The following is a 55058-nucleotide window of genomic DNA, read 5'->3' as shown; positions in this document are numbered from 1 at the left end:
CCTCCATCGGCCGAAGAATGCCGTCGGCCTCGGCCTTTCGCTTGGCCTGCTGAGCATGCTTCCCACGGCCGCCCATGCGCATCTTGGCCATCTGGGCGAGGTCGCCGGCCATTCCCATTGGGCCGGGGTCGCCGCACTGGCCGGCGCCGTGGTGCTTGCGGGTCTCGGCGTGCTGAAGGGCAAGCGCAAGGCAAAGGCCGAAGCCAAGGCGGCAGACGCGGACCGGGCGCCGGATGCCGGCGAAGCGGAGGCTGCATGATGGCTGAGAAACTCGGTCTCATGATCTGCGGTCACGGCTCGCGCAATCGCGGTGCCGTCGGTCAGTTTGCCAAGCTGGCGGAGGGGCTGAAGGCCCGCTTTCCCGACTGGCCGGTGGAATATGGCTATCTGGAATTCGCCAATCCGGTGATCCACGACGGGCTGAACAAGCTGCGCGAACAGGGCTGCACCCATGTGCTCGCGGTGCCGGGCATGCTGTTTGCCGCCGGCCACGCGAAGAACGACATTCCCAGCGTGCTGAACACCTATCAGGCCAAGCACCCGGAGATGAAGATCACCTATGGCCGGGAACTGGCGGTGGACACGCGCATGGTGCGCGCGGCGGCCGACCGGATCCGCGAGGCCATCGAGAGTGCGCCGACCCGGGTCGATCCGCACGACACGCTGCTGATGGTGGTGGGACGCGGCGCGTCCGATCCGGATGCCAATTCCAACGTCACCAAGATCATGCGTCTCCTGTGGGAAGGCATGGGCTTCGGCTGGGCGGAAACCTGCTATTCCGGCGTCACCTTCCCGCTCGTCACTCCCGGCCTGGAGCATGCGGCACGGCTTGGCTACAAGCGCATTATCGTCTTCCCCTATTTCCTCTTCACCGGCGTTCTGGTGCAGCGGATCTATTCGGCGACCGACGAGGTGGCCGAACGGCATCCGGAGATCGAGTTCCTGAAGGCCGGCTATCTCAACGACCACCCGCAGGTGATCGACACGATGGCCGACCGGGTGCAGGAGATCCTGCAGGGCGCCAACGTAATGAACTGCCAGATGTGCAAGTACCGGGAACAGGTGCTGGGCTTCGAGGCGGAAGTTGGTCTGGCGCAGGAAAGCCATCACCATCACGTGGAAGGTCTGGGCGCGGAAGCCGAATGCCGTCTCTGCGAGGAGTTCTGCACGGGCGCCTGCGAAGAACAGGTGCGCAAGGGCGGACATCACCACCATTCCCATGACCACGGTCATGATCATCATCACGGGCATGACCACGGGCATCATCACAATCATGATCACACCCACGGGCATGACCATTCCCACGGTCACAGCCACGGGCACGGGCATGAGCACGACCATGCGCATTCCCATGACCATGGCCATGGCCACTCTCATGATCATGGTCACCATCATCATCCCTACCCCCATGCGGATCACCCGCTTGGGCCCCGCTCGATGAACAATCCGAAGTCATGACCCCGATGCACCCGCATCCGGCGTCCCTGCCCTCATCGGCCCCCGATCGGGCCTACGACTACGAGCGGGATCCCACGGCGATCTACCGGCAGTCCTTTGCCACGATCCGGGACGAGGTTGCGCTGGCGGGCCTGCCGGACGATCTGGCGCCGGTGGCCGTGCGGCTGATCCATGCCTGCGGCATGACGGATCTCATGACCGATCTGGTCTGGTCGCCGCAGGCGGTCGCCCGGGGCCGGGAAGCCATTGCCGCCGGCGCTCCGGTCTTCTGCGACGTGGAAATGGTCAGGCACGGCATCATCCGCCGCTATCTGCCCAAGCCGGATCAGGTGATCTGCACCCTGAACGACGACCGGGTGCCCGGCCATGCGCTTGCGCTCGGCACCACCCGGTCGGCGGCGGCAGTCGATCTCTGGCTCGAGGGGATGGACGGTGCGGTGGTCGCCATCGGCAACGCCCCCACCGCCCTCTTCCACCTGCTGGAGCGGATCGCGGAAGGTGCACCGAAGCCCGCCGTGATCCTGGGGTTGCCCGTCGGCTTCGTCGGCGCTGCGGAAAGCAAGGCCGCACTCGCCGAAAACCCGTTCGACCTGGCGTTTCTCACCCTGAGCGGCCGCCGTGGCGGCTCGGCTCTGGCCGCAGCAGCCGTCAATGGTCTGGCCGCAGGCCTGATCGAGGAGACCCTTGCATGAGCGATGACACGCCCGACAGGAAGGGCTTGCGGTCCGGTCTGCGCAAGCCGGAAGGCCGGCGCGCCATCGGTTTCTTCTCCCACGGCGGCGCGGGGGCCGACATTCCCCGTGACGCGGATGGCACACCGCGCAAGGCGCGCGGCACCCGGCAGGCGTCGGGTGTGCAAGAACCGCAGGTGGAGAGCCTGGATGCGATCCCCGTGAAGCCCTTCAGCCTGTCGAGTGGCAAGGCTGCGGCGACGTCTCCCACCCGCAAGGCGGCACCGAAGCCGTCGAGCCTCGGACCGGGAGGCAAGAAGCGATGACGAGCACTCCTTCCGCGCCCTCGGCCCCCTGGCTGACCCTGATCGGCATCGGCGAGGACGGCTCGGTCTCGGCAGCGGGCCGCGAAGCCCTGGCCCGTGCCCATGTCGTCTATGGCGGCGCACGGCATCTGGCGCTTTGTGACGCCCCGACATCGGCGGAGCGCCGGGTGTGGCCGTCGCCCTTCGCTGGCGTCTATGACGCGCTTGCCGCGTTGAAGGGCACGCCGGTCGCGATCCTCGCCACAGGCGATCCGCAGTGGTACGGCATCGGATCGGCGCTGGCCGCCCATCTCGACCCCGCCGACATGCTCGTCCTGCCAAGCCCTTCCGCCTTTCAGCTGGCGGCCGCGCGGCTGCACTGGCCCCTGCAGGAGGTCACCTGCCTGTCCCTGCATGGCCGCCCGGTGGAGATGCTCAACGGCTTTCTCCAGCCCGGCCGCCGGATCCTGACGCTGACCAGCAATGGCGACACCCCGGCGCAGGTGGCCCACATCCTGACGCAGACCGGGTTCGGTGCCTCGCGACTGACCGTGCTCAATCACATGGGCGGGGCAGAGGAGCGCATCGGCTCGGGCCTTGCCGAAAGCTGGGATCAGCCCTCGGCGGAATTCAACACCGTGGCGCTGGAGCTGATCGCGCAAGGGGATGCGGCGGTCTTTGCCCGCGTGCCCGGACTGCCCGACACCGCCTTCCGCCATGACGGCAAGATGACCAAGCGCGAGGTGCGCGCCGTCACCCTGGCCGCCCTTGCCCCCCTGCCCGGCGACTTGCTGTGGGACGTGGGATCCGGCTGCGGATCCATCGCCATCGAGTGGATGCGCGCCGGCGACAGCACCCGCGCCATCGGCCTCGACCCTCACGCCGAACGGCGCCTGATGGCCCGCGAAAATGCGCTGGCCCTCGGCGTTCCCGGCCTCGACCTGCGGGACACGGCCGCCCCCGAAGGATTGCAAGACCTTCCCGACCCGGATGCCATCTTCATTGGCGGCGGCCTGACCGCGCCCGGGATCGTGGAAGCCTGTCTGGCACGCCTGAAACCCGGTGGCCGGCTGGTCGCCAATGCGGTGACCCTGGAAGGGGAAGCCGTTCTGCTCGGGGCGCATGAACGCCACGGCGGCGAGTTGATCCGGCTCTCGGTGCAGCGCGCCGACAAGGTGGGCGGGCTGACCGGCTGGCGGCCGATGATGCCCGTCACGCAATGGCAGTTTTCGCTGCCGCGAGGGGGGCACTTCTCGCCGCCGCGAGGGGCGCAGCACTCGCAGCCGCACGAGGTATCTGCATGACCGGGACCCTCTATGGCGTCGGGCTTGGCCCCGGCGATCCGGAGCTGATGACCGTGAAGGCGCATCGGCTGATCTCGACCGCGCGGGTCGTGGCCTATCCGGCGCCGGACACGGGCGAGAGCCTGGCGCGCTCCATCGCCGCCCACCTGCTCGCGCCGGATCTGCGCGAGATCCCCATGGTCATGCCCATGCGGGTTGAGCGGGCGCCTGCCCAGGCGATCTATGACGCGGCGAGCGAGACCATCGCCGAAGCCCTGTCTGCGGGCGAGGATGTGGTCGTGCTCTGCGAGGGCGACCCCTTCTTCTACGGCTCCTTCATGTATGTGTTCGAGCGGCTGTCCGAGCGGTTTCCCTGCGAGATTGTGCCCGGCGTGACGTCGCTGACGGCCTGCGCGGCAGCACTCAAGCGGCCGCTCACGGCACGCAACGACGTGCTGACCGTGCTGCCCGGCCCCCTGCCCGATGACGAGCTGCGCGCCCGCATCGAGGCCGCCCAGTCCATCGCGCTGATGAAGGTCGGCCGTCACCTGCCCCGGCTCAAGGCCCTGCTGTCGGACATGGGCATGCTGGACCGGGCGGGCTATGTGGAACGCGCCAGCCAGCCCCATGCCCGCGCCCTGCCGCTTGCCGACCTGGACGGCGACAGCGCCCCCTATTTTTCCATGATCCTGATCTACAAGGGAGACGAAGCGTGGATGCTTCCCCCATCATCGTCGTTCTGAACGAGGCCGGACTGGCCACCGCCCGCAAGCTGGAGGCCAGCGTCCCTGGCGCCGTGCTGCATGGGCTGGCGGGGCGCATCCGTGACGCCGATACGCTGTTCAACGAAACGATCACCCACCTGCAGCAGCTCTTCCGGGCCGGTCATCCGATCCTCGGCATCTGCGCCAGCGGTATCCTGATCCGGGCGCTGGGTCCGCTTCTGGCCGACAAGCGCAGGGAGCCGCCGGTGCTGGCCATCTCGGAAGATGGCGCCAGCGTGGTGCCGCTGATCGGCGGACATCACGGCGGCAACGATCTGGCCCGGGCGCTGGCGCGGGTGCTCGACGGCCATGCGGCGGTGACAACGGCCGGCGACACGGCGCTCGGCATCGCGCTGGACCAGCCGCCCGCCGGCTGGCGCCTGGCGAACCCGGAAGATGCCAAGCCGGTAATGGCGGAACTCCTTTCCGGAGCGTCCATCGCCGTGACGGGAGAGGCACCCTGGCTCACCCGTGCGCGCCTGCCCGTCAGCGGCAACGCCGACCTGCAGCTCACCATCACCGAGGCACCGGAGAGCGGATCACCGACAGAACTCGTCTTCCACCCGCAGACCCACGTGATCGGCGTGGGCTGTGCCCGGGGTTGCGCAGAAGACGAGCTGATCGCGCTGGTGCATGACGCCCTGCGCGAGGCGAATGTGGCCCCCGGTGCGGTGGCCTGCGTGGCCAGCCTCGACCTCAAGGCCGACGAACCGGCCATGGCCGCCCTTGCCGCCCATCTGGACGTTCCCTTCCGCGTCTTCACCGCCGCGCGGCTGGAGCAGGAGAGCCCGCGTCTGGCCACCCCATCGGAGGTCGTCTTTGCCGAGGTCGGCTGTCACGGGGTGAGCGAAGGCGCGGCGCTGGCCAGTGTCGGCGAGGCCGGCGCCCTGGTGCTGCCGAAGCGCAAGACCGCCAATGCGACGGTCGCCATTGCCCGAGCCCCTGCCCCAGTCGACGCCACCCGGATCGGGCGGGCGCGGGGCAAGCTCTCGGTCGTCAGCCTCGGCCCCGGCCAGGACGACTGGCGCACCCCGGAAGCCACCCGCCTGCTGGCGGAGGCCGACGACGTGGTGGGCTATTCGCTCTATCTGGATCTGGTGAAGGGCCATATTCGCGGCAAGACGCACCACAACTTCCCCCTCGGCGAGGAGCAGGAACGGGTGCGCTTTGCCCTGGAGAAGGCGGGCGAAGGCAACACGGTCGCGCTGGTCTGTTCCGGCGACGCGGGCATCTACGCCATGGGCGCGCTGGTCTATGAGCTGATCGACCGGGATGCGGACCACGGCGGCGTTTCCGACGCGGCAAAGCGCGTGGAGATTGTCAATGCGCCCGGGATTTCCGCGCTTCAGGCGGCGTCCGCCCGGATCGGCGCACCGCTCGGCCATGACTTCTGCGCCATTTCCCTCTCCGATCTGCTGACCCCCTGGGAGGCGATCGAGAAGCGGCTGAAGGCCGCCGCCGAAGGCGACTTCGTCATTGCCTTCTACAATCCGGTGTCGAAGCGCCGGCGCACCCAGCTGGCTGCGGCCCGCGAGATCCTGCTGCGCCACCGCCCGGCTGATACGCCTGTGGTGCTGGGGGTCAATCTCGGCCGGCCGGAGGAGGTGGTGCGCGTGACGACGTTGCAAGCCCTGACCGTGGACGAGGTGGACATGCTGACCACCGTTCTCGTCGGCTCGTCCAATTCCCGCCTAGGCACCCGTGGCGACGGGCGGCCCTATGTCTTCACGCCGCGCGGCTATGCCAAGCGCATCGATGCCCCTGCCGGAGAACCCGCATGACCGTCTATTTCATTGGCGCCGGCCCCGGCGATCCGGACCTGATCACCGTGCGCGGCCTCAAGCTGATCCAGTCCTGCCCGGTCTGCCTCTATGCGGGCTCGCTGGTGCCGGAGCAGATCGTGGCCGCCGCCCCGGCGGACGCGACCGTCATCGACACGGCCCCGCTGCATCTGGACCAGATCATCGCCGAGATCGAGACGGCCCATGCCAGGGGACAGGACGTTGCGCGCGTCCATTCGGGCGATCCGTCGATCTATGGGGCGACGGCGGAGCAGATGCGCCGGCTCGACCGGCTGGGCATTCCCTATGAAGTCGTGCCCGGCGTGCCCGCCTTCGCGGCGGCGGCTGCCGCGCTGAAGACGGAACTGACCATTCCGGAAGTGGCGCAGACGATCATCGTCACCCGCACGACCATGCAGAGTTCGGCCATGCCGAACAACGAGGATCTGGAAACCCTGGGCAAGAGCGGCGCGACGCTTGCCATTCACCTGTCGATCCGCAACCTGCGGGAGATCGAGCGCAAGCTCGCTCCGCTTTATGGCGACGATTGCCCGGTGATCGTGGCCTACCGGGTCGGCTGGCCGGATCAGGCCTTCATCCACGGAACGCTCACAGACATTGCCGAGAAGGTGCGCAAGGCGAAGATCACCCGCACGGCGCTGATCTTCGTCGGGCGGGCGCTGGCCGCCGGACAGGACTTCCGCGACAGCGCGCTCTACGACGCCGACCACATGCATGTGCTGCGGCCGGGCAAGAAGAAGCAGGCCGAGGCGTAACGCCCCGGCTCTCTTTCGTGGTCCGTGCCACCGCCCCTAGTGCGTGACGGCGATGATGCTGGCGATGATGCCCGTGCCAATGGCGACGAGGACGTAGTCGTTGCCATGGCGGACCCAGCGATGCCCCGCAGGCGGCTTCCTGAGGCCATGCTTGCGATAATCTACTTCCGCGCCGATGGAGGCCTTCGGCATCTTGCCGCCCTTGTGGCGCCACTTCTCGGATTTAGCGACCTTGTGGTCCTTGCGGGCCTTTTCGATCTTTACGATCGGCATCGGGCGCTCCGGCCCCTTGCCGGCGGCCTGGGCACTGGCGATGCCGCCGAGACCGATTGTCAGCGCAAGGGCTGCGGCGGAGAGTTTCCTGAACTGTGTCACGGTGATCTTCCCAGTCTTGGTTTCAGATGCAGAAATCAGAAACATTCAGAAAAGTTTCTTGTATTTCAGTATCTTACTAACATTCCCGGGTTAATCGGGTTCCCTGCGCAGCTCAAGTTTCCGCCATCATCGGTGTCTTGCGGCCAATGAGATGGGCGAAGGATCCGAGCACATTGGCCCGCCGCAGCCCCATGTCGGGAAGGGCGGTCCCCAGCGCATCGCGCGCCCGGAACAGCCGGTCCGCCTCACCCTCGTGCAGGATGGTGGCATAGTGGAATTCGTGGCCCATCAGCGCTCCATCGTCCTCGTCGCGTGGCTCGCCGGGCCAGACGCCCGGGATCACGGGTTCAAGCTGCCGATATCCCAGATGGCGACGCCGCGCGGCGAAACTGGTGACGAGCGGCAACAGGCCGAGCATGGGATGGGACACGCCCTGCGCATCGATCAGGGCCTCGCCCAGGGTCATGTAGCCCCCGCACTCGCCATAGATGAGGCTGCCCCGGTCCGCGGCCAGCCGGAGGCCATCGCGGAACCGCCCTTTCGCGGCAAGCGGTCCCGCATGAAGCTCGGGATAGCCGCCGGGCAGGAAGATCGCATCGGCCGCCGGGTCCGGCACCTCGTCGGCAAGCGGCGAGAAGAGGCTCAGTTCCGCGCCTGCTGCCTGCCAGCCGGCCAGGAGATGCGGATAGGCAAAGGCAAAGGCCACGTCACGGGCGACCGCGATGCGCTGCCCCGGCGGGGGCAGCAACACTGGCGCCCGGTCAAAGGCCGCGTGAGCCGGCAACGGGCGGGCAATCTCTGACTGGAGCATCGACAGATCGAGACAGGCCGCAATCCGCGCACCGGCTCCTTCCAGAAAACCGTCGAGATCCGGATGTTCCGCCGCCTGCACGAGGCCCAGATGCCTGTCGGGCAGGACCAGATCGTCGGACGCCGGAACGGCTCCGATCACCGGCAGCCGGAGGGGCTCGAGCGCCTGACGCAGCATGGCCTCGTGGCGCGGGCTGGCCACCCGGTTGAGGATGACGCCTGCGACCGTCACGTCGGCGCGGAAGCTGGCAAAGCCATGGACCAGGGCGGCGATGGACTGGGACTGGCGGGCGCAATCGACCACAAGAACCACCGGCAGACCGAGAATCCGGGCGAGATCGGCAGCCGAGCCTTGGCCGGACGCCGCGCCGTCGAACAGCCCCATGGCGCCTTCAACCACGAACAGATCGACCGAGGAGGCACGGATCGCAGTCAGGCCGCGGATCTGTTCCGGAGACATGGCATAGGCGTCGAGATTGACGCAAGGCCTGCCGGTGGCCGCCGCGTGAAAGGCGGGATCGATGTAATCCGGGCCGGACTTCGCGCTGGCAACAGTCACGCCCCGCTGGCGAAAGGCGCGCAGAAGCGCCAGCGTCAGCGTGGTCTTGCCCGCCCCGGAATGGGGAGCAGCAACCAGAAAGCCGCGCGTGCCAGAGGCGAAAACAGGTGTGGGTGCAGATCCGGCGGGGTTCGGCTGAAGCGTCATGCGCTGGAGCGGGTCTTTTCGGCAAGGCCGAGCGGATCGCTGACGAGCTCCCGTCCGCCCAACGCGCCGAGCCAGTCGAGCCCGGCCCGCAGACGCACGACCTCTCCGACACAGACAACCGCCGGAGGGGCCATGTTCGCGTCCGCCGCATCCTCGACACAACGGCCGAGGGTGGTTTCCAGCACGCGTTGATCGGGCAGAGAGGCATTGCAGACGATGCCGACCGGCTCGTCCGGGCTGCGTCCGCCCTCGATCAGATGCCCGGCGATCCCGGCCAGATGCTTCATGGCCATGTACATGACGATGACCTGGGAGCCCTTCGCCACGGAGGGCCAGTCGATGGCACCCGGCATCAGGCCGGTATGATCATGCCCGGTCAGGAAGGTGACGACCTGATTGCAGTCGCGGTGGGTTGCGGGGATGCCCGCATAGGCGAGGCCGCCAATACCGGCGGTGACCCCGGGCACGATGCGGAAGGGCACGCCGGCACTCACCAGACCCAGCGCTTCCTCACCGCCGCGCCCGAAGACGAAGGGGTCGCCGCCCTTCAGCCGCAGCACCCGCTTGCCCGCGCGGGCATAGTCGATGAGCTTGAGGGTGATGTCGCGCTGGTTCGGGCTCGGCTTGCCGCCGCGCTTGCCGGCATAATCCCGGATGGCGCCGGGCCGCGCCCACTCCAGAATGCTCTCGTCGACGAGGGCGTCATAGACCACCACATCGGCCTGCCGCAGGCCGTTCAGCGCATGCAGGGTCAGCAGCCCCGGATCCCCGGGCCCGGCACCGGTCAGCCAGACCCAGCCCGGCTCGAAGGCGGGCAGGGACGCCGGCAGCCCAGGCGACGCACGGACATCAGACGGGGTGGGGTGATCAGCAGCACTCATGACCCGATTTTTAGCCTCCCGCATCCGGCACGCCAAGCGCCAATTGCCGCAGTTGTTGACGGGACCGGAAGCTCTGCACGAAAACCCGCTCTCCGCGCCGAAATTCCGGATATAACAAGCGGATGGACCGCGACACTGCACACGATCCCAAGCCGGCCGAACTGCGGCGGGGCTGGACCACGGGCGCCTGCGCCACCGGGGCGGCCAAGGCTGCATTCACGGCGCTGCTGACCGGCGCGTTTCCCGATCCGGTGGAGATCAGCCTGCCGCGCGGCGGCACGACCCATTTCGCCCTCGCCTGCCATGAGATCGCCGATCATGAGACCACCGGTCCTGAGTTTGGGGGTTCCACGGCCATGGCCGGGATCATCAAGGACGCGGGCGACGATCCGGATGTCACCCATGGCGCCATGGTTCGGGCAAAGGTGAGGCGGCTTCCGGCGGGATCCGGCATCCGCTTCCGGGCCGGCCCCGGGGTCGGCACCGTGACACGTCCCGGCCTGCCCATCCCGCCGGGGGAACCGGCCATCAACCCGGTGCCGCGCGCCATGATGGAACTGGCGCTGATGGACGTCGCCGTCCGCCACGGTACCCATGCGGATGCGGAGATCACCGTCTCGATCGACGACGGAGAAGCGCTGGCGCTGAAGACCATGAACCCGCGGCTCGGCATCCTTGGCGGCCTGTCGGTTCTCGGCACCACCGGGATCGTGCGGCCGTTCTCCTGTGCCGCCTGGATCGCCTCCATTCACCGGGGGATCGATGTCGCCCGTGCCGGCGGCCTGACCCACGTGGTGGGCGCCACGGGCGCGACCTCGGAGGAGGCCGTGGCGACGCGCCACACGCTGGACCCGGCGGCCTATCTCGACATGGGCGATTTCGCAGGCGGGCTGCTGAAATATCTGCGCGAACATCCGGTGCCCCGCCTGACGCTCGCCGGGGGCTTTGCAAAGTTCACCAAGCTGGCGCAAGGGGCGCTGGATCTTCACTCGGCCCGCTCCCGCGTCGACTTTGCCTTCCTGCAGGATCTTCTGCGGCATGCGGACGCGAGCGCGGCGCTGATCGAGGCCTGCGGATCAGCCAACACGGCCAAGGAAGTGCTGGACCTGTCACTGGCCGAAGGGCTCGATCTGTCAACGCCCCTTGCCGCAGCCGCAAAAGATGCGGTGATGAACCTCCTGCGCGGAGCCCCCATCGATGTGGAAGTGCTGATCGTCGATCGGCAGGGCGTCATCACGGGCGAGGCGAGCTTCGATGGCTGAGCCGCGCGTGCTCGTTCTCGCCGGCTCCCCGGAAGCCCGGCGGCTGGCCGCGCTCCTCGAAGAGCGCCATCCGGACTGGCATGTGACCCTCTCCTATGCCGGGGCGATCTCCGCGCTCGCCCCGACCGGTTACCACATGCGCATCGGCGGGTTCGGGGGCGTGGACGGGCTCGTCGACTGGCTTAGGCGGGAGCAGACAAGCCTTGTGGTGGACGCCACCCATCCGTTCGCGCGGCAGATGACCCGCCATGCGGCCGAGGCCTGCCGGGTTACCGGTTTGCCGCTTCTCAGACTGCTCCGCCCAGCCTGGGGGCCAGAGGCGGGCGATGACTGGACCGAGGTTGCCTCGACCGGGGCGGCCGTCGATCTTCTTCTCGGGCTTGAAGCGCCACGGCCGTTTCTCGCCATCGGCCGGCAGGAAGTCGCGCAGCATGTCGGCGGCCTTGCGCATCTGGCGTGCGTGTTGCGCAGCATCGAGGCACCGGATTTTGCCCTGCCCGACGGCTGGACCTGGCTTCAGGGACGCCCGGACCTTTCCGAAGAGGCCGAGCGCAGGCTGCTGGCCGATCACGCGGTGACCCATGTGGTGACGAAGAACAGCGGCGGCACAGGGGCGGCTGCCAAGCTGGTCGCCGCCCGTCAGCTGGGCCTGCCGGTGCTGATGATCGCCCGACCGCCCGAACCGGACATGCCGCGCGCCGAGACCGCCGAGGAGGCGGTGAATGCGATGCTCCGCATCCTCGCGCCAGTCTGAAGACAGCAGATCGGCACACATGAAAAAACCCCGGACAGGCCGGGGTTTCGTCGATCATCTCTGAAAAGGTCGGGTCAGGCCGCGTTGGACGAGGACAGCGGCTGGGTCAGCAGCTCATAGATCTCCGCCTCGTCGCGGGTGTTGCGCAGCCCTTTCACGACGGACCCGTCGCGCAGCTGGCGCGCAATGCGGGCCAGAGCCTTCAAGTGATCCGCGCCGGCGCCTTCCGGAGCCAGGAGCAGGAACACCAGGTCCACCGGCTCGTCATCAAGGGCGTCGAAATCGATCGGCTTTTCCAGGCGGGCAAAGAAGCCGATCAGCCGGTCAAGCCGGGTCAGCTTTCCGTGCGGAATCGCGATGCCATGCCCCACCCCGGTGGATCCAAGCCTTTCACGCTGCAGGAGAGTGTCGAAAATCTCGCGTTCGGAGAGGCCGGTCAGTTCTGACGCCTTGGCTGCCATTTCCTGAATTGCCTGCTTCTTGCTCTTGGCCTTCAGGTCGGCAACCACTGCCTCTTTCGAAATAAGATCGCTCAGATCCATCATCATGCCTACGTTCACAGAGTATCGGTCTTGCCCGAGGTCATCCGGCAGCCCATCCAGGCGCCGGAGTCTTTCAAGCAAGACCGGTACCACTTCCTTTAGTTGGCGGACTTTTCCGCCAAGAGAGCCGGATCAATCCAGCCAACGTTTCCGTCTGCGCGGCGATAGACGACATTCACGCCGCCATTCGCCGCATTCTTGAACAGCACCACCGGTGCTTCGGTCAAGTCCAGTTCCATCACGGCCATGCCGACCGTCAGCGTCCGGATCTTCGCCGAAGTCTCGGCGATCACCAGCGGGCTGAAGTCCGCAGGCAATTCCTCCTCGTCCTCGGTCGAAGCCAGGACGTAGGAGGCGACATCAACAGCCTCACGGCCGGAGCCGTTGTGGGTGTGATGGTCCTTGAGCTTGCGCTTGTAGCGGCGCAGGCGCTTTTCGATCTTGTCCGCGGCCTGGTCAAAGCTCGGCCTCGGATCGTGGTCCTGGGCAGAGGCCTGAAGCACAATGCCCGTGTCGAGGCGAAGAATGCATTCGGACTTGAAGCCCGCGCCTTCCCGGCTCAGCGTCACGTGTCCGTCGAATCCGCCGTCGAAATACTTCGACAGCGCATCCTCAATACGATCGGTCACGTGCGTCCGCAGCGCATCTCCTACGTCGACGTTTTTTCCCGAAATCCGCAAAGTCATGGGGACCTCTTATTCTCGTTAGGACCAAAAGGCCGCCGGGTTTCCCGGCGTCGAAGACAGGTCATGCCTTCGTCCTACAGAATGGACCACTCGGCGCAGAAGCGCCATCCCCTCGTCTCACGTCACTTGCGGGCGGTCGTATACGCGAGGATGGCGGCGCCTGTCAACGCAGCCGGGAAAATCGCGGAATTCCGCGTTGTTTTCCACGACGGAACAACTCGAATGGCGGCTTCGAAACTCTAGGGAAAGAAAACAGAAAATCAGGGACTTAACGCCGCACCCGCTTCTCTCGACGGCGCTGCACCGACGAGGGGATGTGCATGGCTTCGCGATACTTCGCCACCGTGCGCCGGGCGATATCGATGCCGTCGTCGTTTAAGATTTTGACAATCGTGTCGTCCGAAAGGATGGCATCGACCGATTCCGCGTCAATCATCTGACGAATGCGGTGACGGACAGCTTCGGCGGAATGGGCATCGCCGCCGACGGTTGCGGAAATGGCGGAAGAGAAGAAATACTTCAGCTCGAAAATGCCGCGCGGGGTCATCATGTACTTGTTGGAGGTCACGCGGCTGATCGTGCTCTCGTGCATGCCCACCGCATCGGCAACGGTCTTCAGGTTCAGCGGCCGCAGGTGGGCGATGCCGTAGGTCAGGAACCCGTCCTGCTGGCGCACGATCTCGCTGGAGACCTTCAGGATGGTCTTCGCCCGCTGATCCAGGCTCTTGACCAGCCAGTTGGCAGTCTGCAGGCAGTCGGTGAGATATTCCTTCTCGCCATCCTTGCGGGCCGTGCGCACGACGCGGGCATAATAGGTCTGGTTGACGAGCACCTTCGGCAGGGTCTCGCTGTTCAGCTCCACCGCCCAGGAGCCGTCGTTGGCCTGACGCACCAGCACATCCGGCACCATGGCCTGGACCGGCGCACCGCCGAACCGCCGACCGGGGCGCGGGTCCAGCGCCTTGATCTCGGTCAGCATGTCCTGAAAGTCCTCGTCATCGACCCCGCAGATGCGCCGAAGCGCCGGATAGTCATGACGACCCAGAAGCTCGATGTTCTCGATGAGAGCCTGCATGGCGGGATCGAAGCGGTTCTTTTCCTTGAGCTGAAGGATCAGGCATTCGGCCAGGGACCGGGCGAAGACGCCCGCCGGCTCGAAGGACTGGAGCAGGAGAAGCACCGCCTCCACATGCTCGGCCGGAACGCCGAGCTGATCGGCGACCTCAGCCAGATCGTCATGCAGATAGCCGTTCTCGTCGAGAGAATTGATCAGGTGCTGGGCGATCAGCTTGTCCAGCGGATCGGAGACCACGAGATGCATCTGGTCTTCCAGAACACTGATCAGCGTGTCGTCCTGGGCGACAAAGGCCTCGAGATTGTAATCCTCGCCGAGACTGCCGCCGGAGCCGGTGCTGCGGAAGGCCTCTCCATCGCCGCCCGCCGCGCCGGGGGCCGCAGGGGTGGAGACGCCCGGGTCATCGGGGAAGACATTGCCGAGATCCGTGTCCATGCGGCTGGCGATCTGCTCGGCCGCCGGCTCCAGATCCCGCTGCATCCAGTCCTCGGCGGAGGACTCGAAGGTGCCGCCGTCGGAAAAGCCTGACGTCTCGGAAAACTCGCCGCTGTCGCCGTAGCTTTCGGAAAAATCGTCGGCATAGTCACCGGAAGACGCCTCAGCGCCGTCGGAGCCCGCGTCTGCACCGCCCTCCCCCTCGCCCTTCTCGAGCAGGGGATTGCGTTCCAGTTCCGCATCCACATAGGCGGAGAGATCCAAGTTCGACAATTGCAGGAGCTTGATCGCCTGCATGAGCTGCGGCGTCATGATCAGCGACTGGCTTTGCCGCATTTCCAACTTGGGGGAGAGTGCCATATCCCTCGGGTGTCGCCTTGCTTGAACTGGGTTGGTCCGCTTCTTGCTTATACCCTAACGGACCTGATGTCATCAAAGCGTAAATTGTTCACCCAGGTAAAGGCGGCGCACGTCCGGGTTGGCGACGATCTCGTCGGGCTGACCTTCGGTCAGCACTTCACCGGCCGCGATGATATAGGCCCGATCGATGAGGCCGAGGGTCTCGCGCACATTGTGATCGGTGATCAGCACGCCGATCCCGCGCTGGGTCAGATGGCGCACGAGATGCTGAATATCCCCCACCGCGATCGGATCGATCCCCGCGAAGGGCTCGTCGAGCAGCATGAAGGCCGGCCGGCTGGCCAGGGCACGGGCGATTTCCACGCGCCGCCGCTCACCACCCGACAGGGCGATGGAGGGGGACTTGCGCAGGTGCGTCAGGCCGAACTCTTCCAGCAGCTCGTCGAGCTGTTCCTGGCGGCGGCGGCGGTTGGGTTCAACCACTTCCAGCACCGCGCGGATGTTCTCCTCCACGCTCAAGCCGCGAAAGATCGAGGCTTCCTGCGGCAGATAACCGATACCGAGGCGTGCGCGCCGGTACATGGGCATGGTGGTGATGTCGAAATCGTCGAGGGTGATGCGGCCCTGATCCGGGCGGATCAGACCGGTGATCATGTAGAAGGTCGTGGTCTTGCCCGCCCCGTTGGGGCCCAGAAGACCGACGGACTCCCCCGGACTGACCGACAGGCTTACGAATTTCACCACCTGACGGCGGCCGTAGGTCTTGCCGATGCCCTCCACGACCAGCGCACCGAGACCCGGTTCGCCCGTGACAGCCCCATGCCCGCGGGAGCCGGCCTCTTGCGGGTTTGCGCCGTTCGAAGGAAGGGAGAAGAGTTTCACCGGTGAGACAGTCCGTCTTGGGGCGGAGAATCCGCGTCGTCAGAAAGGCCGCACACTAGGCGGCAAGGGTTAAGAAAAACCGCCCGGGCACGTGCCCGGACGCAAAAAGCGCTGTCCCTGCGAGGGCGGGGAGCCCCCCTCGCGGTCAGTTGCCCTGAACGCTGCGCGGCTGGATGAGCACCTTGACCCGGCCTGTGGACGGAGCCTGCAGGTCGGCCTTGCCGGTCTTCAGGTTGACCGTCAGCTTGTTGCCCACGACCACGTTCTCGCCCTGGCTCAGAACAACCTTGTCCCCGGTCATCACCATGATCTGGCGGTCCATGTCGAAGGAGGCCTCGTCACCGGTCGCCGTCTGGTCCTTGGAGGAAATATAGACACGGCCACGGGCTTCCAGGCGGGAGATGCTCTGCTGCACGTTTCCGGCCGCGGAGCCCGCATAGAACACCACGAGGTTCTGGGTCTTGAGCTGGGACTCACCCTGGCTGACGACCACGTTGCCCGTGAAGGTGGCGCTGTTGGACTTGTCCTGCACCTCGAGGCTTTCAGCCTCGATCTGGATCGGCTCCGCATCGTTGGAGCCGAACCCGGCAAAGGCGTTGGAGAAGGTCTGGGCGGAAGCCGGCGCGAGGCCTGCGAGCATCAGACCGGTGGCAACGACTGCAAAGCGAAACAGCTTCATTCCTGTTCTTTCTCCTGAAGGGCCGAGTTCAGAACCATGCGGATGCCATCGGTGAAGCGGACAATGCCCTTGTCCTGATCATAATCCAATTGTCCGGCACGTATATGCCCCTTGTCGGAGCGAATTGAAATGGGGTCGGACGTGCGCATCGCCCCGGTCTTCAGGTCGATGGCCACGTCGGTCAGGTCGATGGTGTAACCCTCGGACCAGGAAACCTGAAGCCCATCATAGAGCGTCAGCGTTTCCTCGCCATTGTCATAGGTGCCCTTGAGTGCGGTGAGCTGTGCACTCTGGGACGGATTGAGCACAATATCCGCATGGATCGTCTCCAGATCGATCACGCGCGGATCGGACAGGCGCTGGATGGCCCGGACGGCGGAAACCTTGTAGGAGCGTTCGCCGTCATGGCCGGAGAGTTCCGGCCGGTCCATCACCAGCCCGTCCGTGGAGAGGCTGATGTTGCCGAGGCCGAGACTCGACAGATAATTGAACACGGCAATGAGCCCGACCATGCCGGCGAGGATCGCAAGACCGGTCAGGGGCAGAAGCACGCGCAGAACCCGCACCCAGCGGGAATGCCGCCGGGCTCGCTTCTGGGCCGAGGTCTCGCCGCCGGTCCGATGTCGGGTCATGGGGGATGCTGCCGTCATTCAGGGGGTCCTGCCCGCAGCCTGCGCCGGTCCGGGAGATCCGGGGCCAACAACCCCGGACGCCCGACCCGGACGGGCTCAGGTATGCGCGAAGATGTCGGTCTCTTCCCAGCCGTTCAGGTCGAGTGCGGCACGGGTCGGCAGGAAGGCGAAGCAGTTCTCGGCGAGTTCCACCCGGCCTTCGCGGATCAGCATGGTTTCCAGCTTTTCCTTCAGCGCATGGAGATGCAGCACGTCGGAGGCGGCATAGGCGAGCTGGGCGTCGGAAAGGGATTCAGCGGCCCAGTCCGAGCTCTGCTGCTGCTTGGAGACTTCCACCCCCAGCAGCTCCTTCAGATTGTCCTTGAGGCCATGGCGATCGGTGTAGGTGCGCACAAGCTTCGAGGCGATCTTGGTGCACCAGACCGGCGTCACGTCGATATCGAGGTTCTGATAGAGAACCGCCACGTCGAAGCGCGCGAAATGGAAGATCTTGGTCTTGTCCGGGTCTTCCAGCAGGGCCTGAAGATTGGGAGCGCTTTCCTGATCGCGGTCGATCTGGATCACGTCCGCAGTGCCGTCGCCGGGGGAAATCTGAACGACACAGAGCCGGTCACGGTGGGGGTTGAGGCCCAGGGTCTCCGTATCCACGGCGACTTCACTGACCGAGGCGTAGTTGGAGAGATCCGGCAGATCGTTCTTGTGATAGCGAATGGTCATGGGACGGAGCAGCTCCTTCACGCCCGTCACAACCGGCTCTGCCGGGCTCGGGCCTCTCGAATGGTTATCGGGTTGAGGTAGAGCATGTCCGGGGGTCGCGCAAGCACCGGCGCTTCACATGGTTCTGAAAACGCAACCATGTGATCAAGGCAACCGGTTGAGTTGCGCCGCTCAGATCAGCCGGTCCAGCGGGAATTCCAGGCGAATGCGGGTCTCGCTTTCGTCGATATCGCGGGTGAGCGACCCGCCGAGCTCGTGGTTCACGTTGAGCTCGATCAGACGGGAGCCGAAGCCCTGACGCTTCTGCTGCGGCACGGGGGCACGCTCGCGGCGTTCCTGCCAGTCGATCACCAGCTTGCGCTCGGCCCCCTTGCCCTCGAAGGTCCAGGTGACGGAGAGGTTGCCCTCCGGCCCGGTGACGCCGCCATATTTCAGCGCATTGGTCGCCAGTTCATGGAACACCAGACCCAGCGCCTGGGTCGCCGTCTCGTTCACGTCCACCTCGGGACCGCGCAGGGCGTCGGAGGCGATGTCGTCGCCCAGCACCTGGGAGACTTCCGCGCGCAGAAGATCGGACATGCGCGCCTTGGACCACTGGGAGCGGGTGAGCATGTCCTGGGCATTGGCCATGGCCAGCAGGCGTCCCTGGAAGGATTCGACGAAATCCTCGAGACTTTCCGACCGGGCGGCGGCCTGACGGGCCATGGCGCCGATGCGCGCGATGGCGTTCTTGAGACGATGCTTCATTTCCTGAAGCATCAGGTCCTTTTCCTCCAGGCTGCGCCGGTTGGCCCCGGCGAGGGCGCGCGCAGTGATCACCGCCCGGAAGAGCGCGTGGGTCATGAGCGCAGCGCAGACGGCCAGCAGGATTACCGCAACGCCCATGCCGTAGACCGGGTAATAGCGCTCCGGATCGGAGAAACGGGAGGTGGGATAGATGGTGAAGAGCCAGTCGCGGCCGGCCACCTTGGCCTTGATCTCGGCCCGGATCCGATCAGCCTTTTCCGCTTCCTCGAACCCCTCGGTGCGATAGAGCGGCAGACGCTCGCCCTCGGACACATCCATCGTGTCCATGACGATCGGCAGATAGGGACCGGTCTCCAGCGCAGCCTCATGCAGATCGCCCGTGCGGAAGGGCGCGTAGATGAAGCCCGCAATCTCCAGACCGTCCGGTCCGCTCAGGGGGCTCATCAGCCCGTCGTCGCCATCGGTCGCCGCATCGTCCTCGGGCTTGCGCTCGGGCAGCGGCGCCTCCACCTCGCCATCCGGCAGGGCGGAGAGCTCCACCGACTTGTACCAGGGGAGATAGACGAGGAAGCCGGTCTGCTTCACGTCGGTGATTTCCTGCACCAGCATCAGCGGCGCAGTGGCCACAGGCTCACCGGTGAGCACCGCCTTTTCCATCGCCGCGCGGCGGCGCGGTTCGGTGGCCATGTCATAGCCGATGGCCGCGATATTGCGCTCGGTTGCCGGCTCGAGCAGCACGATGGCAGTGCGCAGGTTGCCGACCGGCTCGGGCCAGACCTTGCGATCCACACGATAGGTCTCGGCGATCTGCGCCTCGACCTGAGCCTGATTGTCCGGCGTGACGACGCGGGCAAAGCCGATGCCCTGGACGCCGCGGTAACGCCCGTTCAGATCCAGACCGGCGGCGAAGGAGCGGAAGGCTTCCGGGCTTACCTGATCATGGACGGCCGTGAAGAGGGCCTTGGTCGACTGGAGAAGGGAAAGATGCTGTTCGGCGCGCGCGGCAACGCGCAAGGCAGCCTCGTGGGCATAGCCCTTGAAACGGGCTTCTTCTGCCAGGCGCAGATTCTCATGGTACGACAGCGTCGCCCCGAGGCCGATGATGGCCACCAGGGAAAACACCAGCGGTGTGATCAGCCGGTACATAATCTCTCCGCCACGGCGGACTCCCAGCGCCCTGCCCCGATGAACATTTGCCATCCAAGCACGGCAGGCCCGAAATCCGCAAGGGGATTCAGCAGGTTCAGCCGCATCATTCCGCCGCAGAGAAAACGGCCCGCCTGTCGGCACGAGGCAGTTGGCACCACCCCCTGAAAACGAAAAAACCGGCCTGAAAGGCCGGTCTTTCGTGTCACCTCGATGCTATTCGAGGAAACTTGGTGCCCAGGAGAGGACTCGAACCTCCACGCCCTTGCGAGCGCTAGCACCTGAAGCTAGTGCGTCTACCAATTCCGCCACCTGGGCTGTGAGAGGAGCTTCTAAGGACGTGCGCGGCGCTTGTCAATTTCCCAGTTGGAAAATTTTCAAACCCTCTTTCGGCAGTGGATAACCGGGGGCGTCCGACCTCGCCAGAACGATCGTTCAAGGCTGGCACACGGCCTAGACACGCAGTCTGAAAACGAAAAAACCGGCCTGAAAGGCCGGTCTTTCGTGTCACCTCGATGCTATTCGAGGAAACTTGGTGCCCAGGAGAGGACTCGAACCTCCACGCCCTTGCGAGCGCTAGCACCTGAAGCTAGTGCGTCTACCAATTCCGCCACCTGGGCTGTGAGAGGGGCTTTTAAGGAGGCTCCCGAGCCTTGTCAATCGAATTACGACAAATTCTTTTCGCCATTCTCCGAGCCCGGTGGAGAACCTCTTCACAGGGGGCGGCCAAAGGGCTAAGAGACTGGAAGAAACTGCCGCTTTCCGCGCGGCGGACCATATTCAGGACGCGATTAGAGGCACCCGCCATGACCTCGGTTTACAATGGAAAGCTCGTCACCGTCTTCGGAGCCTCCGGCTTCATTGGTCGACATCTGGTCCAAGCCCTTGCCCGGCGCGGCTACCGCGTGCGCGCCGCCGTGCGCCGTCCGGACCTTGCCGAATATCTGCAGCCCATGGGCATGCCGGGCCAGGTGATGCCGATCCAGGCGAACCTGCGCTACCGCTGGTCGGTCGAGCGCGCAGTGCAGGGCGCGGATGCGGTGGTGAACTGCGTCGGCATTCTGGCGCCCTCCGGCAAGCAGAGCTTCGACGCGGTGCAGGCCTTCGGCCCGCGCGCCATCGCAGAGGCGGCCCGCGCAGCCGGTCTTTCCGCCATCACCCATGTGTCCGCGATCGGTGCGGATGCGGCATCCCCGTCCGCCTATGCCCGCAGCAAGGCGGAAGGTGAGGCGGCCGTGCGCGAGACCCTGCCCGACAGCGTCATCCTGCGCCCTTCCATCGTGTTTGGACCGGAAGACGACTTCTTCAACAAGTTCGCCGGCATGGCGCGCATCGCCCCTGCCCTGCCGCTCATCGGCGGCGGCGAGACCCGCTTCCAGCCGGTCTATGTCTGCGACGTGGCCGAGGCCATTGCCAAGGCCGTGGACGGCGACCTGAAGGCCGGCGCGACCTATGAACTGGGCGGCGCGGAAGTGCTGAGCTTCAAGGAATGCCTTGAAATCATGCTCCATGTCACCCGCCGCAAGCGCCCGCTGCTGCCGATCCCCTTCGAGGTGGCCACCGTGATGGGCAAGATCATGCAGCTGCTGCCCGGCGCGCCGCTGACCGCAGACCAGGTCGCCCTGCTCAAGTCGGACAACGTGGTGTCCGAGGAGAAGATCAAGGAAGGTCTCACTCTTCAGGGGCTGGGCATCGAACCGCGCACCCTGGCTGCGATCCTGCCGACCTATCTCGACCGGTTCCGTGAACATGGTCAGTACGACGCCCATCGCCTGGCGTAACGGCGACCCCACAGTGAAATGCGAAAAGGGCGGCCCGGGCCGCCCTTTTTTGTGTCGCACGCCAATCCCCTTGCCCACGCGGCGCCTGAATCACGGGCGCCGGATTCGGCTTTCCGCCAGACCCTGCCATGCGGTCGTATCTGTGCGTTCGCGATAGGTGCTGCCGCAACGGGCAAGGCCGATGTCGGACAGCATGCGCTCGTCGAGACGGTCGAGCGAACGGCGGGTGCGGCGTTCCCGGAGCCAGTCAGATAGGGCGGCAGCAAGAAACCTGAGCGCCCTTGCGATCAAGGCCAGCAGCGCGGGACGGCGGCGCAGCGAGGACGTTTCGAAAAAGGTCATGGGTCATCTCCTGATTGGGTCCGGTAGCCGTTCCACCGGGGATAACCGCAGACTGACAGGCCATACCTGACAGCAGAGAGTCAGGTATGATCGGCGAGTTTCGACCAGACCCGATTTTTTCTCAGCCCGCTCGCGGATCGCGCCATGAATTCCATCGAACGTGCCCTTGCCATCCTGCTGCTGCTAACCGGCGGACGCCTCGTCAGCGCGGCCACCCTCGCCGAACGGTTCGAGGTCTCGCTGCGCACGATCTACCGGGACGTGGACCGCCTGATTGCCCTCGGCATTCCGGTCGAGGCCGAGCGCGGGGCAGAAGGGGGATACCGGCTGGCGAAGGACTATCTGCAGCCGCCGGTCGCGCTGAACCGCCGGGAGACCGCCGCCCTGCTGACCACCCTCGCCCTGGTTCGAAGCCTGCGCACGCTGCCGCTCAAGTCGGATCTGGATTCGGCCGAACGCAAGCTCATTGCCAGCCTGCCGCGCCCGGTGCTGGCACTGCTGGGCGACGCGGAGCGGGTGATCGGTATCGAGCCCATACCGGCGGACATCTTTCACGCCGCAACCCGGGCCGAGCCGACGGAGGACTGGCAAGCGGCTCTGGACGGGTTCATGGTCGGCCTGCTGGAAAGCCGCGCGGTGCGCTTCGACCATCACAATCCGGCCCGACCGGCGCCACGCCCCCACGATGTGGAGCCGCACGGCGTGCTGTTCGACCGGGATCTCTGGTATCTGGCCGGACGGGACCGGGACAGCGGCGAGATGAAGATCTATCGCGCCGACCGGATCCGCAACGTGGAGGTCAGCGGTTTCCGCTTTCGGCCCGATCCGGCTTTCCGCATCGCGGATCTGCTGGGCGGAGCGTGGCTCTCGCAGGCCATGCGCCGGTGGGAGCAGGAGGGCCCCAGCAGCCGCATCCGCATGAGCCGCGAACAGGCGTCGCGGCTGACCCAGGACTGGTATTATCGCCACGCGTCCCTTGTGGCCGACGGCCCAGACCACATGATCTTCAGCCTGCCTAGCGTCCTGCCCTCGCAGATCCTGCCGCTGGTGCGGTGGCTCGGTCCGGACGCGGAGCTGCTGGAACCGGCAGAGCTCCGGGCGCAGATGGCCTTGGACCTTCAGGAAATGGCCCGGCGCCACGGGGCGTAACCCCGGCGCCGGTTGCGTGCTCAGCCGAGAAGATAGAGCCCGGCGAATCCGACCAGACCGACGAAGATGCGCCACCAGGCAAACGGCGCGAAGCCGTGGCGGGTGACGAAGTTCAGCAGGCCGCGCACCACGAAGACCGCCGCGATGAAGGAGGTGACAAAGCCGATGCCGATCAGCATCGCGTCGTCAGCCGACAGCACATCGCGGTTCTTGTAGAGGTCATAGGCGAAGGCGCCGACCATGGTGGGCATGGCAAGGAAGAACGAGAATTCGGCCGCCGACCGCTTGTCCGTGCCCATGAGAAGCGCGCCGGCAATGGTCGAGCCGGAGCGCGACACGCCCGGCACCATCGCCAGACACTGGCACAGGCCGATCTTGAGGCAGAGGCTCAGGGGATATTCGGTCACGTCGTGATAGCGCGGCGTCAGCTTCATGCGGTCGATCCACAGAAGCACGATGCCGCCGAGAAGCAGGGTGGAGCAGATCAGCGCCGGGCTTTCGAACAGCACTTCCTTGATGAAACCGTGGGCGAAGACGCCGATCACGGCCGCCGGCAGGAAAGCGAGCAGGATGCCGAAAACGAATCGGCGGCTGCCGGCACTGCTCGGCAGGCTGATGGCCAGATTCCACAGGCGGGCGAAATAGACGGTGAGGATGGCGAGGATCGCGCCGAGCTGGATCAGCACCTCGAAGGTCTTGCCGGTGCTTTCGAAGCCGAGAAAATGCCCGAGAAGGAGAATGTGACCGGTCGAGGAGACGGGGATGAATTCCGTCAGACCCTCGACGATCCCGAGGATGAAGGCGTTGACGATCGTCTGATCCGGCATTCCGCTGCTCCCTGTCCGCCCTGGCGGGTCTTGGTGGCACCCGCCGGTGGCTTGCCGCCCGGTTCCCCGGTGGGCCCATGATGTTCGCAGCCGCAGTTAAATGCCTGCCCGGGCGCATTTGTCAAAGGCTTGATAACCAAGGTTGCGCCACAATTGCCCGATATGGGCCGCACCAAGGCCTTCCATCCTGCTGCAGCAACCCCAGTCGCGTTCAGGCGTCAATGTACACGCTCTATCACCACCCGTTCTCCCCCGCCTCGCGCTTCGTCCGTCTGATCCTGCGGGAATACGGGACCGAATATGACGAGAAGACGCTGCACCCCTGGGAGCGTCCGCGCGAGCTGCTGATGCTGAACCCGGCCGGAACGATCCCGGTTCTGGTGGAAAACGATGGCCCGGCCATCTGCGGACCCTACCCGATCATGGAATATCTGGATGAGACCCGCGGCTATGCCATGGGCGACCGGCGCCTGATGCCGGATCATCCGGCGCTGCGGGCGGAATGCCGCCGGCTGGTAGACTGGTCGCTGACCAAGTTCGACAACGAGGTCGTCGGCCATCTGGTGCGCGAGCGCATCTACAAGCAGACCATGCCCAAGTCGGCAGGCGGCGGCGAACCTGATTCGGCCGCCCTGCGCGTCGCCCGTGCGAACATCCATCATCACATGAAATATTTCGGCTATCTGGCGGCCTCGCGGCGCTGGATCGCGGGCGAGAACCTGAGCTTCGCCGATTTCGCCCTGGCCGCCGAGCTGTCCTGCGCCGACTATCTGGGGGAAGTTCCCTGGCAGACGGAGGACAACGTCAAGAACTGGTACGCGCGGGTGAAGTCGCGGCCCTGCATGCGGCCTCTCCTGGGAGAGAAGATCCTGGGCATGCCGGCCAGTGCCACCTACGCCGACCTCGACTTCTGATCCGCCGATGAGCGGATCCCGGCAGACAGAGCGCCTGCTCGGCGGGTTTCGCGACAAGGCGCAGGCGCTGGGGTTCGACGACCTTCGGATCCTCGATGCCCGCGCCGTGCCCGATCAGCTGCGGGAGCGCCTGAGCGACTTCGTCGCCAAGGGCCATCATGGCGACATGGGCTGGATGGCCGAGACCCTGGAACGCCGCGCCAGCCCCACGAGCCTGTGGCCGGAAGCGCGCAGCGTCATCATGCTGGCGATGAACTACGGACCGGAGGACGATGCGCTTGCCCATCTGGCGGCGCCGGAGACCGGTGGCATCTCCGTCTATGCCCGCAACCGTGACTATCACGACATCATCAAGGGACGGCTGAAGGAGCTGGCCAGCTTCCTGGTTTCGCGCGGGGGCGGCGACGTGAAGGTCTTCGTCGACACGGCGCCGGTGATGGAAAAGCCGCTGGCGGCCCTCGCCGGTCTCGGCTGGCAGGGCAAGCACACCAATCTGGTGTCGCGGCGCCTGGGCTCCTGGTTCTTCCTCGGCTCGATCTTCACCACCCTCGAGCTTACCGTCGACGACGCGGAGCGCGATCACTGCGGCTCGTGCCGGGCCTGTCTGGACAGCTGCCCGACGCAGGCCTTTCCCACGCCCTATCAGCTCGACGCGCGCCGCTGCATCTCCTATCTCACCATCGAACACGGCGGACCGATTCCGGTCGCCTTCCGGCAGGCGATGGGAAACCGCATCTATGGCTGTGACGACTGCCTGGCCGCCTGTCCCTGGAACAAGTTCGCCAGCACGGCCCGCGAGGCCAAGCTTCAGGCGCGCGAGGATCTCAAGGCGCCGCGTCTTGACGATCTGCTCGCCCTTGACGACGCCGCGTTTCGGTCGCTGTTCTCCGGCTCACCCATCAAGCGCATCGGGCGCAACCGCTTCCTGCGCAATGTGCTGATCGCTGCAGGCAACTCGGACGCAGCCCCCCTCCTGCCGAAGGTCCGGGCGCTGCTTGCCGACGAGGCGCCGCTGGTGCGGGCGAGCGCCGTATGGGCCCTCTCCCGGCTTGTCCCGCTTGCGGAGTTCGCAGCCGCCCGCGCACAGCACCTGCCGCACGAGGACGACGCCATGGTGCGCGCCGAATGGACGGGAGAAGCCGCCTGAGACGCCGGCCGGCTCAGGCAGTCAGGTGGGCGAAGGCCTCGACAACCTGACGGTAGACGTCCCGCTTGAAGGGAACGATGAGACCGGGAAGGTTCTCCGCCCGCTCCCAGCGCCAGGCGCAGAATTCCGCCTTGTGGCCTTCCGGCGGCTGCAGGATGTTGACCTCGTCCTCATCCCCCTCGAACCGCAGGGCATACCACTTCTGGGCCTGACCGCAGTATTTGCCCTTGCGGGTATCGGCCACGATCTCCGGCGGATAATCGTATGTCAGCCAGCTGTCCGTCTCCGCCAGATAGGAAACGGAGCGCATGGAGGTTTCTTCGTAGAGCTCGCGGAAGGCGGCCAGACGCGGGTCCTCGGAGGGATCGATCCCGCCCTGCGGCATCTGCCAGGCATATTCGTAGTCGGAGGCACCTGCCCCGTCATCGCGCTTGCCCGCCCAAACAAGGCCTTGCGCGTTGAGCACCATAATGCCGACGCAGGGACGATAGGGGCGGCCTTCCTTGGGCGCAGGAAAGCCGGGCAGCAGGGTGTCTTTGCTCACTGGGGATCTCTTATCGATCGATCGTTGCACTGACGGGGACCAGCATCAGGCCCCGTTCTTCAAGGTCGCGGCTCCAGGCTTCCAGCAGGCGCACGGTGACCGGCAGGGCGGAGGCGGAGGCCACCGCAACGCCACGGGCGCGGGCCACGCCTTCCAGCTGCAGCAGCTTGGCGTTGATCTCGTCCTCGCGGGGGACGGCGTCCAGGACCACATCCACACCGCTGAAGGGGGTACGGACTTCGGCCGCCACCTCCCCCGCCACACTGCGCGAGGAGGAGCCGTCATCGACGAACATCAGCCCGCGCTTGGTCAGGTTTTCGAAAACATACTGAAGGGAGGGGCGCGTGGCCATGAAGCGCGCGCCCATGTCGTTGATCACGCCGACGTAGTTCGTCACGCGGGTGAGCAGCCAGTTGAACCGGTCCGCCATTTCCTGCGGGGTAAGGCTCACGAGAAGCGTGTGCGGTCCCGGATCATTGTCCGGGAAATCATAGGGCTCCATTGGCATCTGGAGCAGAAGCTCGTGGCCCTTCTCGCGGGCCTGCTGCATCCAGCGGTCCAGGTTCTCGCCATAGGGCGCAAGGGCCAGGGTCACGTCGGCCGGCAGAAGCCCCAGGGCGCTCTCCGTGCCCGTCTGGCTCAAGCCCATGCCGCCGACGATGATCGCGATGCGCGGCACGGAATGATATTCGCTGACGACCGGCCGGGCATAGACATCCAGCGGACGAATGCCATCGTCGCTGACCGCCGGCAGATAGCCATAGGCCGAGCGCTCGACCACGCGCGGATCCGGGTTGATCAGATCGACGCGGGTGATCTCGTTCTGGCCGGCGTGTTTCTGGAGATCATAGCGCGGCCCCAGCATGTTGGAGGCCGCGTCGGGTCGCAGGTTCGGACCGAGGGCGCCATCTTCGAGCGTGGGACGGATCTCGACCACCTCGATGTCGCGCTGGCTGAGGCCGGCGATATCGGTCCCCACCGGCACCATGGCGATGGGCTCGCCGCCCAGCGGGTCATCCACCACGAGCATCCAGACGAGACCGGTGGTCAGCACCACGCTCAGCAGTCCGGTCCCGATCAGGCCGAAGGGCAGACGAAGCAGACGCCGCTTGCCAAGACCGAGAGGTGCCGTGAGATCTTCGCTCGCCATGGGGTCCGTTCAGCCCTGCGCTGGAGGAGTGGAGTCAAAAGGGCTCCGGGAGCCTGCCGTGCCAGTGGCCGACAGGTCTCCCGGAGCCCGGCAAGCGTTTACTGCGCGCTGTTGGCTGCCTTGGCGCCAATCGGCGGGAAGGCGCTATCCACCTTCTTGCCGCGCAGCAGGTCGAGAGCCAGGTTCAGCTGGGTGTCGTCCTTCGGGTCGGCAGGCACATAGGCCTGGCTGCCGGACCCCTCACCCTCTTCACCCTCGGCCTCCAGGTGACCGCGCAGACCGGCTTCACCCCGGGTCTCGGTAGTCTTGCCCTTCAGTTCCTCCGGCAGTTCCTGCAGGGACTCGATGTCCGGCACGATGCCCTTGGCCTGGATGGAGACACCCGACGGCGTGTAGTAGCGCGCGGTGGTCAGGCGGATTGCTCCGTTGGCCCCCAGCGGGATGATGGTCTGGACCGAGCCCTTGCCGAAGGACCGGGTGCCGAGCACGGTCGCCCGACGGTGATCCTGCAGGGCACCGGCGACGATTTCCGACGCGGAGGCCGAACCACCGTTCACCAGCACGATGACCGGCTTGCCCTCCGCCAGATCGCCGCTGCGGGCGTTGTAGCGCTGGGTTTCCTCGGCATTGCGGCCGCGGGTCGAAACGATCTCGCCACGCTCCAGGAAGGCGTCGGACACGGCAATCGCCTGATCCAGAAGACCACCCGGGTTGTTGCGCAGGTCGACGATGTAGCCCTTGAGCTTGTCGCCATCGATCTTGGAGGTGATTTCCTCGATCGCCTGGGAGACGCCGTCCATGGTCTGTTCGTTGAACTGGCTGACGCGGATGTAGCCGACATCATCCTCTTCGCGCCAGCGCACCGAGCGGATGCGGATCACGTCGCGGGTGATGGTCAGTTCGATCGGGGCATCGGCGCCTTCACGAATGACGCTGATGATGATGTCGGTGCCCACCGGCCCGCGCATCTTTTCCACCGCGTCCTTGAGCGTGAGGCCCTGCACCTGCTCGCCGTCGATTTCGGCGATCAGATCGCCTGCGAGAACCCCGGCGCGGAAGGCCGGCGTGTCATCGATCGGGGAGACCACCTTCACGAGGCCGTCTTCCATGGTGACCTCGATGCCAAGACCGCCGAACTCGCCACGGGTCTGCACCTGCATGTCGCGGAAGTTCTTCGGCGACAGATAGCTGGAATGGGGATCCAGCGAGGTGAGCATGCCGTTGATCGCGTTCTCGATCAGCTGCGCATCATCGGGCACCTCGACATAATCGGAGCGCACGCGCTCGAAGATGTCGCCGAACAGATTGAGCTGACGGTAAGTGTCAGACGCCGCGGCATTGGCCTCGACGCTCATCCGGAACGGCAGTTGCGACAGGGTCGTGACTGCCGTCGCCCCCATCAGAGCGCCGACAAGCAGCAGAGAAGCTTTCCGTATCATCCGCGAGCCTTTTCCTCTTCTGTGCGGACCCACCAGGGCGTGGGATCGATCGCACGTCCGTCTTTTCGAAATTCAACATATAGGATCGGCTGCGTGGAGCCAAAACCGATTGTTGAGGCACTGGCCCATTTGGTCGTGCCCATGACGCCGACCGGTTCCCCGGCAAGGACGAACTGTCCCAGTTCGGCGTCGATTCGATCCATCCCGGCGAGCAACACATGGTATCCCCCGCCGGCGTTCAGGATCAAGAGTTGGCCGAAGGAGCGGAACGGGCCGGCATAGACCACCCATCCATCCGTCGGGCTTGTGACCGGAGATCCGGCGCGAACCGCGAGAGATTGCCCCTCGCTCAGGCTGCCGAAATCATCCGCCTGTCCATAATCGCGGATCATTTCCCCGGCAATCGGCCGGGGCAACTGGCCGCGCATGTCCGCAAAGGCCACTGCCGGCGCAAGGCGTCCGGGATCCGCGAACGGATCCTGCGCGCGACGCGGACCCGTTCTGGCTAGCTCTTCAGCCTTGCGCGAGGCTTCCGCCGCCGCACGGGCCGAGGCGATTTCATTCTCCAGCGACGCGATCAGCCCCTGCAGGGACTTGGCCTGAGCTGCCAGCTCCTCGGCCTTGCGCCGCTCATCCTCCAGCACGCCCGCCGTCGTCTGCCGCTCCTGGCGCTTGGCGCTGAGCAGCAGTTCGAGACGGGATTTTTCTTCCGCCAGACTGGTGGCATCGCCGACCAGCCGGGTCTTCTCATCCGCGATCTCGCCCTTCAGCCGCGACAGGGCCGCGAGATCGGTGGCAAGCGCTTCCATTTCCACCCGCAGCTCCGGCATGACCGCATTGAGCAGGATGGCGCTGCGCACGGCCTGCAGGGCCTCGGAGGGATGGACGACGAGGGCCGGCGGCGGACGGCGACCGATCCTCTGCAATCCGGCCAGCACCTCCGCCAGCACGCCGCGCCTCTCGAACAGGGAGGCCCGGACGGAATCCTCGTTTTCCTCGAGCCGCACGAGCCGGCGCTCGGTGTCGCTCAGGGCCGTGTCCAAGGCCTTGATGCGATCGGCGGTGACCAGGATCTTGCCGTTGAGGCTTTCCCGGTCGCGATCGATGAGGGCAATCTCGCGCTCGATCTCGCCCTGACGCTCGGCGGAAACGGTCAGGCTGTCGCTCAGGGCGCGCAATTCGTCCTCGCGCTGCTTCTTGAGCTTCTGCGCCTGCTCGACCGGGGAGAGATCCGCGCTGACAGCGGTGGCTTCTCCGGCTTCCATGGAGGCGTCGATGGCATCTTCGATAGTGTCGGTCGCCCGGGCCTGCATCGGCAGCGCGAACAGGCCTGCAAGCAGCAGGATGAGGCAGGCGGACATGTCACGGCGCAGGGAGAAACGGCGCACGATCCGGCGCGCTCCCCTCGTCAGCGGATCTCTCGTCACCCCAAGGCGACGGGTCCGGCCGGTGCCCGACATGGATTGCATCATCCCCCTTCGATACCTATCCCATCGTTAAGGAACCGTTCACCTAATGGGCAGCAGACGCCCACACGCGCGACCTTCCCCATGTTCCCTGCCCTACGACAGGATGGGTGCGGGACGACGAGGATGGGAAACTAGCGGCAGATTGCGGCGAGATGCAGGCGCGGGGGTCTGGCAGGTCTCCCCAGGTGATTTGCCGGGAAAGCCCTTCGCGACTTGTCAGATCAGGCGATCCACTACTCTCGGTGGTAAGGATGGCCGGACTGGATGGTGAGCGCGCGGTAGACCTGTTCGGCGAGGAGAATGCGCGCGATCTGGTGGGGCCAGGTCATGGCGCCGAAGGCGAGCTTCAGGTCCGCCCGATCCAGAAGCTCCTGGCCGTGTCCGTCGGCCCCGCCAATGGCGAAGGCGATTTCCGGCACGCCTTCCATCTTCCACCCGTCGATGCGGTCAGAGAACTGGGGGCTGGTCAGGGTCTTGCCATTCTCGTCGAGCACGACGAGACGGGCGCCGGGAGACAGCAGGGCGAGAAGCGCACGCGCTTCCTCTGCCTTGCGGTCTTGCGGCTTGCGGGCAGGGCTTTCGGCAAGCTCCCGGACAGTCACGGCCGTGACCCCGAGCGCGCGGCCGATCTTCTGCGCCCGGTCAAGATACCGGTCGAAGAGGTCCCGCTCGGCGCCGGACTTCATGCGTCCGACGCAGGCAATCGTGATGCGCATGCTGTCCCTGGCCGGAAAAACTCCGGCGCCTCTTTGCTCTGGAACTCGGCCAGGGCCGCCCTGCTCGGTTCCGCCGGGGTCTCAGACCACCAGGTGCGGCGTGCTGTCCTCGTCGGGCGCCCACATCTTCTCGAGATTGTAGAAGCCGCGGACTTCCGGACGGAAGACATGGATCACCACGTCGCCGGCGTCGATCAGAACCCAGTCACAGGTGGACAGGCCCTCGACATTGGCATTGCCACCGCCGGCGGTCTTGATGTCGCGCAGCAGGTGATCGGCAATGGCGCCGACATGACGGTGCGAACGACCGGACACGATCACCATGTAATCGGCCAGGGAGCTCTTGCCGGCAATGTGAAGAGAGACGATGTCTTCGGCCTTGCTGTCATCCAGGCTGGCGAGGACGGTATCGAGCAGATCCCCCGGCTCAAGAGCGCCGGTGGGGGTCTGGAGGGGAGTGGACTCGGGAGTCCGCCCGCTTTCAAAGGTCATGGTCAGGTGTTTCTGCCTTTTCAACTGTGTTGCCCGCCGGTCTGTTTCGCGACTCGGCCCGGCGGCTTGACCCTTACCCCGGTCGTCTGAGCGACCAAGGGCAAGAATACCCCTGCCCTCCTGTCCTTTTCAAGACAGCGACCCGGCAAGGGCTCTCACTTTACGTTACGGCTCCTGTCGCCGCCGCAGTTCGGTGGACGATGTTTCGTCCAGCGGGCCACGCAGAAACGTCCAGGCAGGCGCCCGGAGTTCCGGCAGGCAGGCCGCATCGCTGTCGTCGATTCGCGACGTGCGATAGGCCTGGGCCATCGGCGAGGACAACACCGAGAGGGAGGCGTCCGGACGGTCGATGACCGCCACGGGCACGGTTTCCACGATGGTGCGCCAGTTCTGCCAGCGGTGGAAACCCGCCAGATTGTCCGCCCCCATGATCCACACGAAGCGGAGCGAAGGGCGCTTGCGACAGAGCTGCCGGAGCGTCTCTGCCGTGAAGGAAGTGCCGAGGGCCACCTCATGCGCGGTGACATGCATGCGCGGGTGGTTCGCCAGGGCGGCAGTCATATGGATGCGCCGTTCCAGCGGCGCAAGCTCCGTCTTGTCCTTCAGCGGATTGCCGGGTGTCACCAGCCACCACACCTGATCGAGGCGCAGACGACGGAGCGCGGTCATTGCCACCAGACGGTGTCCGGAATGGGGCGGGTTGAACGACCCTCCGAAAATGCCGATCCGGTTGCCCGGCTCGGCATGGGGCAAGCGCACCCAGTCCGGCAGGGCCGCCGAAGAGCCAGCGGCGGAGATCATGGGCGCGTCTGCCCCTCGCCGCGCAGCTGATACTTGAAGCTGGTCAGTTGTTCAACACCCACGGGGCCGCGGGCATGCATGCGACCCGTCGCGATGCCGATCTCCGCCCCCATGCCGAACTCGCCGCCATCGGCAAACTGGGTCGAGGCATTGTGCAGCACGATGGCCGAATCGACGGTCGCGAGGAAGCGCTCGGCGGCCGCCGTGTCCTCGGTCAGGATGCAGTCGGTGTGACCCGAGCCATAGGTGGCGATATGGGCCATGGCCTCGTCCTGGTCGTCGACGACCTTCACCGAGAGGATCTTGTCGAGATATTCGGTACGCCAGTCCTCCTCGGTGGCCGGAACCAGATCCGCCCCGATCCGGCAGACGGTTTCGTCGCCCCGGATCTCGCAGCCCTTTTCCTCAAGCGCCTTGAGGATCGCGGGAAGGTAGCTTTCGGCCACGTCGCGATGGACCAGAAGGGTTTCCAGCGCGCCACAGATGCCCGTGCGGCGCAGCTTGGAATTGACGATGACCGGCAACGCCTTGTCCAGATCGGCGGCACGGTCGAGATAGATGTGCACCAGGCCCTCGAGATGGGCGAAGACGGGCACCCGTGCATCCGCCTGGACGCGGGCCACGAGGCTCTTGCCCCCGCGCGGGACGATCACGTCCAGATTGCCATTGAGGCCCTTCAGCATTTCGCCCACGGCAGCGCGATCGGTCACCGGCACGACCTGAATGCAATCCTCCGGCAGGCCGGCGGCCTTGAGGCCCGCCTTCAGCGCGGCGTGGATCGCCCGGTTGGAATTGATCGTGTCAGAGCCACCGCGCAGGATCACCGCATTGCCTGCCTTGAGGCAGAGCGCCCCGGCATCGGCGGTCACATTCGGGCGGCTTTCATAGATGACGCCGATGACACCCAGCGGGGTGCGCACCCGGTCGATCCGCAGGCCGTTGGGCCGCGTCCAGCTGGCGATCACGCTTCCCACCGGATCCGGCAGGGCCATGATGTCTTCCAGCGCCTCGGCGATTGCCTCGACGCGGGCCTCATCCAGCGTGCCACGGTCTAGGAACGAGGCCGGCTGGCCGTTTGCCTTCATCGCCTCGATATCGAGCGCATTGCCGGCGAGGATCTCCGGCGTCGCGGCCCGCACGGCCCGGGCCATTTCGGCCAGCGCTCGGTTCTTCTGCTCGGTTGGGGCAAGGCCGAGAACCTGTCCTGCGGCGCGGGCACGCTTGCCCATGTCGGCCATCAGTTCCGTCAGGTTTTGGGGTTCGACCTTGTCCAGCATCACTCTCGTCTTTCGCTCGTGTGCGCAGGGGCCATCCAGCCCCTGCGGTCTTCCGTCTTAAACGCTTGCCGTCAGAAACGCATCATCCAGCGCCATGTCGTCGCGATGGATCATCTCCGCGCGACCGGGATAGCCGACGATGGCCTCGATCTCGCGGCTGTTGCGTCCGGCGATCATGCGCGCCTCGTCGTGATCATAGGCCACGAGGCCACGACCGATGATCCGACCCTCCGGGGTCAGGATGCTGACCGCATCGCCGCGGGAGAATTCGCCCTTGATGCGTGACACGCCTGCCGGAAGCAGGCTCTTGCCGGAGCGCAGCGCCTTCAGCGCGCCCTCGTCCAGAACCAGCTCGCCCCGGGCGACCAGATGACCCCCGATCCAGGCCTTGCGGGCGCTGGAGGGAGAGCCTTGCGCCGGGAACCAGGTGCAGCGGCCGCCGTCGCCCAGGATCTTGAGCGGATTGAGCGGCTTGCCGGACGCGATCACCATGGTGGTGCCGGCGCCCGTGGCGATCTTGCCCGCCTCGATCTTGGTCTTCATGCCGCCGCGCGACAGTTCCGACCCGGCGCTGCCGGCCATGCTCTCGATTTCCGGCGTGATGCGCGGAACGACGGGCAGGAAGACCGCATCCGGATTGGTCTGCGGGGCGGCCGTGTACATGCCGTCGATGTCGGAGAGAAGCACGAGAAGATCGGCGCTCGCCATGGTCGCCACGCGGGCGGCCAGACGGTCGTTGTCACCATAGCGGATCTCGCTGGTGGCAACGCTGTCGTTCTCGTTGATGATCGGCACCGCGCCAAGCTTCAGCAGCGTGGCGATGGTTGCGCGCGCATTGAGATAGCGGCGGCGCTCTTCCGTATCGCCCAGCGTCAGCAGGATCTGCCCCGCCTTGCGGTCGTGACGGCCGAGCACCTCGGCATAGGCCTTGGCCAGCTCGATCTGCCCGACGGAGGCCGCCGCCTGGCTTTCCTCCAGCTTCAGCGGACCGCGCGGCAGGTTGAGAATGCGCCGGCCCAGAGCAATCGACCCGGAGGACACAAGGATGACCTCCGCACCATTGGCGCTGAGGCCGACCAGATCATCGACCAGGGCTTCCAGCCAGGCGGTCTTCAGCCCCTTGTCATCGACCAGCAGGGCCGAGCCGATCTTCACCACGACGCGGTGAAAATCACCAAGACGATAGGCGTCGGCCATCAGGGGCGCCACCCTTCCTCGGGCTGGGACGGCACTTCATTGGCGGCGTCCTGCTTGTCCTTGTCGATGGCGCGCATGATCATGCGCAGGGCGCGATCAACGTTGAACCCGGACGCGGACGACAGGATCAGCGGCTTCTGGCCGCAGGCAGCCTCGAGCGAGGCAGAACGCTCGGCGATCATGTCCTCGGTGAGGGCGTCGCACTTGGACAGGGCAACGATCTCCGGCTTGTCGGTCAGGCCGGCGCCATAGGCTTCCAGCTCGCCACGCACGATCGTATAGGCCTCGCCCGGATCCTCCTCGCCCGATCCATCGACCAGATGGAGCAGCACGCGGGTGCGCTCCACGTGACCCAGGAAGCGGTCGCCCAGACCGGTGCCTTCATGGGCCCCTTCGATCAGACCCGGAATGTCGGCCATGGCAAAGGAATTGCCATCGATCTGCACGATGCCGAGGTTCGGATGCAGGGTGGTGAAGGGATAGTCGGCGATCTTCGGCTTGGCGGCGGAGACGGTCGCCAGGAAGGTGGACTTGCCCGCATTCGGCAGACCGACGAGGCCAGCATCCGCGATCAGCTTCAGACGCAGCCAGATCCACTTCTCCTGGCCTTCCAGTCCCGGATTGGCCCGGCGCGGCGCCTGGTTGGTGGACGACTTGAAATGCGCGTTGCCGAAGCCGCCGTTGCCGCCCTTGAGCAGCAGCACCCGCTGACCGATCTCGGTCAGATCGGCGATGAGGGTCTCGTTGTCCTCTTCATAGACCTGGGTGCCCACGGGCACGCGCAGGACGATGTCCGCGCCATCGGCCCCGGTGCGGTTTTTGCCCATGCCGTGGATGCCGGTGTCGGCCTTGAAGTGCTGCTGGTAGCGATAGTCGATCAGGGTGTTGAGGCCGTTGACGCATTCGATGATCACGTCACCGCCACGTCCGCCATCGCCCCCATCCGGGCCACCGTATTCGATAAATTTCTCGCGGCGGAACGAAACGCAGCCTGCGCCGCCGTTGCCGGAGCGCACGTAGACTTTCGCCTGATCGAGGAACTTCATTGGTCTTGTCTTTCTGTTCGTCCGTCGCGGCCGTCACTCTGAACGGGCGGCCTCGAAATCCTGTCTGGTCAGCTGCAGATGCACGTCCTCGACGATCCTGCCGAGGATGAGGCTCATGGCCCGCCCGTGGCCGGTCTGCCGGAAGCCGTTCTTCTTCAATACGTTCAGGGACCCGATGTTTTCGATCAGGGCCGCGCTGCGAACATCCTGGTGAGACGTTCGCGCAAACAGCCAGGAGAGCGCCGCCCTGACGGCCTCGCTCATGAAACCACGGTTCCAATAGGGTTCGCCCAGCCAATAGCCGATAACCGGGACCTTTTGCAAATCCCGGATGGAGACCACGCCGATCAAAAGCCCCTCATGGTCAATGGCGAAGGCTACTTCGTCGCTCGCCGGCCAGGCCAGCGCCTCTGCCTCGCACCACTCCAGATAGTCCCGCCCGGCCTCCCGGTCATAGGGGTGGGGCACGCGCAGAAGCATGCGCGCAACCGCCCGATTGCCGCACAGGGTCGCGATCCGGTCAAGATCGGAGACTCCGACCGGACGCAGTTCAAGTCGTTCCGTCCGGATCGGCGCGAGGCTCATGCGACGGTCCGATCGGCCGAAGCGTCAGCAGAACGCTCAAGCCGCATGACCACGCAATTGACCTTGCGGTCGAGCGGACGGGCGAAGCGGGTCGTCATGCCCCAGGGCCGAAATCCCAGCTTGCGCAGCACCTTGCGGGAGACGACATTCTCCTCGAAGACCCTCGCTCCGATGGCCTGGCAATCATGAGCCACAAAGCCCCAGTCCAGCACGGCGCGGGCCGCCTCCGTTGCATAGCCGAAGCCGTGGAACACCGATCCCAGCCAGTAGCCCAGGGTCGGGCAATCCGGCATGTCGTCCAGATCGCCCGGCGCCTCGATGCTGATGCAGCCGATCATCACCCCGCCCAGGGTGATGGCGAAGACGGCCTCGTGGGTCAGCGGATCGGCGGCCAGCGCCTCCGCGACGAAGCTCTCCGCATCCCCTTCCTGATAGGGCCAGGAGCAACCGGTGAGCCAGCGGGCCACCGCGAAGTCCTGTCCGCCAAGGGCCGCGATCGTCACCGCATCCTCAGGCTGGAGAGGACGCAGCACAAGTCGTCGGGTGACCAGGGTGGGCAGGGCGCTCATGCCAGTTCGCTCCGCCGGACGCCCCAGCTGCGCAGGGACTTCCAGACCTTGCGTTCCAGGTTGTAGCGCTCGATCGGCACCGTGCCGCCGGCCGCGATGGAGCGGATCAGAGACTGGTCCCGATACTGGAAGCCCGACTTGATCAGAACCTTGCGCGAGGCCGGGTTGGTGACCCGGCAGGCCGCCGTCAGCTCCGCCATGTCGCCATGGGTGAAGGCATGGTCGACGAGCGCATGCACCGCCTCGGTCGCCAGTCCCTGTCCCCAGAAGGGCTCACCCAGCCAGTAACCGACGTGAACCGGCATGCCCTCTTCCACGCGGGCATAGCGGGCCACTCCGATGAAGCGGCCGGTGCTGCGCAGGCGAATGGCAAAGAGCGCATTGTCGCCGCGCGCCATTTCAGCCTTGCGGATCAGCGCCTTGGCGTCATCGAGGGCAAAGGGATGGGGCATGGTCGCGAGATTCGCGGCAATGCGGTGGTTGTTGGCCAGAAACACGATGTCGGCCAGATCATCCCGGCGCGGCAGGTCGAGCCGCACCCGGTCTGCTTCCTGCGGCAAGGGGGCCGCGGGCAGACTGCTCTCGTCTAAAAGTCCATCTCTTTCGACAACCATGTAAAACTCCGATCAAAGCATGAAGAAAAAAAGGGGAGATGGCGACCCATCTCCCCTTTTCGATCTCTTCGGACCTTTGACCGGTTCATCTCGAACCGCCGGGGCTATGGGGCGCCGGCGGTTTTGATGACACGTCGGCTTTACTCCGCGGCTTCCGCTACCGGAAGCACGTTGATGTAGGTTCGCTTGTTGGCTTTGGCCTGGAACTCAACCTTGCCTTCGACGGTCGCGAAGATGGTGTGGTCCTTGCCCATGCCAACGCCGGTGCCCGGATGCCAGGTGGTGCCGCGCTGACGCGCGATGATGTTGCCCGGGATCACGGCTTCGCCGCCGAACTTCTTGATGCCGAGACGGCGACCAGCGGAATCGCGGCCGTTACGGGACGAGCCGCCTGCCTTTTTGTGTGCCATGAGGGTTACTCCTCGTTTTCTCTAGAACTTGGGACCTGAAGGGGACGGCGGCTTACTTGCCGGCCAGTTCCTTGGCCTGTTCAACCCAGTTACCGCGTTCGAACTTGCCCTTGAGGCCGGTTTCTTCTTCAACGCGAGCGACGTCGTCAGCCGACATGGCGGCGATCTGTGCGAAGGTGGTGATGCCAGCTTCGTTCAGCTTCTTGACGGCTGCCGGACCGGCGCCATCGAGCTGCTTCAGGTCATCGCCTTCAGCCGCAGCGGCTTCAGCCTTCTTCGGAGCGGCCTTCTGGGCCGGCTTCGCGCCACCGGTCAGGATGTCCGTCACCTTGAGGACGGTGTAGGCCTGACGATGACCGTTGCGACGACGGGAGTTCTGCCGACGACGCTTCTTGAAAATGATGATCTTGCGGTCGCGGCCCTGCTTGACCACTTCTGCAACCACGGTTGCGCCTTCCACGAGCGGAGCGCCAACGGTGGTGTCGGTGCCGTTGCCGACCATGAGCACTTCGTCGAAGGTCACGGTTGCGCCGTCTTCGGCTTCCAGCTTTTCGACCTTCAGGAGGTCGTTGGCGGCGACGGTGTACTGCTTGCCGCCGGTCTTGATCACTGCGAACATGTCTCGCACGTCCTTCTTTTCGTTCTTTGGTGTGTCCGGGAGACCCGGACGTGTCAGCTTCCCGGCGTCTGCCAGTCCGGCGCAAAAGCGCAGATCTGTCAGAGCTTTGAGACCGCAGTTCCGAAGGGTTTCGGGAGTGCTTGCCCGGCCTTGAGCGTGACGGAGTGAAACCTGCAAAGGGCACGAAGCCTTTCACAAGCCCGCGCACTATATGCAGATCGCATCTCAAGTCAACGGATTTGACGGCAAAAACGTCTTGCGCCACGCGGGCTTGGGCCACGCACCCCGGCGCCGCACCAACATGGGGTGGAGGTCCGCGTCCGGCAAGGCCTCGCATCGCCCGCGAAGGTTCCCGAGAACCGCGCCTGACGCAAGGTGACGCGAGCCTGCAAAATCAACCGCAGCACCGGCCCCTCGATCAGCGCCTTTCGACACCTGCAAAAAAAGCCGTCGATTTTTCAAAACCGCTCTTGCGAGCGCTCCGACCCTTGTCTATGTTCCGCGCCACTTGAACACCCGTTTCAAGTCCAAGGACCGCGGAGAGGTGCCGGAGTGGTTGAACGGGGCGGTCTCGAAAACCGTTGAGCGCGCAAGCGTTCCGAGGGTTCGAATCCCTCTCTCTCCGCCACATTCAGATACTGAATCCGTCCAAGGGCCCCGATTGGGGCCTTTCTTCCTTTTGTTTCAAAGGGCGTTGGCAGGGGCTATCCGCCCTTCGGAGACTGGGCGCTTGACGCAGAACGGGTCTCCGGATGGCCCGCGTCTCTCTTCGAGCGCCCCTCGACGGTACGGGACGGCTTGAAACATTCTGAAAATTCCAATGGGTTGCCGCGTTCAGTGGTTCTTCCCGTTCGCGAGATAATCCGGTGACGGAGACCGACACGAAGGCGCAGGACGGTCGAGAGGACGGCTCCGTGGCGGCCGATCCCAAAGTCGGGCGGCAGCGTTCGAACCCAGCCAGGACACTGCCGGAAGTCTCTGATGACAAACAGACTTCGTGCCCATAGCCTGGCGCAATGTCGAACGGGCCCTGGACGGATGAAGAGAACGACCTGATCGTCGCGGATTACCTGGGCACGGCCGAGGGAATGGACCTGGCCGTCTAGGGTCTGGGGCAGGGAATGTATGTCCTCCGCACCCCTGATCGCGAGCAGCCGCCGAGGGAATATGGGGAGTTGGAAGCGAAGGCTCGGGGGGCGAGCACCGATATCTGGTCTAGTGAATTGCTACCTCGCCAAGCGGGAGACAAGCGGACGGGCCTCGTGCCGGAAGAGATTGCGGGCGTGTGGCGTGCCATTCACGCTCTATCAATCGCAACAAGGATGGTCTGTTAAACAACACGTCCGAGCATTGGCGCGCCATCCAGATACCGGATGATGTCACGCGCCGCCGCCAGTTCGATGTCTCGACGAACCGATGCAACGGCCGAACCGAGATGCGGCGTGAAGACCGTGTTTGCGTGCGTCAGGAGGCGTTCTTCAATGCAGGTCGGCCGGTTGACGAGTGCCCAGTCCTCCAGCTCGAAAACGTCCGCCGCATAGCCGCCGAGCGCGCCCGACTCTAGAGAATCCGCAACCGCCGCTTCGTCGACCAGCGAGCCGCGAGCCGGATTGATAAGAAGCGCGCCGCGTTTCATCTCCGCCAGAGTGTCCGCGTTGATAATGTGATGGGTCGCGTGCGTCAGCGGCAAAGCGAGCACAACATAGTCACTCACCTCAAGCAGACGGTTCAGCTCGCTTCGAATCAAGCCTAGTGCGTCTTCCTTCGCAGGTGTTATCGGATTGGCGTCAAAATAGACGATCCGGCAGCGGAAAGCCCGCAATCGGTGGGCGATCGCCTGACCGATTGCGCCCATGCCAACTATGCCGACAGTCGATCCATCAAGGCCGGTGCCATAGAATTCCGGGCGCCAGCCGGAGAAACCGGCGTCGCGAATAGCGCGGTCGGCTTGCAGAAGATTTCGTCCCAGCGAAATCATGAGGCCAATCGTGAGTTCGGCCGTGGGAGCTGTCAGAAGATCCGGAACGATACTCACAGCAACGCCGCGGCTTCGACACGCCTCGAGATCAAAGTTGTCGGCACCTTTTAGGGCGCACGCGATAACGCGCAGATCCGGTGACTGTGCCAGAAAGTCCTCGTCAATATGATCCGGCATGAAGGCAATCATGCCATCAACGCCCTGCATGCGCACCAACAGCTCGCTTCGCGACCAGGGCACGCGATTGGGATTTGTAACGACATCGCCACGTGTCTTGAGTAGGTCGACGACAGCATCGTGAACCCAGTTTGTAACCAGTGTCTTGCGTGCCATGGAGTGATCCTGTCAGTGAGGGAGAGTTCTTCAGTGGGATGAGCCGGCCGAAGGAATGTGTGCATCCTGCTGTGTATGGGTGGTGCAATGATGCACGAAGGCGCGAGTCAGTGACGACTGAGGACAGTCGGCGGAAATTCCGAGATACAGGGTCTTGAAGATGTCGGCTTCCTTGATATCGAGGGCGACTAGGGAGCCAGAGGCAACTTCGCTTTCAACTGTATAGGCAAGCACGATCGATAATCCGAGGCCTGCCTTGACGGCTTCCTTGACCGCCGCGGTGCTTCCAAGCTGCCGCCCAATCTGCAGTTTGCAACTGTCTTGTCCGAAGAAGTCGCGCAAAATCCGGCCCGTTCCCGTGCCGCTTTCGCCGCCAATGATCGGGTAAGAAAGCAGCTCGTCTTTGCTGATAAGCGATTGGCGGGCAAGCAGATGGTCTTTTGGCGCGATGACAACCAGCTTCTCGCGACACCAGCTCAGCCACTCGATGCTTGGATGGGTTTCGCGCCATTCTGACATCACAACGTCGGCTGTCCCCGAGAGCAACGCATCGATGGCGCCCCGGTTCGTGGTGATCGCAAGGTCAACAGAATATTCGCCGCGTCTTCTTGTTTCGAAATCAGCCACCAGGCGCGGCGCGAGATAGACACCGATATTGCCGCTGGCCACCAGATTGAGCCGGCGATTCTCGATAACGGCACGAGAGCGTTCGGCGGCGGCCATGAGCGAGCGGGCATGCGGGATGAAAAGCTGGCCAGCTTGCGTTGGCACTGATTGTCCGCGATTGCGGAAGATCAGTGCTGCGCCGAGATACTCTTCCAGTTTACGTAATTGTTGCGAAACGGTGGGCTGCGAACAGGACAGACGTTGTGCTGCCTGCTGGATGCTCCCTTCGTCGAGAATGGCCAGAAACGTTTGAACTTGAGCCAGGGACAGCATCGGGCGTCTCGACCATCTATGACCACGTGGATTGCAAACGGACATTTGCCGATGAGAATTACATTTGTCAATCTAATCTCTACAAGTTCCAAAAAAAAAAATCCTCATGAACCTTCACGCAAGATAAGTCTAGGCCGTGTGGACGGATATGATCAAGGTGAAGCCGCAGGCAAGGGCGACGAATGATGCGTAGTTCTGCGCCGTCTTTTCGCAGCGCATGGCAACGCGCTTGAACCTCTTGAGTCTTGCCGACCGCCTGCTCAATGCGGGCACGGCCCTTGTAGAGCGCTTTGGCTAAGAACTTCGGCCGCTCCTTCGCGCTGTTCCGATAGGGGATGACCGGGCAGATGCCTCGATCGCGCGCGGCCTCGCGGTTGCCTTGGCATCGTAGCCCCTGTCGGCGATCGCCGCGCGCGGCGCGACGGCGGGGCCGATACTGAGCAGGATCTCGAAGTTGCAGCTGTCGCTGGCCTCGCCGCCGGTCAGGTGGAACGCGATCGGATGGCCGTCGCAGTCGGTCTTGATGCGATCTGCCGAGCGCCTGGGCGTCTGCCCCCTTTTGCGCCCGCCGCCGACACGTGCGCCCACATGATCGTGGAGTCGAACATCTGCACCAGATGCGCGCTCTTGCTGGTGTTCGCCCAGGGCCTAGAAGGACGCCTCGAACGTGCCCGATCGACTCAGCCGCCAGAAGCGCTTCCACACGCTGTTCCAGTTGCCGAACTCGGCCGGCAGCGCCCGCCACGTGATGTTGTGCACGATGATAGTGCAGCGCCTCAAGGAATTTCCGATCGTCATGACCGCGCTCGCCGCGCCTCGAGCGCACGGCGCGCAACACCTCGACTGCAATCTCCCAGTCATTCTCCGTCATCCGCGTCAGCATTGTCGACCCCTCCGCAGCCGACAAGCCATGAATCACCGACGAACTGATTTGGGAATCCAGAAACCATCATCTTGCGACAATCCGTCCACACGACCTAGGAGCGTAGAGCCGCGATACGGCGCTCCGATTGGGCTAAATTTTGAATTCGTTTTTACAATGTAATAATCTTGTCATTGAAAAATGTAATCCACAATCCTGTCTGAGGATATCAGACGGGCGGCAATCTGAAGTCGCCGCTAGGTCGGTTTGAAACTGGATGAGGATATTAGTAATGTTGACACGCCGTGGTTTTGGGAGGCTCGCTGCCTCTTCCGTTGCAGCTGGTGCACTTGGATTCGCCTCCGCGGCGAATGGCCAGCAAAAGCGCGATGGCAAGCTTCATCTGCGCTTTGCGATCGCGCCGGTTCGTCCGACGCCCGCATTGACGATCAAGGAATTCGACCCCGTGTTCGCCTATCTGGCGAAAGAGCTTAACGCCACCTACGAACTCACCTCGCCTGAAAGCTGGGCGGCGATCTCGGTGGCGATGACCAACGGCCACATCGATATCGGCTGGCTTGGACCGTGGGGATATGTGCTCGCATATCATCGCGTCGGCACACAGGTCATCGCGACGGTGAAATATCGCGGCGTCCCGTCCTACCACGCGATCATTGAAGGCCGTCCAGGACTGCCGATCAAGGAATTCCCGAAGGATGCGAAAGGCATGAAGCTGTCGCTGAGCGATCAGGGCAACACTTCGGGTTGGCTCATTCCCTACGCTCATATGGTCAAGAGCGGAATCGATCCGCGCGAATACTTCCAGCTTCGTGAAGGCGCGACGTTTGGCAATAACGTGTCGATGATTCAGGAGGGCCTGATCGATCTTGGCTCCAACATGGATCGTGGCCGCAACGGCATGATCGAGGCCGGTGAAATGGATCCGAGCAAGGTTCATGTCTACTGGACCTCTGAGCCGCTCCCGAACGACGCCATCTGCGTGCCGAAGGATTTCGATCCCGCGCTCAAGAAGGACGTGCTCGCGCTTCTCACCGGCCTGTCCGAGGAAAAGGCGCAGTCCCTGATGGGCAGCGGCTACAACGGCTTCGTTCCGGCCACGCACGAGGACTATGCGATCATCGAGGAAGCAGGTCGCATTACCGGAAAGCTTCGCACCTAAGGGAACGGCGGGATTCGCCTCGCGTCGAAAATCCGGCGACAGGTGGGAAAACCCTGTCGCTAGTTCTCGGCGCAGGATCTCCGGTTGATGTCGCAATATTCACATCGAGCAAAAATGGTTGGGCAAGATTCAATATGATCGCGAGCTTCGACAAAAAGCGTTACATCGAGCCATCTCAGACAATCTTGTCTTGGCAAGCCCTGCGAAACTTCGCGACATTCCTATGTGTCGTGGTGTTTCTTGCGACCGCATTCTCGGTTGTGCAGTTTGATTTGTCCAAGCTCCTGAACGGCCTACCGAAAATCGGCAGCTGGTTTGTTCAAATGTTTCCGCCTGATCTGAGCGATATTGATCGGGTTCTGCAGGATGCATTCCAGACACTTGCGATGGCGACCGTCGGGACGATCTTAGCGTTACTCGTTTGCATTCCACTTGTACCCTTGGCAGCCCGCAACACCACGCCCAACATGATTCTCTATCGCTTCGTGCGTGGCATTTTCTCGATCCTGCGGGGTACGGAAGTGCTGGTCTTCGCGCTGATATTCGTCGCTGCTGTCGGATTTGGCCCATTCACCGGAGTGCTGGCCATCATGTTCAATATGGTCGGAGCACTGGGCAAGTTGCTTACAGAAGTCATTGAACCCGCCAATCCGGGGCCAGTAGAGGCCGTGCAGCTTACCGGCGCAGGCCGCGTGAAAGCGTTCCGCTATGCCCTTCTGCCGGATGTCTGGCCCAATATCATCGCCTCCACTCTCTATATCTGGGAGTTCAATGTCCGCGCCTCGACGGTTCTCGGCATCGTTGGCGCAGGCGGCATCGGGCAGACACTGAAAGATTCGATTGACCTGCTGGACTTTCCAAAAATGATTGTCGTCCTTGGCGTCATCCTCGCCATGGTAATCGCCATCGACACTATTAGTTCCTGGGTACGCAACCTGATCCTGAATCCGAACGCGAAAGCCAGCAAGACGCTGCGCTCTCCGATCCGCGCATAAGGTGTGAACAGCATGAACACGCTTGCTCGTACCGACATGTCGGATGTCCAGTCCGTGTGGATTGCCGACGATCACGTCATTGAGGTCAGCAATCTGCGCAAGTCGTTCAGCGGCCGGCCGATCCTCAACTCCGTTTCCTTCTCGGTTTTACGCGGGGAGTTCGTCGTTCTGCTTGGACCGAGCGGCGGCGGAAAGTCGACGCTGTTCCGTTGCCTCACTCGCCTTGCCGAGCCGGATAGCGGTCAGATCAAGATCAACGGAACAACGGTTTCGAGTCTTGGTTCGCAGGCCCTGAGTGATTTTCGCCGCCAGGTGGGATTCATCTTCCAGCAGTTCAACTTGGTGAAGCGAATGACGGCGGTCGATAATGTTCTTGCCGCGCGACTCGCGCACACGTCGTTGCTGCGTGTGCTGGTTCGACGCTTTTCGAAAGATGATCGACAGCTGGCTCTGGCGTGTCTCGATAGCGTCGGGCTGCTGGACCAAGCCTATCAGCGAGCGGAGAGTTTGTCTGGTGGTCAACAGCAACGTGTGGCCATTGCGCGCGCATTTGCGCAGGGTGGATCTCTTTTGCTGGCGGATGAACCTATCTCCAGTCTCGATCCTGAAGCTTCAGAAAACGTCCTCCAGATCTTGCAGGATGCGGCTCGCAATCGCGGGATGACTGTAATGTGCAGTTTGCATCAAGTCGATTTCGCATTGCGCTATGCGGATCGCATCGTGGCACTGAAGGACGGCGAAGTTTTCTTCAATGGCAAGCCGTCGGATTTCGACCCGAGTGTGCGTGAGGAACTATATCGTGGCAACAAAGCATAATCGTCCCGCGCCGAAGCGTCAGCCTCAGCCAACCCCGGCCGAGATCATTACGGTCGAAGAGGCTGTAGCCCGCTTAGGCACTTCGCGTGATGCTCTGCTGGAAACGCTGTTGAACATCCGGGATGCTCATGGCGGAGTGAGCGAGGCTGCGTTGCTTTATGTGGCGCGACTTCTGCGCTTGAGTCCCGCTGAAGCCTACGAGGTGGCAACCGCCTCTCCTGCTGTAAACTACGAAGTGACGTCGCGGCGGCAAGCTGGAGATGTGTGTTGTGACAGTGTGGTTTGTGTCATGCTGCGCGGCACTGACAGTGGCGACCATGCTTTTTGCAAGGGGCACTGCCGTATCGCTGCAACGAGCCAACCACGATCGTTCGACGCGTTTCGGAAGGCCGGAGGTTATACGACTGTTGAGCAGTTGCTGATGTTTCCCGCCAGTCGCGAAGAGATTCTGGATCGGGTCGCCAATAGCAGGATTGTCGGGCGTGCCGGAGTCGGATACCCAGTTTACCAAAAATGGCAGAATTTAATGGCGGCGGGCGGCGATCCGGTCGTGATTGTGAACGCGAATGAGGGCGAAATCGCCACATTCAAGGACCGAACAATCCTTGAAAGCGATCCGCACGCCGTGTTGGAGGCGGCTTTGGTGGCGGCCCTGATAACGGGCGCCCGAACGATATTTTTCTACCTGAAAGATGATTATAGCCACCTGCATCCGGTTCTGCTGAATGCAATCGACGCTGTCGCCCGAGCAGCCATTGCGCCGGACATTTGCATTCATCTGCGCAGAAGCGGTGGCGCTTATATCTGCGGTGAAGAAACGGCTTTGATCTCAAGCTTGGAAGGCTACCCTGCACGGCCTCGCGAGCGGCCGCCATTCCCTACGGATCATGGTTACATGGGGCGCCCAACGCTGGTGCATAATGTCGAGACATTCTATCGCCTGCGTGCCGCATGGGGTGCCAGAATGGAGCCGGATATTGCTGTGTCCGGGTTGCTCGATCCGACGGCAACGCTTTTCAGTGTCTCCGGGCGCGTTCGTCGTCCGGGTCCGGTCCTTGTTTCCGGGATGCAGCAACCGCTCGCCACGCTGCTCGATGCAGCCGGTGGCCTTGAGGACGGGCACGAACTCGGCGGCATGGTGATCGGCGGATCGGCCGGAACCATCATTCGCTCTCATCAATGTTTCGTTCGGCTTGCTGATCTCATCGCGAACGGCCTGCGATTGGGCACTGGCAGCGTGATCGTTTTCGGCGCGAACGACGATAAGCGGTGGATCGCGGCACAGATGGCCAGTTTTCTGGCGCGAGAAAATTGTGGCCAGTGCAGCCCCTGTCGGATCGGCAGCCAGATGTCAGCGCGCGCGCTGGCAGACGGCCAGCTTGATGGGCTCGACGACCTCGCTTCGGCGATGAGCGAAGCGTCAATCTGCGGGCTCGGTAAGAGCGCCGGTCGTTTTCTGGCTGGTGTACTTCCGCTTTTACGTGAGAACCATTGATGAGTGTCGTAACCGCCGTCATCGACGGAATAAGTATCAGCGCAAAAAAGGGAACGAGCGTACTGCGTGCGGCCCAGGCAGCAGGCCTCAATCTCCCTTATCTGTGCGCCTGTGAACGCGAAGGTTATAAGCCGATCGCTGCCTGTCGCACCTGTCTGGTTGAGGTCGGAGGGCGAGACGAACTGGTGCCTGCCTGCCGGCAGCCAGTTGAGCACGATATGGTCGTGTATTCCGAGAGCGAGCGGGCCGTGCAGACGCGCCGTGTTGTCGTCGAATTACTCAGTTCCGAGATGAGTGCCGAAGCAGTACATCGCCACTCCGAGAGTCGGTTCCAGAAACTAATTTCACGTGTTGAGGCTGATGCGACGCGCTTTGGTCGGCGAGCTGACACTGCGGAGCCGGATCGGCGGCATCCAGGCATTGTGGTTGATTCCGATGCCTGCATACGGTGCGGACTATGTCGCTCCGCCTGTCAGGACGTGCAAGTCAACAGTGTGATCGCATTGGCAGGACATGGCGATGGCATCCACGTGACTTTCGATACCGGCAAGACAATGGCGGAAAGCAACTGTGTGACATGTGGCGAATGTGCCCAGGTTTGTCCGACCGGCGCAATCAAACAAGCCGCGCTCGCTACCGATACCCCGGCGAAAATCGATCACTCGTCCGAAACCGTTTGTCCATTCTGCAGTGTCGGCTGCCGCGTCAATCTTAACATCGCGAATGATCGAGTGGTCTATGCCGAAGGCGCCGATGGGCCGGCCAATCATGGACGATTGTGCGTAAAGGGACGATTTGGCTTCGATTACTTGCGACATCCAGACCGACTCACCGTGCCGCTGATCCGCCGCGACGATGCCCCGAAGGACCCTTCGCATAATCTGCATGGCGCGGACATTCTGAAGCTCTTTCGTCCGGCGACATGGGATGAAGCATTGGATCGCGCTGCGACAGGATTCAGGGAATTGCGCGATTCTCTCGGCGGCGACTCATTGGCTGTCCTGGGATCGGCTAAAGGCTCAAACGAAGATGCTTACATTTTGCAAAAGGCGGCCCGTACTGCATTTCGTACCGCCCACATCGATCACTGCACGCGGCTCTGTTCGTCGGTCCCTCCGCTAGCAGAGGCGACAGGTTTCTCGGCGGTGACAATTCCGATTGAGCAGATCGCGTTCGCGGATGTGGCATTAATGGTCGGCTCGAATCCGGACGTGAACCATCCGGTTGGTGCCTCCGTCATCAAGAATGCGGTGCGGCATGGCACGAAACTTATTCTGGTCGATCCCTATCAGCAGTCCCTGTCACGGCTCGCGACGCATTACCTACAATTGTCGCCCGGGACAGATGTCGCGCTGCTGTCGGCGATGACGCGTGTTGTCACGTCCGAAGGGCTCTACGACGCAGACTTCGTTCGTCAGCGGCTGGAAGGCTTCGATGAACTTCTTGAGCGTATCGAACCTTATACGCCCGACGTTGCTGCTGCCGTCTGCGGAGTTTCCGCTGAGACGATCGTACAGGCTGCGCGGCTGTTCGCCAAAGCGTCGGCTGCGATGTGCTTCTGGGGGATGGGAGCTTCTCAGCATGTGCATGGCGCCGACAATATTCGCGCGGTGATCGCATTCGCGTTAGTGTGCGGACAAGTTGGTCGGCCCGGCGCCGGGCTGCACCCGCTGCGTGGGCAGAACAATGTGCAAGGCTCGTGTGACGCCGGCTTGGGACCGAGTTATTTACCAGGTTATCGTCCTATCGTCGAAGAACAACGCGCCCTGTTTGAAGGCCTATGGGGAACGTCGCTGCCGGAAGGCCCAGGTCTATCGACGATTGAGATTATGAACGCCGCTCGTGCCCGCCGCGTGAAAGGCCTTTATGTCGTCGGCGGCAATCCCTCGATGGCAAATCCGGATCTTGCTGCCACGCGCGAGGCATTGGCGAAACTTGACCACCTGGTGGTGCAGGATATTTTTCCAACGGAGACTGCCGCTTTTGCTGACGTCATCCTGCCGGCTGCGGCGCTTGCCGAGCGGTCAGGTACTGTCACCAACACAGATCGTATCGTGCAACTGGTAGAGCCCGTGTTGCCCCCACCTGGCCAGGCCCGAGAGGATTGGACCATTACCAGTAGCATCGCGGAGCGTTTGGGGGTGTCAAGCCTCGGCCATACACATGAATCTATTTTTGACGAGATGGCCTCGGTTGTTCCTGTCCTGAATGGCCTTAGCTGGTCGAAGCTGAAAGCGGAACGCCACGTTCGTTATCCGATCCATCCAGCTGAAGCGATGACGGATGTCTCATCCGGTTTTGATGCCGGGCTCCAGGACAGTTTGTTCGCTGAGGCATTTCCGTGTGGCAAGGCGCGAATTTCGCCTCTCCACGGATTACAGCCCATCGAACCTCCTGATGCGGAGTTTCCACTAATTCTGGTTACCGGCCGCGTGCGCGAACATTGGCATACCGGATCGATGACGCGCCGCGCCGATGTGCTCGATGCATTGGCGCCCGAAGCACTTGTTCATGTCAATTCTGCCGATTTTGATCGTCTCGGTTTGTCTGCCGAGCAAATGGTAAGCGTGGAAACGCGTCGTGGCGTCATATCAGCTAGACCGGTTGCCGACGAAAAGCTGCAGGCTGGAGTTATATGGATGGCGATGTCATTCGTTGAGTCCGCAGTCAACGAACTGACGATCAACAAGCTCGATAATTATACTCGGGTGCCCGAGTATAAATTCTGCTCGGCGCGGATTGTATCGGCCTAGAATGCCGATTGTGTCAGAATGTCAAAATAGTTGTATTATTTTGATTGTGGGGATCGGATTTGAACCTACGACCTTCATCTATCCTGTTGTTTTCGTGATTTTCCGCATCGTTCCATGTCTCTTTGATCTCCGGAGCGCACGCCTCAGAGCAGCAGCGTCCCGATGTCCTGCGCCGCCGCATAGCCTGGTTCGACGGCCAGCCCGACCTCGATCCCGAGAAACTGATCTTCATCGACGAGACCGCGGCATCCACGAAGATGGCGCGATTGCGCGGGCGCAGCCTGCGCGGGGAGCGGTGCCGGGCGGCCGTTCCCCATGGCCACTGGAAAACCACGTCCTTCAACGCCGGCTTGCGGTTGAACGGCATGGCCGCGCCGATGCTGCTCGACGGCCCGATGAACGGACCAGCCTTCCTCGCCTATGCCGAGCGGGTTCTCGCACCCGAGCTTCGCCCCGGCGACGTCGTGATCATGGATAACCTGCCAGCCCACAAGATCAGCGGTGTGCGCGAAGCCATCGAGAAGGTTGGTGCACGGCTCCTGTTCCTGCCGCCATATTCGCCTGACTTCAATCCAATCGAGATGGCATTCTCAAAGCTCAAGGCTCTCCTGAGGAAGGCAGCCGCCAGAACAATCGACGAACTCTGGTCGGTCGTGGCCAACTGCCTCTCAGCGTTTAAACCAGAGGAATGCAGGCACTATTTCGAGGCAGCGGGCTATGACCCGGAGTAAGTCGAATCTGCTCTAGGTCGATGAAATTGAAAAAGCGCCCGCGTGCACCGTAGCGGATCAGTTTCCGGGCAATGGCGATCGCCAGATGCGACTTGCCCGTGCCGGTGCCGCCGTCCAGAACGACGTTGCGCTGATCGGCAACGAAGGCGCCGCCGGCGAGATCACAGATCAGACTCTCGTCGACTGGCGTCCCGGTGAAGTCGAAGTCGTCGATGTTTCGCCAGCGGCAGCTTGGCGACGGTGAGCTGGTATTTGATGGAGCGCGCCTGCTTCTCCGATATCTCTGCCTGCAGCAGATCGCCGACGATCCTCGGCGGCTCGTGCTGCCGCTTGATGGCGACGCCCATGATCTCGTCATAGGCCGAGCGTATCCCGTAGAGCTTCAGCGCTCCCATCAGTTCCATCGCTTCGGTGCGTTCCATGGCTGTTTGTTCTCCTAAGTCCGTCATAGCGGGCGCAGTCGGCGATCGGCTCGTGAGCCAGCTTCAGCGCCTGTGAATGGAAAGGATCGTGCCCGGCTCCGGGATCGCGGCTGCGGGCCAGGTTCGGGCAATCGCCGACACTATCGTCCCGGGCATCAGGCTTTCCTCAATGGTCCGTTCCTTCGCCTCATCCGGGCTATGACATCGCGAGTTTCGCCCCGGACGGGCTCCTGCGGCTGATCGAGGTCAAGACCACGAACGGATGGGAGCGCAGCCCTTCCACATCACCCGCAACGAACTGGCCGTGGCCGAGGAGCGCCGGTCGGAATGGCGGCTGTTCCGGCTGTGGAATTTCTCCCGCGAGCCGAAGGCGTTCGAACTGCACCCGCCGCTGGACGCGCATGTCTCGCTGACTGCGACGACGTTTCAGGCGAGCTTTCACTGAGGCTCAGTCGAACACCTGCCCCGGCTGTTCGTGCCATGGCAGGGCCGCGACTTCCGTAAGTTTCAACAGGGTCACGGCGGGCACTTCGCGCTTGTAGACCAGCCGCTTGAGGACACCCGGCGCGAGATAGGCGAGCCGCAGCTGTCGGCTGACATGGCGTTCGGCAAGCCCCACGGCTTTCGCCAGATCGGTGACCGTATTGAACTCGCCAGCTTCCATGCGCCGCCGCCAGCCCCACGCCCGGCCAATGGCGCGCAGAATATGCGGATCCTGTGTCCGGTCTTCGCTCGGCAGATAGGTGGCGGGCGGCATGATCTTCGGCCGCCCGTTCTGCTTGCGGACCTTGAGCGGTACGAAGATCTGAATGGACTCGTCGGGTTTCATCATTCCGCCGCCACCTTCTTTCGTGGCGCCATCATGTCGCGCATGACGCCCGAGACGCCGTCGGTCCGGACATCGATCACCAGCCCTTCGGAGGTCACGGTGACCCGGCGCACCAGCAACTGCACGATCCGGGTCTGCTCCGCAGGGAACAGCTGGCCCCAGACGTCATCGAACGTCTCCAGCGCGGAGATCACGTCGGCCTCGGCGAAGGCGTGACCCTCGCGCGCCAAGTGGGCGATGACCTGTGCCGTGATTGACGGGGCGCGCATCACCCGCCGCAACTCGGTCACCACGGCCGCTTCCACCAGGTCGGCAGGAAGGCGGCGCGGGATGCCCTCATCGCTCGGTTCGCGATTCTTGATGACGTCCATCGAGACGTAGTACCGGTATCGCCGCACGCCCTTCTTCGTGCTGCTCGGGGTCATGGCGGCGCCCGTGGCCGTGAATATCAGCCCCTTGAGCAGCGCGGGCGCCTGCGCGCGGGTGTTGTTGGCGCGCTTTCGCGGGTTCTGCCGCAAGATGGCATGGACCTGATCCCACAGCTGTTCGTCGATGATGGCCTGATGCTCGCCGGGATAGGCCTTGCCCTTGTGGACCGCGTCGCCGCGATAGACGCGGTTCACCAGCACCCTGTAGAGATATCCCTTGTCGACCAAGGTGCCCTGCTTGTTGCGGAGCCCTTTGCGGCGCAGTTCGCGCGCCAGCACGGTCGCTGAGCCGACCTCGACGAACCGTTCGAAGATGCCGCGCACGGTGGCGGCCTCTTCCTCGTTCACCACGAGTTTGCGGTCCTTCACATCGTACCCGAGCGGGACATAGCCGCCCATCCACATGCCCTTCATGCGGGAGGCGCGGACCTTGTCCCGGATGCGCTCGGCCGTGACCTCGCGCTCGAACTGCGCGAAGCTGAGCAGAATGTTCAGCGTCAGCCGCCCCATGGAGGTGGTGGTGTTGAAGGACTGCGTGACCGAGACGAAGGTCACGCCATTACGGTCGAAGACCTCGACCAGCTTCGAGAAATCCATCAGCGACCGCGACAGGCGGTCGATCTTGTAGACGACCACCACATCGATCAGGCCATCTTCGATGTCGGCCAGCAGCTGCTTGAGGCCAGGCCGTTCCAGCGTCCCGCCCGAAATCCCGCCATCGTCATACTGATCGCGGACCAGAACCCAGCCCTCGGAGCGCTGGCTGGCAACGTAGGCCTCGCAGGCCTCTCGCTGGGCGTGCAGGCTGTTGAACTCCTGCTCCAGCCCTTCCTCGGACGACTTGCGCGTGTAGATGGCGCAGCGCTGGCGGCGGACGGGATTTGCGCGCTGCTCCATCAATCATTCCCCCGCTTTCGTTCGCGCAAGCCGAAGAAGCGGTAGCCATTCCACCGCGTCCCGGTGATCGCCCGCGCAATCGCGGACAAGGATTTGTACGGTCTCCCCTGCCATTCGAATCCGTCCCGCAAGACCGTGATCGTGTGCTCGACCCCGTTCCATTCGCGGATCAGCCTCGTGCCGACCACGGGATTGCGAGGATCGGCGATCTGGCTCTTGCGCGTCAGGGTGCCGCCAACCTCGTCGGCCAGCAGGTCAAGCATGCGTCGGGTTTCGCGATCAGGACCGCCATACGTCAGCTCCTGGATGCGGTAGGCCAACCGGCTCTCGAGGAACGCCCGGCTGTTGTTCGGCGCCGCCGTGGCAAAGATCGTCTGCCACTCCGCCTTCAACTGGGTGACGGACATGGACTTCAGCGCGGCCAGACGCGCGGGGATGGGATCGGGCTTCGTCATGCGTTTCTCCGGTGAGTTGGAGTTGCATGACGGCATTGGTCTTCGGGATAGTGTAGGCAACGTTCTCCAGTATTGTCAGATGCTTCGCGCCCATCCTTACAGAGCAGCCGAACCAGCCCAACCGCCAGCAGGCCGCACAACTCGGCGCGGCGCTCGGCGGGCGTCATCTGGTCGGGCGGGAGCGGATTGGGGCGTTTCAACTTGGTCTCCGTCATGCGGCGCTTGGTTGCAGCGCGTTCTGAGAGAGAAAAGCCAAGTGGTCGGCCTGATCGGGACAGCTGCCGTCAGAAGAGCCTGATACCGGGATTCCGAGCCGAACAAACCGGCCTCAGAGGGGCGCCCCATAGGTCATCTGTGTCTGGGGGTTCCATATGTTTGTTATGCGCCTTCCCGTTCTCCTGCGTAACTGACGTCTTAATCAGGAGACGCTGACGACTTGGAGGAGGAGAAGCATGTGTCTGCGCCCCCAAGACACAAACGTCCACTTTCAGAGCCTTGTGCGGAGCCCTGGCAGGCTGCATCTATGAGGCAAGGAGAACACAAATGACCGAACAGAATCAATCAGAAACGGCAACCCCGCCCAAGAAGCCGCGTCGGTCCGCGAACGCGGACAAGTGGGGCGCGAAGGTAATGGAGCAGGGTTTCTGCATGATCCCGTCGCTGCTGCTGCGCGCGCAACGCCGGCTGCACCTGAACCCGTCTCAGCTCGCCGTCCTGCTTCAGATCATCGATCACTGGTGGGACGCCGCACGCAAACCGTACCCGAGCAAAAAGGAGCTTTCCTCCCGCCTCGGCATCAGCGAGCGCCAGGTGCAGCGTTACATCACTGACCTCGAACGGGAGGGGCTGCTGCGTCGGCACGAGCGTTACGGCGAACACGGCGGACGGCAGACCAATATGTACGACCTGCAGGGCCTCGTCGACAAACTCGCCGAGATCGAGCCCGAGTTCCGCGAGGCGCGTGAGTTGGCGCGCAAGAGCCGGAAGGCTGCTGCCTCCCCTGGCTGGCGTCCCAAGAAGAAGACCGGGGCTGACAAGGACGGCCCCAGCTAAACCCGACTGATCCAGTCCACCCGAAGACCTCACCACGAAGCAGCAAGATGCGCTGCTTCGAACGATCCCGCACGTCC

54 protein-coding genes, 3 tRNA genes and 3 pseudogenes (1 of these 60 running past the window's edge) are annotated in these 55058 nt (G+C 63.8%); 23 read left to right on the top strand and 37 right to left on the bottom strand.

The genetic code is table 11. The annotated features are described in order from the left end of the window. The 8 genes in view from FR728_RS00305 to cobM are tightly spaced (each overlapping or abutting the next) and all read left to right on the top strand, a layout consistent with a single transcriptional unit that may run on beyond the window. On the top strand, positions 1-259 hold the 3' portion of the coding sequence (locus tag FR728_RS00305) for a DUF6732 family protein (protein ID WP_208998598.1). Its footprint begins 14 nt before the window's first position; 259 of the gene's 273 nt are visible here — the last part of the coding sequence; its start codon lies beyond the left edge, outside the window; its stop codon occupies positions 257-259. Next, entirely contained in the window at positions 259-1458 is a 1200-nt protein-coding gene (locus FR728_RS00300; protein WP_149892122.1) for a sirohydrochlorin chelatase, read from the top strand. Before FR728_RS00305 ends, FR728_RS00300 begins: the two co-directional genes overlap by 1 nt. Continuing rightward, positions 1455-2150, top strand: a complete 696-nt coding sequence (locus FR728_RS00295; protein ID WP_244304335.1) for a precorrin-8X methylmutase — start codon at positions 1455-1457, stop codon at positions 2148-2150. The genes FR728_RS00300 and FR728_RS00295 overlap by 4 nt, the downstream gene beginning before the upstream one ends. After that, positions 2147-2455, top strand: coding sequence for a hypothetical protein (locus FR728_RS00290; protein ID WP_149890677.1), 309 nt, complete (start codon positions 2147-2149; stop codon positions 2453-2455). Before FR728_RS00295 ends, FR728_RS00290 begins: the two co-directional genes overlap by 4 nt. Further along, the gene (gene cbiE / locus FR728_RS00285) at positions 2452-3738 is read left to right on the top strand and encodes a precorrin-6y C5,15-methyltransferase (decarboxylating) subunit CbiE (protein ID WP_149890676.1); all 1287 of its coding nucleotides are present in this window, start codon (positions 2452-2454) and stop codon (positions 3736-3738) included. The genes FR728_RS00290 and cbiE overlap by 4 nt, the downstream gene beginning before the upstream one ends. Beyond that, positions 3735-4460, top strand: coding sequence for a precorrin-2 C(20)-methyltransferase (gene cobI, locus FR728_RS00280; RefSeq protein ID WP_149890675.1), 726 nt, complete (start codon positions 3735-3737; stop codon positions 4458-4460). Before cbiE ends, cobI begins: the two co-directional genes overlap by 4 nt. After that, a complete protein-coding gene (gene cobJ / locus FR728_RS00275) occupies positions 4430-6262 on the top strand; it encodes a precorrin-3B C(17)-methyltransferase (protein WP_149890674.1) in 1833 nt (610 codons plus the stop codon). Before cobI ends, cobJ begins: the two co-directional genes overlap by 31 nt. Beyond that, a complete protein-coding gene (cobM, locus tag FR728_RS00270; RefSeq protein ID WP_149890673.1) occupies positions 6259-7038 on the top strand; it encodes a precorrin-4 C(11)-methyltransferase in 780 nt (259 codons plus the stop codon). Before cobJ ends, cobM begins: the two co-directional genes overlap by 4 nt. 36 nt (positions 7039-7074) lie before the next feature. On the opposite strand, the gene FR728_RS00265 is transcribed toward cobM, so the two are convergent. From FR728_RS00265 to cobA, 3 genes are all read right to left on the bottom strand, one after another. Beyond that, a complete protein-coding gene (locus FR728_RS00265; RefSeq protein WP_208998597.1) occupies positions 7075-7413 on the bottom strand; it encodes an RcnB family protein in 339 nt (112 codons plus the stop codon). Positions 7414-7525: 112 nt separating this feature from the next. Further along, positions 7526-8929 (bottom strand): cobyrinic acid a,c-diamide synthase CobB, encoded by a 1404-nt coding sequence (locus FR728_RS00260; RefSeq protein WP_149890671.1) that lies wholly within the window; start codon positions 8927-8929, stop codon positions 7526-7528. Further along, positions 8926-9810: a uroporphyrinogen-III C-methyltransferase gene (gene cobA / locus FR728_RS00255; protein WP_149890670.1), complete on the bottom strand. Its 885-nt coding sequence runs from the start codon at positions 9808-9810 to the stop codon at positions 8926-8928. The genes FR728_RS00260 and cobA overlap by 4 nt, the downstream gene beginning before the upstream one ends. A 122-nt stretch (positions 9811-9932) precedes the next feature. Between cobA and FR728_RS00250 the strand changes: the two genes are divergently transcribed. Together FR728_RS00250 and FR728_RS00245 are read left to right on the top strand one after the other, a co-directional pair. After that, positions 9933-11072, top strand: coding sequence for a cobalt-precorrin-5B (C(1))-methyltransferase (locus tag FR728_RS00250; RefSeq protein WP_149890669.1), 1140 nt, complete (start codon positions 9933-9935; stop codon positions 11070-11072). Further along, entirely contained in the window at positions 11065-11826 is a 762-nt protein-coding gene (locus FR728_RS00245; RefSeq protein WP_149890668.1) for a cobalt-precorrin-6A reductase, read from the top strand. The genes FR728_RS00250 and FR728_RS00245 overlap by 8 nt, the downstream gene beginning before the upstream one ends. 74 nt (positions 11827-11900) lie before the next feature. Here FR728_RS00245 and ptsN read toward each other — a convergent pair whose 3' ends face one another. The 10 genes from ptsN to FR728_RS00195 form a co-directional block, all read right to left on the bottom strand. Further along, entirely contained in the window at positions 11901-12368 is a 468-nt protein-coding gene (gene ptsN, locus FR728_RS00240) for a PTS IIA-like nitrogen regulatory protein PtsN (protein ID WP_149892120.1), read from the bottom strand. A 98-nt stretch (positions 12369-12466) separates the two neighbouring features. Then, positions 12467-13054, bottom strand: coding sequence for a ribosome hibernation-promoting factor, HPF/YfiA family (gene hpf / locus FR728_RS00235; RefSeq protein WP_149890667.1), 588 nt, complete (start codon positions 13052-13054; stop codon positions 12467-12469). Positions 13055-13322: 268 nt separating this feature from the next. Next, positions 13323-14924, bottom strand: a complete 1602-nt coding sequence (gene rpoN, locus FR728_RS00230; RefSeq protein WP_149890666.1) for an RNA polymerase factor sigma-54 — start codon at positions 14922-14924, stop codon at positions 13323-13325. Between the two features lie 72 nt (positions 14925-14996). Continuing rightward, positions 14997-15806: an LPS export ABC transporter ATP-binding protein gene (lptB, locus tag FR728_RS00225; protein ID WP_188318744.1), complete on the bottom strand. Its 810-nt coding sequence runs from the start codon at positions 15804-15806 to the stop codon at positions 14997-14999. A gap of 145 nt (positions 15807-15951) precedes the next feature. Next, positions 15952-16485: a lipopolysaccharide transport periplasmic protein LptA gene (gene lptA, locus FR728_RS00220; RefSeq protein ID WP_208998596.1), complete on the bottom strand. Its 534-nt coding sequence runs from the start codon at positions 16483-16485 to the stop codon at positions 15952-15954. Next, positions 16482-17135 (bottom strand): LPS export ABC transporter periplasmic protein LptC, encoded by a 654-nt coding sequence (gene lptC / locus FR728_RS00215; protein WP_149890665.1) that lies wholly within the window; start codon positions 17133-17135, stop codon positions 16482-16484. The genes lptA and lptC overlap by 4 nt, the downstream gene beginning before the upstream one ends. Before the next feature lie 78 nt (positions 17136-17213). Further along, positions 17214-17834 (bottom strand): ribonuclease D, encoded by a 621-nt coding sequence (locus tag FR728_RS00210; RefSeq protein ID WP_149890664.1) that lies wholly within the window; start codon positions 17832-17834, stop codon positions 17214-17216. Positions 17835-18005: 171 nt separating this feature from the next. Next, positions 18006-19727 (bottom strand): CHASE domain-containing protein, encoded by a 1722-nt coding sequence (locus tag FR728_RS00205; protein ID WP_188318743.1) that lies wholly within the window; start codon positions 19725-19727, stop codon positions 18006-18008. 231 nt (positions 19728-19958) lie between these two features. Beyond that, positions 19959-20045: transfer RNA gene (locus FR728_RS00200), tRNA-Leu, on the bottom strand. Between the two features lie 215 nt (positions 20046-20260). Then, positions 20261-20347, bottom strand: a tRNA-Leu gene (locus FR728_RS00195). 186 nt (positions 20348-20533) lie between these two features. On the opposite strand from FR728_RS00195, the gene FR728_RS00190 reads away from it, so the two are divergent. After that, positions 20534-21508 (top strand): complex I NDUFA9 subunit family protein, encoded by a 975-nt coding sequence (locus FR728_RS00190; RefSeq protein WP_149890662.1) that lies wholly within the window; start codon positions 20534-20536, stop codon positions 21506-21508. A 90-nt stretch (positions 21509-21598) separates the two neighbouring features. Here FR728_RS00190 and FR728_RS00185 read toward each other — a convergent pair whose 3' ends face one another. Then, a complete protein-coding gene (locus FR728_RS00185) occupies positions 21599-21850 on the bottom strand; it encodes a YjiS-like domain-containing protein (RefSeq protein ID WP_149890661.1) in 252 nt (83 codons plus the stop codon). 144 nt (positions 21851-21994) lie between these two features. Here FR728_RS00185 and FR728_RS00180 point away from each other — a divergent pair, with 144 nt between their 5' ends. After that, complete coding sequence (locus tag FR728_RS00180) at positions 21995-22999, top strand: helix-turn-helix transcriptional regulator (protein WP_149890660.1); 1005 nt, start codon at positions 21995-21997, stop codon at positions 22997-22999. Between the two features lie 20 nt (positions 23000-23019). Here the strand turns inward: FR728_RS00180 and FR728_RS00175 are convergent, their stop codons facing one another. Then, positions 23020-23826 (bottom strand): undecaprenyl-diphosphate phosphatase, encoded by an 807-nt coding sequence (locus tag FR728_RS00175; protein WP_149890659.1) that lies wholly within the window; start codon positions 23824-23826, stop codon positions 23020-23022. 221 nt (positions 23827-24047) lie between these two features. Between FR728_RS00175 and FR728_RS00170 the strand changes: the two genes are divergently transcribed. Together FR728_RS00170 and queG are read left to right on the top strand one after the other, a co-directional pair. Continuing rightward, the gene (locus FR728_RS00170; RefSeq protein ID WP_149890658.1) at positions 24048-24740 is read left to right on the top strand and encodes a glutathione S-transferase family protein; all 693 of its coding nucleotides are present in this window, start codon (positions 24048-24050) and stop codon (positions 24738-24740) included. A 7-nt stretch (positions 24741-24747) separates the two neighbouring features. Then, complete coding sequence (queG, locus tag FR728_RS00165; protein WP_149890657.1) at positions 24748-25887, top strand: tRNA epoxyqueuosine(34) reductase QueG; 1140 nt, start codon at positions 24748-24750, stop codon at positions 25885-25887. A 13-nt stretch (positions 25888-25900) separates the two neighbouring features. On the opposite strand, the gene FR728_RS00160 is transcribed toward queG, so the two are convergent. The 15 genes from FR728_RS00160 to rplU all read right to left on the bottom strand — a co-directional run bounded on the left by FR728_RS00160 (position 25901) and on the right by rplU (position 38815). Beyond that, entirely contained in the window at positions 25901-26431 is a 531-nt protein-coding gene (locus FR728_RS00160; RefSeq protein ID WP_149890656.1) for an RNA pyrophosphohydrolase, read from the bottom strand. 10 nt (positions 26432-26441) lie between these two features. Beyond that, positions 26442-27581, bottom strand: a complete 1140-nt coding sequence (locus FR728_RS00155) for a divergent polysaccharide deacetylase family protein (RefSeq protein ID WP_149890655.1) — start codon at positions 27579-27581, stop codon at positions 26442-26444. A 98-nt stretch (positions 27582-27679) separates the two neighbouring features. Next, a complete protein-coding gene (locus FR728_RS00150; protein WP_149890654.1) occupies positions 27680-29020 on the bottom strand; it encodes a S41 family peptidase in 1341 nt (446 codons plus the stop codon). Continuing rightward, a complete protein-coding gene (locus FR728_RS00145; RefSeq protein ID WP_244304334.1) occupies positions 29017-30492 on the bottom strand; it encodes a murein hydrolase activator EnvC family protein in 1476 nt (491 codons plus the stop codon). Before FR728_RS00145 ends, FR728_RS00150 begins: the two co-directional genes overlap by 4 nt. A gap of 230 nt (positions 30493-30722) precedes the next feature. Beyond that, complete coding sequence (gene rlmH, locus FR728_RS00140; RefSeq protein ID WP_149890653.1) at positions 30723-31205, bottom strand: 23S rRNA (pseudouridine(1915)-N(3))-methyltransferase RlmH; 483 nt, start codon at positions 31203-31205, stop codon at positions 30723-30725. 81 nt (positions 31206-31286) lie between these two features. After that, a complete protein-coding gene (gene rsfS / locus FR728_RS00135; protein WP_149890652.1) occupies positions 31287-31697 on the bottom strand; it encodes a ribosome silencing factor in 411 nt (136 codons plus the stop codon). A gap of 165 nt (positions 31698-31862) precedes the next feature. Further along, positions 31863-32498 (bottom strand): nicotinate-nucleotide adenylyltransferase, encoded by a 636-nt coding sequence (locus FR728_RS00130; protein WP_149890651.1) that lies wholly within the window; start codon positions 32496-32498, stop codon positions 31863-31865. Next, the gene (locus FR728_RS00125) at positions 32495-33775 is read right to left on the bottom strand and encodes a glutamate-5-semialdehyde dehydrogenase (RefSeq protein WP_149890650.1); all 1281 of its coding nucleotides are present in this window, start codon (positions 33773-33775) and stop codon (positions 32495-32497) included. The genes FR728_RS00130 and FR728_RS00125 overlap by 4 nt, the downstream gene beginning before the upstream one ends. Before the next feature lie 57 nt (positions 33776-33832). Continuing rightward, on the bottom strand, positions 33833-34972 hold the full coding sequence (gene proB, locus FR728_RS00120) for a glutamate 5-kinase (protein WP_149890649.1): 1140 nt from the start codon (positions 34970-34972) through the stop codon (positions 33833-33835). Continuing rightward, entirely contained in the window at positions 34972-36018 is a 1047-nt protein-coding gene (gene obgE, locus FR728_RS00115) for a GTPase ObgE (RefSeq protein WP_149890648.1), read from the bottom strand. Before obgE ends, proB begins: the two co-directional genes overlap by 1 nt. Positions 36019-36051: 33 nt before the next feature. Continuing rightward, the gene (locus FR728_RS00110; protein ID WP_149890647.1) at positions 36052-36603 is read right to left on the bottom strand and encodes a GNAT family N-acetyltransferase; all 552 of its coding nucleotides are present in this window, start codon (positions 36601-36603) and stop codon (positions 36052-36054) included. Continuing rightward, positions 36600-37172, bottom strand: a complete 573-nt coding sequence (locus FR728_RS00105) for a GNAT family N-acetyltransferase (protein ID WP_149890646.1) — start codon at positions 37170-37172, stop codon at positions 36600-36602. Before FR728_RS00105 ends, FR728_RS00110 begins: the two co-directional genes overlap by 4 nt. Continuing rightward, positions 37169-37786, bottom strand: a complete 618-nt coding sequence (locus FR728_RS00100; RefSeq protein ID WP_149890645.1) for a GNAT family N-acetyltransferase — start codon at positions 37784-37786, stop codon at positions 37169-37171. Before FR728_RS00100 ends, FR728_RS00105 begins: the two co-directional genes overlap by 4 nt. 140 nt (positions 37787-37926) lie before the next feature. Beyond that, a complete protein-coding gene (gene rpmA / locus FR728_RS00095; RefSeq protein WP_006933726.1) occupies positions 37927-38196 on the bottom strand; it encodes a 50S ribosomal protein L27 in 270 nt (89 codons plus the stop codon). Positions 38197-38248: 52 nt separating this feature from the next. After that, positions 38249-38815, bottom strand: a complete 567-nt coding sequence (gene rplU, locus FR728_RS00090) for a 50S ribosomal protein L21 (protein ID WP_149890644.1) — start codon at positions 38813-38815, stop codon at positions 38249-38251. A gap of 538 nt (positions 38816-39353) precedes the next feature. On the opposite strand from rplU, the gene FR728_RS00085 reads away from it, so the two are divergent. Further along, positions 39354-39443: transfer RNA gene (locus FR728_RS00085), tRNA-Ser, on the top strand. 702 nt (positions 39444-40145) lie between these two features. Here FR728_RS00085 and FR728_RS00080 read toward each other — a convergent pair. The 3 genes from FR728_RS00080 to FR728_RS19405 form a co-directional block, all read right to left on the bottom strand. Further along, positions 40146-41126, bottom strand: coding sequence for a phosphonate dehydrogenase (locus FR728_RS00080; protein ID WP_149890643.1), 981 nt, complete (start codon positions 41124-41126; stop codon positions 40146-40148). Between the two features lie 30 nt (positions 41127-41156). After that, positions 41157-42065, bottom strand: a complete 909-nt coding sequence (locus FR728_RS00075) for a LysR family transcriptional regulator (RefSeq protein WP_188318742.1) — start codon at positions 42063-42065, stop codon at positions 41157-41159. A 648-nt stretch (positions 42066-42713) separates the two neighbouring features. After that, entirely contained in the window at positions 42714-42845 is a 132-nt protein-coding gene (locus FR728_RS19405) for a transposase (RefSeq protein WP_208998595.1), read from the bottom strand. 374 nt (positions 42846-43219) lie between these two features. On the opposite strand from FR728_RS19405, the gene FR728_RS00065 reads away from it, so the two are divergent. From FR728_RS00065 to FR728_RS00040, 6 genes and pseudogenes are all read left to right on the top strand, one after another. Next, positions 43220-44107: a phosphate/phosphite/phosphonate ABC transporter substrate-binding protein gene (locus FR728_RS00065; RefSeq protein ID WP_208998594.1), complete on the top strand. Its 888-nt coding sequence runs from the start codon at positions 43220-43222 to the stop codon at positions 44105-44107. Positions 44108-44241: 134 nt separating this feature from the next. Continuing rightward, positions 44242-45102 carry a phosphonate ABC transporter, permease protein PhnE gene (gene phnE / locus FR728_RS00060; protein WP_149890640.1) on the top strand — a complete coding sequence of 287 codons (861 nt, stop codon included), beginning with the start codon at positions 44242-44244 and terminating at the stop codon, positions 45100-45102. A 12-nt stretch (positions 45103-45114) separates the two neighbouring features. Continuing rightward, on the top strand, positions 45115-45918 hold the full coding sequence (gene phnC / locus FR728_RS00055) for a phosphonate ABC transporter ATP-binding protein (RefSeq protein WP_149890639.1): 804 nt from the start codon (positions 45115-45117) through the stop codon (positions 45916-45918). Then, entirely contained in the window at positions 45902-47413 is a 1512-nt protein-coding gene (locus FR728_RS00050) for an NADH-ubiquinone oxidoreductase-F iron-sulfur binding region domain-containing protein (protein ID WP_188318741.1), read from the top strand. The genes phnC and FR728_RS00050 overlap by 17 nt, the downstream gene beginning before the upstream one ends. Further along, a complete protein-coding gene (locus tag FR728_RS00045; protein WP_149890637.1) occupies positions 47413-50166 on the top strand; it encodes a molybdopterin-dependent oxidoreductase in 2754 nt (917 codons plus the stop codon). Before FR728_RS00050 ends, FR728_RS00045 begins: the two co-directional genes overlap by 1 nt. A 134-nt stretch (positions 50167-50300) precedes the next feature. Beyond that, positions 50301-50897: pseudogene (locus FR728_RS00040) on the top strand (IS630 family transposase); the annotation flags it as partial. A gap of 13 nt (positions 50898-50910) precedes the next feature. Here FR728_RS00040 and FR728_RS00035 read toward each other — a convergent pair. Then, positions 50911-51319: pseudogene (locus FR728_RS00035) on the bottom strand (ATP-binding protein); the annotation flags it as partial. Positions 51320-51429: 110 nt separating this feature from the next. Between FR728_RS00035 and FR728_RS19760 the strand changes: the two are divergent. Further along, positions 51430-51764 (top strand): annotated as a pseudogene (locus FR728_RS19760) (protein NO VEIN domain-containing protein). 3 nt (positions 51765-51767) lie between these two features. On the opposite strand, the gene FR728_RS00025 reads toward FR728_RS19760, so the two are convergent. From FR728_RS00025 to FR728_RS00015, 3 genes are read right to left on the bottom strand one after another with little or no spacing between them, the layout of a single operon-like run. After that, positions 51768-52151, bottom strand: coding sequence for a hypothetical protein (locus tag FR728_RS00025; protein WP_149890636.1), 384 nt, complete (start codon positions 52149-52151; stop codon positions 51768-51770). Beyond that, positions 52148-53473: a recombinase family protein gene (locus FR728_RS00020; RefSeq protein ID WP_149890635.1), complete on the bottom strand. Its 1326-nt coding sequence runs from the start codon at positions 53471-53473 to the stop codon at positions 52148-52150. Before FR728_RS00020 ends, FR728_RS00025 begins: the two co-directional genes overlap by 4 nt. Beyond that, positions 53473-53928: a DUF2924 domain-containing protein gene (locus FR728_RS00015; protein ID WP_036732847.1), complete on the bottom strand. Its 456-nt coding sequence runs from the start codon at positions 53926-53928 to the stop codon at positions 53473-53475. Before FR728_RS00015 ends, FR728_RS00020 begins: the two co-directional genes overlap by 1 nt. Positions 53929-54471: 543 nt before the next feature. On the opposite strand from FR728_RS00015, the gene FR728_RS00005 reads away from it, so the two are divergent. After that, on the top strand, positions 54472-54981 hold the full coding sequence (locus FR728_RS00005; protein WP_149890634.1) for a helix-turn-helix domain-containing protein: 510 nt from the start codon (positions 54472-54474) through the stop codon (positions 54979-54981). Positions 54982-55058 lie beyond the last annotated feature (77 nt).

The sequence above is a fragment of the Roseibium aestuarii genome (assembly GCF_008477545.1).
In the GTDB taxonomy this organism is placed as follows: Bacteria; Pseudomonadota; Alphaproteobacteria; order Rhizobiales; family Stappiaceae; genus Roseibium; species Roseibium aestuarii.
Note: the sequence above shows the minus strand (reverse complement) of the source record. Positions and strands in the feature narration are given on the sequence as shown.

What these genes read in the sequence shown, in the direction of transcription:
- FR728_RS00300 (WP_149892122.1), top strand. Translation starts at nt 259, where the DNA reads ATGGCTGAGAAACTCGGTCTCATGATCTGCGGTCACGGCTCGCGCAAT.
- FR728_RS00295 (WP_244304335.1), top strand. Translation starts at nt 1,455, where the DNA reads ATGACCCCGATGCACCCGCATCCGGCGTCCCTGCCCTCATCGGCCCCC.
- FR728_RS00290 (WP_149890677.1), top strand. Translation starts at nt 2,147, where the DNA reads ATGAGCGATGACACGCCCGACAGGAAGGGCTTGCGGTCCGGTCTGCGC.
- cbiE (WP_149890676.1), top strand. Translation starts at nt 2,452, where the DNA reads ATGACGAGCACTCCTTCCGCGCCCTCGGCCCCCTGGCTGACCCTGATC.
- cobI (WP_149890675.1), top strand. Translation starts at nt 3,735, where the DNA reads ATGACCGGGACCCTCTATGGCGTCGGGCTTGGCCCCGGCGATCCGGAG.
- cobM (WP_149890673.1), top strand. Translation starts at nt 6,259, where the DNA reads ATGACCGTCTATTTCATTGGCGCCGGCCCCGGCGATCCGGACCTGATC.
- FR728_RS00260 (WP_149890671.1), bottom strand. Translation starts at nt 8,929, where the DNA reads ATGACGCTTCAGCCGAACCCCGCCGGATCTGCACCCACACCTGTTTTC.
- cobA (WP_149890670.1), bottom strand. Translation starts at nt 9,810, where the DNA reads ATGAGTGCTGCTGATCACCCCACCCCGTCTGATGTCCGTGCGTCGCCT.
- FR728_RS00250 (WP_149890669.1), top strand. Translation starts at nt 9,933, where the DNA reads ATGGACCGCGACACTGCACACGATCCCAAGCCGGCCGAACTGCGGCGG.
- FR728_RS00245 (WP_149890668.1), top strand. Translation starts at nt 11,065, where the DNA reads ATGGCTGAGCCGCGCGTGCTCGTTCTCGCCGGCTCCCCGGAAGCCCGG.
- ptsN (WP_149892120.1), bottom strand. Translation starts at nt 12,368, where the DNA reads ATGGATCTGAGCGATCTTATTTCGAAAGAGGCAGTGGTTGCCGACCTG.
- hpf (WP_149890667.1), bottom strand. Translation starts at nt 13,054, where the DNA reads ATGACTTTGCGGATTTCGGGAAAAAACGTCGACGTAGGAGATGCGCTG.
- rpoN (WP_149890666.1), bottom strand. Translation starts at nt 14,924, where the DNA reads ATGGCACTCTCCCCCAAGTTGGAAATGCGGCAAAGCCAGTCGCTGATC.
- lptA (WP_208998596.1), bottom strand. Translation starts at nt 16,485, where the DNA reads ATGAAGCTGTTTCGCTTTGCAGTCGTTGCCACCGGTCTGATGCTCGCA.
- lptC (WP_149890665.1), bottom strand. Translation starts at nt 17,135, where the DNA reads ATGACGGCAGCATCCCCCATGACCCGACATCGGACCGGCGGCGAGACC.
- FR728_RS00210 (WP_149890664.1), bottom strand. Translation starts at nt 17,834, where the DNA reads ATGACCATTCGCTATCACAAGAACGATCTGCCGGATCTCTCCAACTAC.
- FR728_RS00205 (WP_188318743.1), bottom strand. Translation starts at nt 19,727, where the DNA reads ATGTACCGGCTGATCACACCGCTGGTGTTTTCCCTGGTGGCCATCATC.
- FR728_RS00190 (WP_149890662.1), top strand. Translation starts at nt 20,534, where the DNA reads ATGACCTCGGTTTACAATGGAAAGCTCGTCACCGTCTTCGGAGCCTCC.
- FR728_RS00185 (WP_149890661.1), bottom strand. Translation starts at nt 21,850, where the DNA reads ATGACCTTTTTCGAAACGTCCTCGCTGCGCCGCCGTCCCGCGCTGCTG.
- FR728_RS00180 (WP_149890660.1), top strand. Translation starts at nt 21,995, where the DNA reads ATGAATTCCATCGAACGTGCCCTTGCCATCCTGCTGCTGCTAACCGGC.
- FR728_RS00175 (WP_149890659.1), bottom strand. Translation starts at nt 23,826, where the DNA reads ATGCCGGATCAGACGATCGTCAACGCCTTCATCCTCGGGATCGTCGAG.
- FR728_RS00170 (WP_149890658.1), top strand. Translation starts at nt 24,048, where the DNA reads ATGTACACGCTCTATCACCACCCGTTCTCCCCCGCCTCGCGCTTCGTC.
- queG (WP_149890657.1), top strand. Translation starts at nt 24,748, where the DNA reads ATGAGCGGATCCCGGCAGACAGAGCGCCTGCTCGGCGGGTTTCGCGAC.
- FR728_RS00155 (WP_149890655.1), bottom strand. Translation starts at nt 27,581, where the DNA reads ATGGCGAGCGAAGATCTCACGGCACCTCTCGGTCTTGGCAAGCGGCGT.
- FR728_RS00150 (WP_149890654.1), bottom strand. Translation starts at nt 29,020, where the DNA reads ATGATACGGAAAGCTTCTCTGCTGCTTGTCGGCGCTCTGATGGGGGCG.
- FR728_RS00145 (WP_244304334.1), bottom strand. Translation starts at nt 30,492, where the DNA reads ATGATGCAATCCATGTCGGGCACCGGCCGGACCCGTCGCCTTGGGGTG.
- rlmH (WP_149890653.1), bottom strand. Translation starts at nt 31,205, where the DNA reads ATGCGCATCACGATTGCCTGCGTCGGACGCATGAAGTCCGGCGCCGAG.
- rsfS (WP_149890652.1), bottom strand. Translation starts at nt 31,697, where the DNA reads ATGACCTTTGAAAGCGGGCGGACTCCCGAGTCCACTCCCCTCCAGACC.
- FR728_RS00130 (WP_149890651.1), bottom strand. Translation starts at nt 32,498, where the DNA reads ATGATCTCCGCCGCTGGCTCTTCGGCGGCCCTGCCGGACTGGGTGCGC.
- FR728_RS00125 (WP_149890650.1), bottom strand. Translation starts at nt 33,775, where the DNA reads ATGCTGGACAAGGTCGAACCCCAAAACCTGACGGAACTGATGGCCGAC.
- proB (WP_149890649.1), bottom strand. Translation starts at nt 34,972, where the DNA reads ATGGCCGACGCCTATCGTCTTGGTGATTTTCACCGCGTCGTGGTGAAG.
- obgE (WP_149890648.1), bottom strand. Translation starts at nt 36,018, where the DNA reads ATGAAGTTCCTCGATCAGGCGAAAGTCTACGTGCGCTCCGGCAACGGC.
- FR728_RS00110 (WP_149890647.1), bottom strand. Translation starts at nt 36,603, where the DNA reads ATGAGCCTCGCGCCGATCCGGACGGAACGACTTGAACTGCGTCCGGTC.
- FR728_RS00105 (WP_149890646.1), bottom strand. Translation starts at nt 37,172, where the DNA reads ATGAGCGCCCTGCCCACCCTGGTCACCCGACGACTTGTGCTGCGTCCT.
- FR728_RS00100 (WP_149890645.1), bottom strand. Translation starts at nt 37,786, where the DNA reads ATGGTTGTCGAAAGAGATGGACTTTTAGACGAGAGCAGTCTGCCCGCG.
- rpmA (WP_006933726.1), bottom strand. Translation starts at nt 38,196, where the DNA reads ATGGCACACAAAAAGGCAGGCGGCTCGTCCCGTAACGGCCGCGATTCC.
- rplU (WP_149890644.1), bottom strand. Translation starts at nt 38,815, where the DNA reads ATGTTCGCAGTGATCAAGACCGGCGGCAAGCAGTACACCGTCGCCGCC.
- FR728_RS00080 (WP_149890643.1), bottom strand. Translation starts at nt 41,126, where the DNA reads ATGGCACGCAAGACACTGGTTACAAACTGGGTTCACGATGCTGTCGTC.
- FR728_RS00075 (WP_188318742.1), bottom strand. Translation starts at nt 42,065, where the DNA reads ATGCTGTCCCTGGCTCAAGTTCAAACGTTTCTGGCCATTCTCGACGAA.
- FR728_RS00065 (WP_208998594.1), top strand. Translation starts at nt 43,220, where the DNA reads ATGTTGACACGCCGTGGTTTTGGGAGGCTCGCTGCCTCTTCCGTTGCA.
- phnE (WP_149890640.1), top strand. Translation starts at nt 44,242, where the DNA reads ATGATCGCGAGCTTCGACAAAAAGCGTTACATCGAGCCATCTCAGACA.
- phnC (WP_149890639.1), top strand. Translation starts at nt 45,115, where the DNA reads ATGAACACGCTTGCTCGTACCGACATGTCGGATGTCCAGTCCGTGTGG.
- FR728_RS00045 (WP_149890637.1), top strand. Translation starts at nt 47,413, where the DNA reads ATGAGTGTCGTAACCGCCGTCATCGACGGAATAAGTATCAGCGCAAAA.
- FR728_RS00025 (WP_149890636.1), bottom strand. Translation starts at nt 52,151, where the DNA reads ATGATGAAACCCGACGAGTCCATTCAGATCTTCGTACCGCTCAAGGTC.
- FR728_RS00020 (WP_149890635.1), bottom strand. Translation starts at nt 53,473, where the DNA reads ATGGAGCAGCGCGCAAATCCCGTCCGCCGCCAGCGCTGCGCCATCTAC.
- FR728_RS00015 (WP_036732847.1), bottom strand. Translation starts at nt 53,928, where the DNA reads ATGACGAAGCCCGATCCCATCCCCGCGCGTCTGGCCGCGCTGAAGTCC.
- FR728_RS00005 (WP_149890634.1), top strand. Translation starts at nt 54,472, where the DNA reads ATGACCGAACAGAATCAATCAGAAACGGCAACCCCGCCCAAGAAGCCG.